Origin of the sequence: Burkholderia sp. Tr-20390 (assembly GCF_017104595.1) — a bacterium.
GTDB lineage: Bacteria > Pseudomonadota > Gammaproteobacteria > Burkholderiales > Burkholderiaceae > Burkholderia.
Map to the genome: position 1 here is coordinate 1 of NZ_JAAGPC010000070.1, position 42,112 is coordinate 42,112.

At 66.8% G+C, this 42,112-nt stretch carries 41 protein-coding genes and 1 pseudogene; 22 read left to right on the forward strand and 20 right to left on the reverse strand.

Annotation, left to right across the window (positions count from 1 at the left end):
- Together G3N98_RS39870 and apaG are read right to left on the reverse strand one after the other, a co-directional pair.
- Nucleotides 1–189: pseudogene (locus G3N98_RS39870) on the reverse strand (murein transglycosylase); the annotation flags it as partial.
- A gap of 119 nt (nt 190–308) precedes the next feature.
- Complete coding sequence (gene apaG, locus G3N98_RS20200; protein WP_011350820.1) at nt 309–683, reverse strand: Co2+/Mg2+ efflux protein ApaG; 375 nt, start codon at nt 681–683, stop codon at nt 309–311.
- Between the two features lie 178 nt (nt 684–861).
- On the opposite strand from apaG, the gene rpe reads away from it, so the two are divergent.
- The 8 genes from rpe to G3N98_RS20240 all read left to right on the forward strand — a co-directional run bounded on the left by rpe (nt 862) and on the right by G3N98_RS20240 (nt 8,176).
- Nucleotides 862–1,548, forward strand: a complete 687-nt coding sequence (gene rpe / locus G3N98_RS20205) for a ribulose-phosphate 3-epimerase (RefSeq protein ID WP_011883156.1) — start codon at nt 862–864, stop codon at nt 1,546–1,548.
- A gap of 4 nt (nt 1,549–1,552) precedes the next feature.
- Complete coding sequence (locus tag G3N98_RS20210; RefSeq protein ID WP_175239803.1) at nt 1,553–2,317, forward strand: phosphoglycolate phosphatase; 765 nt, start codon at nt 1,553–1,555, stop codon at nt 2,315–2,317.
- Nucleotides 2,318–2,674: 357 nt separating this feature from the next.
- A complete protein-coding gene (trpE, locus tag G3N98_RS20215; protein ID WP_089424397.1) occupies nt 2,675–4,168 on the forward strand; it encodes an anthranilate synthase component I in 1,494 nt (497 codons plus the stop codon).
- 13 nt (nt 4,169–4,181) lie between these two features.
- Nucleotides 4,182–4,772, forward strand: a complete 591-nt coding sequence (locus tag G3N98_RS20220) for an aminodeoxychorismate/anthranilate synthase component II (RefSeq protein WP_089472086.1) — start codon at nt 4,182–4,184, stop codon at nt 4,770–4,772.
- Nucleotides 4,773–4,785: 13 nt separating this feature from the next.
- Entirely contained in the window at nt 4,786–5,817 is a 1,032-nt protein-coding gene (trpD, locus tag G3N98_RS20225; protein ID WP_043191545.1) for an anthranilate phosphoribosyltransferase, read from the forward strand.
- Nucleotides 5,818–5,846: 29 nt separating this feature from the next.
- Complete coding sequence (gene trpC, locus G3N98_RS20230) at nt 5,847–6,632, forward strand: indole-3-glycerol phosphate synthase TrpC (RefSeq protein WP_089472085.1); 786 nt, start codon at nt 5,847–5,849, stop codon at nt 6,630–6,632.
- Entirely contained in the window at nt 6,632–7,258 is a 627-nt protein-coding gene (locus tag G3N98_RS20235) for a CYTH domain-containing protein (RefSeq protein ID WP_089424394.1), read from the forward strand. Before trpC ends, G3N98_RS20235 begins: the two co-directional genes overlap by 1 nt.
- 12 nt (nt 7,259–7,270) lie before the next feature.
- The gene (locus G3N98_RS20240; RefSeq protein ID WP_206149045.1) at nt 7,271–8,176 is read left to right on the forward strand and encodes a uracil-DNA glycosylase; all 906 of its coding nucleotides are present in this window, start codon (nt 7,271–7,273) and stop codon (nt 8,174–8,176) included.
- A gap of 117 nt (nt 8,177–8,293) precedes the next feature.
- Here G3N98_RS20240 and G3N98_RS20245 read toward each other — a convergent pair whose 3' ends face one another.
- The 4 genes from G3N98_RS20245 to G3N98_RS20260 form a co-directional block, all read right to left on the reverse strand.
- Entirely contained in the window at nt 8,294–8,890 is a 597-nt protein-coding gene (locus tag G3N98_RS20245) for an NAD(P)H-dependent oxidoreductase (RefSeq protein WP_089472082.1), read from the reverse strand.
- Between the two features lie 147 nt (nt 8,891–9,037).
- Complete coding sequence (locus G3N98_RS20250) at nt 9,038–10,837, reverse strand: PDZ domain-containing protein (protein WP_206149046.1); 1,800 nt, start codon at nt 10,835–10,837, stop codon at nt 9,038–9,040.
- 103 nt (nt 10,838–10,940) lie between these two features.
- Nucleotides 10,941–11,669: a DsbC family protein gene (locus G3N98_RS20255; protein WP_089424391.1), complete on the reverse strand. Its 729-nt coding sequence runs from the start codon at nt 11,667–11,669 to the stop codon at nt 10,941–10,943.
- Nucleotides 11,670–11,763: 94 nt separating this feature from the next.
- Entirely contained in the window at nt 11,764–12,942 is a 1,179-nt protein-coding gene (locus G3N98_RS20260) for a UbiH/UbiF family hydroxylase (protein ID WP_089472079.1), read from the reverse strand.
- A 246-nt stretch (nt 12,943–13,188) separates the two neighbouring features.
- Here G3N98_RS20260 and ychF point away from each other — a divergent pair, with 246 nt between their 5' ends.
- Nucleotides 13,189–14,283 (forward strand): redox-regulated ATPase YchF, encoded by a 1,095-nt coding sequence (gene ychF, locus G3N98_RS20265; RefSeq protein WP_089439131.1) that lies wholly within the window; start codon nt 13,189–13,191, stop codon nt 14,281–14,283.
- A gap of 170 nt (nt 14,284–14,453) precedes the next feature.
- On the opposite strand, the gene G3N98_RS20270 is transcribed toward ychF, so the two are convergent.
- The 4 genes from G3N98_RS20270 to G3N98_RS20285 all read right to left on the reverse strand — a co-directional run bounded on the left by G3N98_RS20270 (nt 14,454) and on the right by G3N98_RS20285 (nt 19,212).
- Entirely contained in the window at nt 14,454–15,356 is a 903-nt protein-coding gene (locus tag G3N98_RS20270; RefSeq protein WP_241026005.1) for an alpha/beta fold hydrolase, read from the reverse strand.
- A gap of 317 nt (nt 15,357–15,673) precedes the next feature.
- Nucleotides 15,674–17,065 carry a GABA permease gene (gabP, locus tag G3N98_RS20275; protein WP_046544846.1) on the reverse strand — a complete coding sequence of 464 codons (1,392 nt, stop codon included), beginning with the start codon at nt 17,063–17,065 and terminating at the stop codon, nt 15,674–15,676.
- Between the two features lie 416 nt (nt 17,066–17,481).
- Entirely contained in the window at nt 17,482–17,826 is a 345-nt protein-coding gene (locus tag G3N98_RS20280) for an MmcQ/YjbR family DNA-binding protein (protein WP_206149047.1), read from the reverse strand.
- Between the two features lie 81 nt (nt 17,827–17,907).
- Nucleotides 17,908–19,212, reverse strand: a complete 1,305-nt coding sequence (locus G3N98_RS20285) for an MFS transporter (protein ID WP_206149048.1) — start codon at nt 19,210–19,212, stop codon at nt 17,908–17,910.
- Nucleotides 19,213–19,404: 192 nt separating this feature from the next.
- On the opposite strand from G3N98_RS20285, the gene gcvA reads away from it, so the two are divergent.
- From gcvA to ettA, 3 genes are all read left to right on the forward strand, one after another.
- Nucleotides 19,405–20,322 (forward strand): transcriptional regulator GcvA, encoded by a 918-nt coding sequence (gene gcvA, locus G3N98_RS20290; protein ID WP_206149049.1) that lies wholly within the window; start codon nt 19,405–19,407, stop codon nt 20,320–20,322.
- 80 nt (nt 20,323–20,402) lie between these two features.
- The gene (locus G3N98_RS20295) at nt 20,403–20,711 is read left to right on the forward strand and encodes a DUF3761 domain-containing protein (protein WP_206149050.1); all 309 of its coding nucleotides are present in this window, start codon (nt 20,403–20,405) and stop codon (nt 20,709–20,711) included.
- Nucleotides 20,712–20,915: 204 nt separating this feature from the next.
- Nucleotides 20,916–22,583, forward strand: coding sequence for an energy-dependent translational throttle protein EttA (gene ettA / locus G3N98_RS20300; RefSeq protein ID WP_089472072.1), 1,668 nt, complete (start codon nt 20,916–20,918; stop codon nt 22,581–22,583).
- Between the two features lie 137 nt (nt 22,584–22,720).
- On the opposite strand, the gene G3N98_RS20305 is transcribed toward ettA, so the two are convergent.
- From G3N98_RS20305 to G3N98_RS20320, 4 genes are read right to left on the reverse strand one after another with little or no spacing between them, the layout of a single operon-like run.
- Nucleotides 22,721–23,344, reverse strand: coding sequence for an HAD-IA family hydrolase (locus G3N98_RS20305; protein ID WP_089494014.1), 624 nt, complete (start codon nt 23,342–23,344; stop codon nt 22,721–22,723).
- A complete protein-coding gene (locus tag G3N98_RS20310) occupies nt 23,341–23,892 on the reverse strand; it encodes a cysteine hydrolase family protein (RefSeq protein WP_206149051.1) in 552 nt (183 codons plus the stop codon). Before G3N98_RS20310 ends, G3N98_RS20305 begins: the two co-directional genes overlap by 4 nt.
- Nucleotides 23,893–23,947: 55 nt before the next feature.
- Nucleotides 23,948–25,762: an aminopeptidase P family protein gene (locus tag G3N98_RS20315; RefSeq protein WP_206149052.1), complete on the reverse strand. Its 1,815-nt coding sequence runs from the start codon at nt 25,760–25,762 to the stop codon at nt 23,948–23,950.
- Nucleotides 25,763–25,780: 18 nt separating this feature from the next.
- Nucleotides 25,781–26,035, reverse strand: coding sequence for a hypothetical protein (locus tag G3N98_RS20320; RefSeq protein ID WP_039352130.1), 255 nt, complete (start codon nt 26,033–26,035; stop codon nt 25,781–25,783).
- A 171-nt stretch (nt 26,036–26,206) separates the two neighbouring features.
- On the opposite strand from G3N98_RS20320, the gene G3N98_RS20325 reads away from it, so the two are divergent.
- The 7 genes from G3N98_RS20325 (at nt 26,207) to G3N98_RS20355 (ending at nt 32,304) form a co-directional block, all read left to right on the forward strand.
- Nucleotides 26,207–26,971, forward strand: coding sequence for a response regulator transcription factor (locus G3N98_RS20325; RefSeq protein WP_089430538.1), 765 nt, complete (start codon nt 26,207–26,209; stop codon nt 26,969–26,971).
- Nucleotides 26,972–26,997: 26 nt separating this feature from the next.
- Nucleotides 26,998–28,296 (forward strand): glutamyl-tRNA reductase, encoded by a 1,299-nt coding sequence (gene hemA, locus G3N98_RS20330; protein WP_206149053.1) that lies wholly within the window; start codon nt 26,998–27,000, stop codon nt 28,294–28,296.
- An 82-nt stretch (nt 28,297–28,378) separates the two neighbouring features.
- Nucleotides 28,379–29,461: a peptide chain release factor 1 gene (prfA, locus tag G3N98_RS20335; RefSeq protein WP_039352121.1), complete on the forward strand. Its 1,083-nt coding sequence runs from the start codon at nt 28,379–28,381 to the stop codon at nt 29,459–29,461.
- 7 nt (nt 29,462–29,468) lie between these two features.
- Nucleotides 29,469–30,311 carry a peptide chain release factor N(5)-glutamine methyltransferase gene (gene prmC / locus G3N98_RS20340; protein WP_206149054.1) on the forward strand — a complete coding sequence of 281 codons (843 nt, stop codon included), beginning with the start codon at nt 29,469–29,471 and terminating at the stop codon, nt 30,309–30,311.
- A gap of 67 nt (nt 30,312–30,378) precedes the next feature.
- Complete coding sequence (gene grxD, locus G3N98_RS20345; RefSeq protein WP_006477066.1) at nt 30,379–30,690, forward strand: Grx4 family monothiol glutaredoxin; 312 nt, start codon at nt 30,379–30,381, stop codon at nt 30,688–30,690.
- A 15-nt stretch (nt 30,691–30,705) separates the two neighbouring features.
- On the forward strand, nt 30,706–31,302 hold the full coding sequence (locus G3N98_RS20350; RefSeq protein ID WP_048251007.1) for a UbiX family flavin prenyltransferase: 597 nt from the start codon (nt 30,706–30,708) through the stop codon (nt 31,300–31,302).
- A gap of 210 nt (nt 31,303–31,512) precedes the next feature.
- Complete coding sequence (locus tag G3N98_RS20355) at nt 31,513–32,304, forward strand: class III extradiol ring-cleavage dioxygenase (protein WP_175239789.1); 792 nt, start codon at nt 31,513–31,515, stop codon at nt 32,302–32,304.
- Between the two features lie 112 nt (nt 32,305–32,416).
- Here the strand turns inward: G3N98_RS20355 and G3N98_RS20360 are convergent, their stop codons facing one another.
- On the reverse strand, nt 32,417–34,015 hold the full coding sequence (locus G3N98_RS20360; protein ID WP_089472067.1) for an APC family permease: 1,599 nt from the start codon (nt 34,013–34,015) through the stop codon (nt 32,417–32,419).
- A 420-nt stretch (nt 34,016–34,435) separates the two neighbouring features.
- Here G3N98_RS20360 and G3N98_RS20365 point away from each other — a divergent pair, with 420 nt between their 5' ends.
- Nucleotides 34,436–34,639 carry a cold-shock protein gene (locus G3N98_RS20365; RefSeq protein WP_006477070.1) on the forward strand — a complete coding sequence of 68 codons (204 nt, stop codon included), beginning with the start codon at nt 34,436–34,438 and terminating at the stop codon, nt 34,637–34,639.
- A 99-nt stretch (nt 34,640–34,738) separates the two neighbouring features.
- Here G3N98_RS20365 and G3N98_RS20370 read toward each other — a convergent pair whose 3' ends face one another.
- From G3N98_RS20370 to G3N98_RS20380, 3 genes are all read right to left on the reverse strand, one after another.
- Nucleotides 34,739–35,989 carry an Hsp70 family protein gene (locus tag G3N98_RS20370; RefSeq protein ID WP_089472066.1) on the reverse strand — a complete coding sequence of 417 codons (1,251 nt, stop codon included), beginning with the start codon at nt 35,987–35,989 and terminating at the stop codon, nt 34,739–34,741.
- A 188-nt stretch (nt 35,990–36,177) separates the two neighbouring features.
- On the reverse strand, nt 36,178–36,783 hold the full coding sequence (locus G3N98_RS20375) for a nitroreductase family protein (protein WP_089472065.1): 606 nt from the start codon (nt 36,781–36,783) through the stop codon (nt 36,178–36,180).
- 165 nt (nt 36,784–36,948) lie between these two features.
- Nucleotides 36,949–38,232: an MFS transporter gene (locus G3N98_RS20380; protein WP_089430534.1), complete on the reverse strand. Its 1,284-nt coding sequence runs from the start codon at nt 38,230–38,232 to the stop codon at nt 36,949–36,951.
- Nucleotides 38,233–38,451: 219 nt separating this feature from the next.
- Between G3N98_RS20380 and G3N98_RS20385 the strand changes: the two genes are divergently transcribed.
- Complete coding sequence (locus tag G3N98_RS20385) at nt 38,452–39,072, forward strand: TetR/AcrR family transcriptional regulator (protein ID WP_206149057.1); 621 nt, start codon at nt 38,452–38,454, stop codon at nt 39,070–39,072.
- Nucleotides 39,073–39,127: 55 nt separating this feature from the next.
- Nucleotides 39,128–39,700 carry a DUF1415 domain-containing protein gene (locus G3N98_RS20390; RefSeq protein ID WP_206149055.1) on the forward strand — a complete coding sequence of 191 codons (573 nt, stop codon included), beginning with the start codon at nt 39,128–39,130 and terminating at the stop codon, nt 39,698–39,700.
- A 97-nt stretch (nt 39,701–39,797) separates the two neighbouring features.
- On the opposite strand, the gene G3N98_RS20395 is transcribed toward G3N98_RS20390, so the two are convergent.
- Both G3N98_RS20395 and G3N98_RS20400 read right to left on the reverse strand, forming a co-directional pair.
- Entirely contained in the window at nt 39,798–40,688 is an 891-nt protein-coding gene (locus tag G3N98_RS20395; RefSeq protein WP_089424408.1) for an SAM-dependent methyltransferase, read from the reverse strand.
- A gap of 89 nt (nt 40,689–40,777) precedes the next feature.
- Nucleotides 40,778–41,911: a class I SAM-dependent methyltransferase gene (locus G3N98_RS20400; protein ID WP_089472060.1), complete on the reverse strand. Its 1,134-nt coding sequence runs from the start codon at nt 41,909–41,911 to the stop codon at nt 40,778–40,780.
- Nucleotides 41,912–42,112 lie beyond the last annotated feature (201 nt).

Genomic DNA, 42,112 nt, shown 5'->3' on the forward strand with positions numbered 1-42,112 from the left:
CACGATCGCCGCGCCGGTCGTCGGCTTCAGCGACGACGTCCGCGTCGGCGCGCCACCGCACGCTGCCAGCAGCGCCGCTGCCGCAGCGGCCGCCACCCACCCGGCCACCCGGGGCCCAAACCACATACAATGTCCGTTCTTGATGGAAACCGCCATGTCAGATTTTCTCGACCAATATCCGATGCTCATCTTCGCGCTCGAAGCCTTCGTAGCGCTCGCCCTGCTGATCTTCATCGTCGTGTGGACGTCGTCGGGCAGAAAGAAGCACAACCGCAAGCCGCGCTAACACCCTGACGCGCTCCGCACGCTCAATGCAGCGTGCGCGGCATGTGCAGTGCGAACTCGTCGACCGGCGCCTCGAAACGCTCGCCGTCCTCCGCCACGCAGAAGTACGCGCCACGCATCGTGCCGACCGGTGTCGCGATCACGGCCCAGCTCGTGTACTCGAAGTGCTCGCCCGGCTGGAGCAGCGGCTGGTGCCCGACGACGCCGAGCCCCTTCACTTCCTGCACGTGGTTCTCGCTGTCCGTGATGATCCAGTGACGCGCGATCAGCTGTGCTGCGACCTGTCCCGTGTTGCGGATCGTCAGCGTGTACGCGAATGCGTATTGACGGCGATCGGGGTCGGATTGTTCCGGCAAGTAGCTGGTTTTCACCGAAACGGTGAATTGATACTGACTCATGGTGTTTCCGCTGGAAGATGACCGCCCGTGCCGGCATGGGCAACGGGGCCGCGGGCGCGCCGCATTGGTTCGGCATTCTATGCGCAATCCGGCCTCGACCGCACGGCCTGCCGCCGCGCATCGGGTCGCCGGACGGTAGAATGGCGGTTTTGCGCCGCAACGTCCCCGCTCCCCTGCCATGACCCAATTCCGCATCGCTCCCAGCATCCTGTCGGCCGATTTCGCACGGCTCGGCGAAGAAGTCCGCAACGTGGTCGCCGCCGGCGCCGACTGGATCCACTTCGACGTGATGGACAACCATTACGTGCCGAACCTGACCATCGGCCCGCTCGTGTGCGAAGCGATCCGCCCGCACGTGCAGGTGCCAATCGACGTGCACCTGATGGTGCGCCCGGTCGACCGGATCGTGCCCGATTTTGCGAAGGCCGGTGCCAACCTGATCAGCTTCCACCCGGAAGGCTCCGATCACATCGACCGCACGCTGTCGCTGATCCGCGACCACGGCTGCAAGGCCGGCCTGGTGTTCAACCCGGCCACGCCGCTGAACTACCTCGACCACGTGATGGACCGCCTCGACTTCGTGCTGCTGATGTCGGTCAACCCGGGCTTCGGCGGCCAGTCGTTCATTCCGGAAACGCTGAACAAGCTGCGCGAAGCACGCGCACGCATCGACGCGTACACCGAGCGCACCGGCCGCGAGATCCTGCTCGAGGTCGACGGTGGCGTGAAGACCGACAACATCGCGGAAATCGCGGCGGCCGGCGCCGACACCTTCGTCGCGGGTTCGGCGATCTTCGGCAAGCCCGACTACCGCAAGGTGATCGACGAGATGCGCGCCGCGCTCGCTACCGTCGAGCGGAGCTGACGCCGTGGCCGACTCGTCGCTCGCCGGCCATGCGCCGGCCGGGGCCGTACCGGAAGCCGCTCCGATCCGCTTCGCCACGTCACGCATCGACGCGGCGCTGATCGATCTCGACGGCACCATGGTCGATACGGCCGACGATTTCACGGCCGGCCTGAACGGGATGCTCGCGCAGCTCGGCGCGCCGGCCACGTCGCGCGACGAGGTGATCGGCTACGTCGGCAAGGGCTCCGAACACCTGATCCAGAGCGTGCTGAAGCCGCGCTTCGCGGCCGACGAGGCGCACGCGCGCTTCGACGACGCGCTCGCGATCTACCAGACCGAGTACGCGAAGATCAACGGCCGCCACACCCGCCTCTACCCGGACGTGGCCGCCGGTCTCGACGCGCTGCGCGCAGCCGGCATCCGGCTCGCGTGCGTGACGAACAAGCCGCATCGCTTCGCGGTCGAGCTGCTCGAGCAATACGGGCTGGCCGATTGCTTCGGCATCGTGCTCGGCGGCGACAGCGTCGCGCGCAAGAAGCCCGATCCGCTGCCGATGCTGACGGCCTGCAACGCGCTCGGCGTCGCACCGGATGCGGCAGTCGCGATCGGCGACTCGGAAAACGATGCGCTGGCGGGCCGCGCGGCCGGGATGGCGACGCTGACGGTGCCGTACGGCTACAACCATGGCAAAGCTATACAAACGATAAATTCGGATGGTATAGTCGATTCGTTGCTGGTCGCAGCTCGCGCAATCTCCGCGCACAACGCCGGCCGGCCAACCCTCTGATTATTTCTTCCATCTGCATGTTTCTGAATAAAAAACGGAGTCTGAGCAGCATCGACCGGGGAGCCTGGCCCTGGCGTCGCTGGTCGCGCTAACCTCTTCGATGAGGTACGCTGAAGCACGTCTTCAGCGCCGTTTTTTATCTCGCTGCGCATCCGCGCGCCGATCGTCGCACCACCTCGAGTTCTACCGCGTCCGAACGCTTGCGTTCAGGCACGGCCGCAGGCTCGCGACGTTCACGCCCGGAGTGCCGGCCGGCAACAGGCACTTCTCGATCGACCGCCCTTTCGCCGACGGCAACCCGCGCAGCGTCAAGTGATCCCTGGCGCACGCGCCGCTCGTCCCGAACAGGACCGGAACATGACCGAACTCGAATTTCAATCGCTCGCGAACGAAGGCTACAACCGCATCCCGCTGATCGCGGAGGCCCTCGCCGATCTCGAAACGCCGCTGTCCCTCTACCTGAAGCTGGCCCAGCCCGAACGCTCGGGCGCCAACTCGTTCCTGCTCGAATCGGTGGTCGGCGGCGAACGCTTCGGCCGCTATTCGTTCATCGGCCTGCCCGCCCGTACGCTCGTGCGGACCCGCAACGGCGTGTCGGAAGTCGTGCGCGACGGCGAGGTCGTCGAGACGCATGACGGCGACCCGTTCCAGTTCATCGAATCGTTCCAGGCGCGCTTCAAGGTGGCGCAGCGCCCGGGCCTGCCACGCTTCTGCGGCGGTCTCGCCGGCTATTTCGGCTACGACGCGGTGCGCTACATCGAGAAGAAGCTCGCGAACACCGCACCGCGCGACGATCTCGGCCTGCCCGACATCCAGTTGCTGCTGACCGAGGAAGTCGCGGTCATCGACAACCTCGCCGGCAAGCTGTACCTGATCATCTACGCGGACCCGAGCCAGGCCGAAGCCTATACGAAGGCGAAACAGCGCCTGCGCGAACTGAAGCAGCGCCTGCGCACGACCGTGCAGCCGCCCGTTACGTCGGCGAGCGTGCGCACCGAGACGTTCCGCGAATTCAAGAAGGATGATTATCTGGCCGCCGTGCGCCAGGCGAAGGAATACATCGCGGCCGGCGAGCTGATGCAGATCCAGGTCGGCCAGCGCCTGACGAAGCCGTACCGCGACAATCCGCTGTCGTTGTATCGCGCGCTGCGTTCGCTGAACCCGTCGCCGTACATGTACTACTACAACTTCGGCGATTTCCACGTGGTCGGCGCATCGCCGGAAATCCTCGTGCGCCAGGAAAAGCGCGGCGAAGACCAGATCGTCACGATCCGCCCGCTTGCCGGCACGCGCCCGCGCGGCAACACGCCCGAGCGCGACGCGGAACTCGCGACCGAGCTGCTCAACGATCCGAAGGAGATCGCCGAGCACGTGATGCTGATCGACCTCGCGCGCAACGACGTCGGCCGCATCGCGGAAATCGGCTCGGTGCACGTGACCGACCAGATGGTCATCGAGAAATACTCGCACGTGCAGCACATCGTCAGCTCGGTCGAAGGCAAGCTGAAGCCCGGCATGACGAACTACGACGTGCTGCGCGCGACGTTTCCGGCCGGCACGCTGTCCGGCGCGCCGAAGGTCCGTGCGATGGAACTGATCGACGAACTCGAGCCGGTCAAGCGCGGGCTGTACGGCGGCGCCGTCGGCTACCTGTCATTCTCGGGCGAGATGGATCTCGCGATCGCGATCCGCACGGGCCTGATCCACAACGGCAACCTGTACGTGCAAGCGGCGGCCGGCGTCGTCGCGGATTCGGTGCCCGAATCCGAATGGCAAGAGACCGAGAACAAGGCGCGCGCGGTGCTGCGTGCGGCCGAACAGGTCCAGGACGGCCTCGATAGCGACTTCTGACCGGAGACTGACCATGCTGCTCATGATCGACAACTACGACTCGTTTACCTACAACCTGGTCCAGTACTTCGGCGAACTCGGCGAGGACGTGCGCACCTACCGCAACGACGAAATCACGCTCGACGAAATCGCGCGCCTGAATCCCGATGCGATCTGCCTGTCGCCCGGCCCGAGCAATCCGCAGCACGCGGGCATCACGCTCGACGTGCTGAAGGAATTCGCGGGCAGGAAGCCGATCCTCGGCGTGTGCCTCGGCCATCAGGCGATCGGCGAGGCCTTCGGCGGCCGCGTCGTGCGCGCGAAGACCATCATGCACGGCAAGGTGAGCAAGATCGAAACCGACTGCCGCGGCGTATTCGCCGACCTGCCGAAGCACTTCGACGTCACGCGCTATCACTCGCTCGCGATCGAGCGCGAATCGCTGCCCGACTGCCTCGAGGTGTCCGCCTGGACCGACGACGGCGAAATCATGGGCGTGCGCCACAAGACGCTGCCGATCGAAGGCGTGCAGTTCCACCCGGAATCGATCCTGTCCGAGCATGGCCACGCGCTGCTCGAGAATTTCCTGAAACAGGCCCGCGCCGCGGCCGCGCAAGCCGCCTGACGGGAGCCTCACGATGACGATTACCCCGCAGGAAGCGCTGCAGCGCACGATCGAACACCGCGAAATCTTCCACGACGAGATGCTGCATCTGATGCGGCTCATCATGCGCGGCGACATGTCGCCCGTGATGGCGGCCGCGATCATCACCGGGCTGCGCGTGAAGAAGGAGACGATCGGCGAGATCGCCGCCGCCGCGACCGTGATGCGCGAATTCGCGAACCACGTCGAGGTGCAGGACAACTCGAACTTCGTCGACATCGTCGGCACCGGCGGCGACGGCTCGCACACGTTCAACATCTCGACCGCGTCGATGTTCGTCACGGCCGCGGCCGGCGCGAAAGTCGCGAAGCACGGCAACCGCGGCGTATCGAGCAAGTCCGGCAGCGCCGACGTGCTCGAGGCGCTCGGCGTGAACATCGACCTGCAGTCCGACCAGGTTGCCGCGTCGATCGCCGAAACGGGCATGGGCTTCATGTTCGCGCCGAACCATCACCCGGCGATGAAGAACATCGCGGCCGTGCGCCGCGAGCTCGGCGTGCGCACGATCTTCAACATCCTCGGCCCGCTGACCAACCCGGCCGGCGCGCCGAACCAGCTGATGGGCGTGTTCCACCCCGACCTCGTCGGCATCCAGGTGCGCGTGATGCAGCGCCTGGGCGCGCAGCACGTGCTGGTCGTGTACGGCAAGGACGGGATGGACGAGGTATCGCTCGGCGCGGCAACGCTCGTCGGCGAGCTGCGCGACGGCAAGGTGCACGAATACGAGATCCATCCGGAAGACTTCGGCCTGCAGATGGTGTCGAACCGCACGCTGAAGGTGGAAAATGCCGACGAATCGCGCACGATGCTGCTCGGCGCGCTGGACAACCAGCCGGGCGTCGCGCGTGAAATCGTCACGCTGAACGCCGGCACCGCGCTCTATGCGGCGAACGTCGCCGAGTCGATCGCGGACGGCATCCAGCTCGCCCGCGAAGCGATCGCGAGCGGCAAGGCCCGTGCGAAAGTCGACGAACTCGTGCGCTTCACGCAGCAGTTCAAGCGCTGACTCCCCTTACGAATCAAGCAGGAATCCACATGAGCGACATTCTCGACCGAATCATCGCCGTCAAGCGCGAAGAAGTCGCGGCGGCCATGCGCAGCGCGCCGCTCGAGGCACTGAAACTGGAAGCGTCCGCGCGCGACCTGCGCGACTTCGTCGGCGCATTGCGCGCGAAGCATGCGGCCGGCCACGCGGCCGTGATTTCCGAAATCAAGAAGGCCAGCCCGTCGAAGGGCGTGCTGCGCGAGCATTTCGTGCCGGCCGACATCGCGCGTTCGTATGCAGCGCACGGCGCCGCGTGCCTGTCGGTGCTGACCGACGAGCAGTTCTTCCAGGGCAGCGCCCGCTATCTCGAACAAGCGCGCGCGGCCTGCGAGCTGCCGGTGCTACGCAAGGACTTCATCGTCGACGCGTACCAGATCATCGAAGCGCGCGCGATGGGTGCCGACGCGATCCTGCTGATCGCCGCCGCGCTCGACACGCCGCTGATGCAGGATCTCGAAGCGTATGCGCACTCGCTCGGCCTCGCGGTGCTGGTCGAAGTACACGACCGCAACGAGATGGAGCAGGCGTTGACGCTCAAGACGCCGTTGCTCGGCATCAACAACCGCAACCTGCGCACGTTCGAGACGTCGATCCAGACCACGCTCGACATGCTCGACATGATTCCGGCGGACCGGATCGTCGTGACCGAATCCGGCATTCTGTCGCGCACCGACGTCGACACGATGCGTGCGGCGAACGTGAACACGTTCCTCGTCGGCGAGGCGTTCATGCGCGCCGAGCAGCCGGGCGAGGAACTCGCACGGATGTTCTTCTGATGGCAATCGAAAAGGAAATCAAGCTCGCGCTGCCGGCCGGCCAGGCCGACGCCGCGCGACGCTTCTTCGAGACGCTGACCGGCGAACCCGGTCGCGACATCACGCTCGCGAACGTCTATTACGACACGCCCGATCTCGCGCTGGCCCGCTCGAAGAGCGCGGTGCGCGTGCGCCGCACGCCGCAAGGCTGGCTGCAGACGTTCAAGACGGTCGGCAGCGCGGAAGGCGGCCTGCATCGCCGCCACGAGTGGGAGCTGCCGGTCGCCGGCGACGCGCTCGAAATCGACGCGCTCGTCGCGGCCTGCGACGTGCCGGAAGCCGCCGCCGCGCTGAATGACGCGGCCGGCTCGCTGTCGGCGCTGTTCCGCACGGATTTTTCGCGTACGCTGTGGCGCATCGCAATCGGCGGCGCAACCGTCGAAGCCGCGGTGGACCTCGGCGAGATCGTCGTCCAGGCGGAACACGAAACGCGCCGCGAACCGATCAGCGAAATCGAACTCGAACTGATCGACGGCCCGGAGGCGGCGCTTGCAACGCTCGCCGCCGAATTGCAGCAAGCGCTGCCGGGCCTCGTTCCCGAAAACATCAGCAAGGCGCAGCGCGGCTACCGGCTGCGCGCGCAATAACCCGCATCACGCATGGCAACCCGCAAGACTTCCCGCGCGCCGCAACAGGCGTCGCTGTTCGATGATCCCGTGCCGGAAACGGCGCCGGCCGATATTCCGTCCCCGGCACCCGAAGCGCCCGCGGCCGGACGCAAGCCCGCCAAGAAAGCCGCCGCTCCGGCTGCGGCCCCGACGGCACCGCAGCCCGTTGCCGCCGACGTCCCGCACCTCGCCGCGCAATTCGACGCGCTGCCGCCCGTCTGGCGCGACGTGCTGAAACCCTTTACCGACAGCGACGCGTACGCGCCGCTGTGCGGCTTCGTCGATGACGAGCGTGCGGCCGGCAAGACGGTCTACCCGACCGACGTGTTCCGCGCGCTGCGCCTGACGAGCCCGGACGACGTGAAGGTCGTGATCCTCGGCCAGGATCCGTACCACGGCGACGATCGCGGCACGCCGCAGGCGCACGGGCTCGCGTTCTCGGTGCCGCCGGCCGTGCGCACGCCGCCGTCGCTGCGCAACATCTTCAAGGAAATCGCCGCGAACTTCGGCCACGACACACCGCGCCACGGCTGCCTCGACACCTGGGCGCGCCAGGGCGTGCTGCTGCTCAACACGGTGCTGACGGTCGAGCGCGGGGCCGCCGCGAGCCATGCGAAGCGCGGTTGGGAGCAATGCACGGACACGCTGATCCGCGAACTCGCCGGCCGCCATCAGGGGCTCGTCTTCATGCTGTGGGGCGCCCACGCGCAGGCGAAGCGCGCGCTGTTCGACGCCAGCGCGCACCGCGTGCTCGAGGCGCCGCATCCGTCGCCGCTGTCCGCGCACCGCGGCTTCCTCGGCTGCCGCCATTTCGCGCTCGCGAACGATTATCTGGTCGAGGCAGGCCGCGAACCGATCGACTGGCGCCTGCCTGAAGTGGCGGAAACGCTCGCGTAACCGCCGCGCCGCCGTTCGTTCGCCACGGCAGCCGGCATGCGAAAACGCCGCGCCCCTTTCGGGACGCGGCGTTTTTTTGTCGGGCGACGCGGCGGGTGCGACGCACCCGCATCGACCTTACGCGGCGGCGATCGCTTCGCGTGCGCCAGCCAGCGCTGCGCTTTGCGCATCCGCGCCGAGGTTCAGGCCTTCCGCGAAGATGAAGTTCACGTCGGTCATGCCGACGAAGCCGAGGAACGTGCGCAGGTACGGGGTCTGGCTGTCGTTCGGCGTACCGGCGTACTTGCCGCCACGGGCCGTCACCACGTGAACCTTCTTGCCCTTGATCAGGCCTTCCGGACCGTTCTCGGTGTAGCGGAACGTGACGCCTGCACGTGCGATCCAGTCGAAGTACGTCTTCAGTTGCGACGAGATGCCGAAGTTGTACATCGGTGCGCCGATCACGATGATGTCGGCAGCTTGCAGTTCGGCGATCAGTGCATCGCTCTTCGCGACGATCGCATTCTGTTCCGCGGTGCGCTGGTCGGCCGGCGTGAAGAACGCGCCGAGCACCGATTCGTCGAGGTGCGGCAGCGCATCGGCCAGCAGGTCGCGAACCACGACGTTCGCGCCGGGATTCGATTGTTGCAGCTTTGCCGTCAGTTCGTTGGCCAGCAGCGTGGATTGCGCACCTTGCGAACGCGCGGCGGAATTGATTTGCAGAATGGTCGTCATGTCAGGCTCCAGTAGGGTTGCGCTTTGGTAGCGCGAGTGACGCCATTGTGCGCGGCCGCATGATCGCGAAAAAGCGGGTTCAGGGCGACGGATTGTTGCAGCAGCAGAACAATCGTTGATCGTGCCCCGATACCCGCTTCCGACCGCTCACCCCTTCAGCCAGGCCTCCCGGGCCTTCGAGACCGCGGCCGGCTTCGCGGCCGCCGTCAGCCGGTAGCGCGTGACTTCCGGGCCGTCGAGCTTCAGTTTCGCGGTGCGCAGCTCGTCGCGACGGAACGCGTGAACCTCGACCTTGTCACCCGGCCGGTAGCGCGCGAGCAGTGCGTCGAGGTTGGTGCCCGTGACGCGCAGCCCGTCGACCGCGATCAGCGTGTCGCCGGCCGACAGCCCCGCGCGATGTGCGGCGCCGCCTTCGTAGACGGCCGCGAACGTGCAGTCCGCGCCGCCGCGCAGGCGCGCGCCGATCGTCGGCTTCGCGATCGCGCCGTTCGCCACATCGGGCGCGAGCGTCACCCCGAACGGTGCGAGCAGTTCGGCGAGCGGCAGGTCGCGCGTGCCGTGCACTGCATCGGCGAACAGGCGGCCGAGCGCGACGCCCGTCGCCTCCTCGATCAGCGCCTCGACTTCGTTCTCCTCGACGCCCGCCTGCTTGCCGCGATAGAAATCGCGGCCGTAGCGCTGCCACAGCAGGCGCATCACGTCGTCGAGCGACTTCTTGTTGCGCGTCTGCGCGCGGATCGCGAGATCGAAGGCGAGCGCGACCAGCGAACCCTTCGTGTAGTAGCTGACGATTGCATTGGTCGCGTTCTCGTCCTGGCGGTAGTACTTGATCCACGCGTCGAACGAGCTTTCGGCGACGCTCTGCTTCAGGCGCCCCGTGCCGCGCAGCACGCCGCCGACGGTGCGGCCGAGCGCCGCGAAATATTCGTCCTGCGACATCAGCCCGCTGCGCACCAGCATCAGGTCGTCGTAATACGACGTGAAGCCTTCGAACAGCCACAGCAGCGACGTGTAGTTTTCCTTCGACAGGTCGTACGGCACGAACGCCGCCGGCTTGATGCGCTTCACGTTCCACGTATGGAAGTACTCGTGGCTGCAGAGCCCGAGATACGTGCGATAGCCTTCCGTCGTTTCGGGCCGCCCTTTCACCGGCAGGTCGGTGCGGTTGCAGATCAGCGCGGTCGACGCGCGGTGCTCGAGGCCACCGTAGCCGTCGCTGACCGCCAGCGTCATGAACACGTAGCGGTCCATCGGCGCTTTCTTCGATTTCGGCTCGAACAGCGCGATCTGCGCTTCGCACACGCGCTTCAGGTCGGCGCGCAGGCGCTCCAGGTCAAGCTGCGTCACGCGCCCCGCGATCACGATGTCATGCGGCACGCCATGCGCGTCGAACGTCGCGAGCGCGAATTCGCCGATCGTCACCGGATGGTCGGAGAGCTCGTCGTAGTTCGCTGCGCGATATGTACCGAACCCGTAGCGCTTGGTGCCGCGCGCCTCGGGCAGCGACGTACCGACGCGCCATGCGCGGAACGCCGCACCGGCCGGCTTCGCGATGTCGACTTCACACGGCGCATCCTCGCGGCCCGCAACGCTCAGGAACACGGCCGTCGCGTTGAAGAAGCCGCCCGATTCATCGAGATACGCGGAGCGCACCGACAGGTCCCACGCATACACGTCGTAGCGCAGCGTCAGCGTGCCGTTCACGGGTGCGGCCTGCCACGTGTGCTTGTCGGTCTTCGCGATCCGCACCTTGCGGCCCGCGTCATTGAAAGCGCCGAGCGTCACGATATTGCGCGCGAACTCGCGCACCAGGTAGCTGCCCGGAATCCACACCGGCAACGAAAAGCGCTGGCCTTCGGGGTCGGGATCGGTGACCGTCACCGACACTTCGAACAGGTGCGCGGCAAGATCTTTCGGAACAATCGAATAGCGGATCGGCTGGGTCATCGTGGCAATCGGTCGGTCGAATACGGCGGCGGAAACGAAGAGAGGCGCCGGCAGATGCGGGCGCCCCTCGCTGGCCAGGCCATGCGGCCCGGCGTGTGGTCGGTTACTTGCTCGAGGCGAGCGCCTGGTTGAGCTGGTCGGCCGACACGGCGCCCGGCAGGCGGCGGCCGTCCGGCAGGAAGATCGTCGGCGTGCCCGTGACGTTCATCCCGCGGCCGAGTGCGAGGTTCTTGTCGAGCGCGGTCGTATCGCAGGTACCGGCGCCCGACGGCGCGCGGTGGTCGAGCATCCAGCCCTGCCACGTTTTCGCGCGGTCGGTCGCACACCAGATCGCCTTCGACTTCGCGGTCGAATCCGGCGACAGCACCGGGTACAGGAACGTGTAGACGGTCACGTTGTCGACCGACTGCAGCGTCGTCTCGAGCTTCTTGCAATACGGGCAGTTCGGATCGGAGAACACCGCGATCTTGCGGGCGCCGTTGCCCTTGACGACCTTGATCGCATTCGCGAACGGCAGGCTCGCGAAGTCGATCTTGTTGATTTCGGACAGGCGCGCGTCGGTCAGGTTCTTGTGCGTCTTGGTGTCGACGAGATCGCCGAGCAGCACGTAATCGCCTGCCGCATCGCTATAGATGATCTGCGAGCCGAGGTTGACTTCGTAAAGGCCCGCGACCGGCGCTTTCGACACGCTCTTGATCGGCGCGTCGCTGCCGAGGCGGGCCTGCAGCGTTGCTTTCAGCTTGTCGGTGGTCTGGTCGGCCTGCGCGGTGCAGCCAAGCGTCGCCATCGTGACGGCCAGCGCCAGCGACGCGATGCGGATCGTTTTTTTCATCGAAATCTTCCTTCAGCTCAATCGGAGTGCACGGCACAGTGTACGCCGTAACGGAACCGTGTCCGACCGGCGAAGCGGCCGAAGGTTCGATCGATCAGCCGAGCGCGGCTGATACGAGCCAGCGCTTCACAAGCGGCTGCGCGCCGACGAAGGCCATGCCCGCGTTGCGCACGGCCTTCGCGAGCGAGCCCGGCACCGCGAACAGCCGCTGCAGCCCGTCGGTCGCGACCATCAGCGCGCGGATGTCTTCGCGACGCGAACGCTCGTAGCGGCGCAGCAGCACCGTATCGCCGAGGTTGCGGAAGCTTTCCTTGCCCGCGATCGCGTCGGCAAGCGCCGCGACGTCACGCAGGCCGAGGTTCATCCCCTGCCCCGCGAGCGGGTGGATCAGGTGCGCGGCATCGCCGACGAGCGCGACGCGCGGTGCGATCAGCTTGTCGACCGTCTGCAGCGCCAGCGGGAAGCCGGCAGCCGGCGTCACGCAGTCGAGCGTGCCGACCTGGCCGTGCGACACGCGCTCGACTTCGGCCGCGAGCTGCGCCGGATCGAGTGCGAGCAATTCGTCCGCATGCGCGGTGTGCGCGGACCAGACGAGCGACACATGGCCGTCCGGCAGCGGCAGCAGCGCGACGATCTCGCCTTCGTGAAACCACTGGTAGGCGGTCTCTCGGTGCGGCAGCGACGCCTTGAAGTTCGCGACGACGCCGGTTTGCCGGTAGTCGCGCCGCTCGACCTTGGCCCCCATTTGCGAGCGCACCCACGAATGCGCGCCGTCCGCGCCGACGACGAGGTCCGCTGCCAGCACCTGCCCCGACGACAGCGTGAGCACGGCCGCATCGTCGCGCACGTCGAAGCCCTGTGCGCGCGCATCGAACCACGTGAGGTTCGGCTGGAACCGCAGCGCGGCGTCGAGCGACGCCTCGACCAGCGACGATTCGGCGATCCACGCGAGCTGCGGCACGGACGCCTGGTACGCGGAGAAATGCAGTTCCGCGTGCGCGTCGCCATACACGCGCATGTCGTAGACCGGCGCAAGCCGGCTGTGATCGAGCGCCTGCCAGACGCGCAGCCGCTCGAGCAGCGCCTGCGAACTGGAGGACAGCGCGTAGACGCGCGTGTCGAAGGCGAGATCGGCGGGGCGCGGCGTGGCCGGCTGGGCGAGCAAGGCTGTCTTGTAGCCGGACTGGGTCAGCGCGAGCGCGGCCGTCTTGCCGACGAGCCCGCCGCCGACCACGGCGACGTCGAAGGTGTGGTGGGCAGTCATGGCGGGCATTATAGCCGCGGGGCCAAACCCTTACGCGGCCGGACTTTGCGGGAAATCAGCAGAATCGCAGGCCGATGCGGCAACGCGGCGGCCCGCCGCATCGGCCATTCGGCGCCTGCCCGGAATCCGGGGCGTCGGCACGGTACAATAGCGACTCTGACCGTCGGCCCGCCGCGCCCCACGCGCCGGCCGCCCTTTTTTCCCGCGCCGCCGTGCCCTGTCCGGCCGCGCCGCCTTACCCGTCCGAAGGATTCCATGAGTCTCAAATGCGGCATCGTCGGCTTGCCCAACGTCGGCAAGTCCACCCTGTTCAATGCGCTGACCAAGGCCGGCATCGCCGCCGAGAACTACCCGTTCTGCACGATCGAGCCGAACGTCGGCATCGTCGAAGTGCCCGATACGCGCCTGAAGGCGCTCTCCGAGATCGTCAAGCCGGAGCGTGTCGTGCCGGCCGTCGTCGAATTCGTCGACATCGCGGGCCTCGTCGCGGGCGCGAGCAAGGGTGAAGGCCTCGGCAACCAGTTCCTCGCGAACATCCGCGAAACCGACGCAATCACGCACGTCGTGCGCTGCTTCGAGGACGAGAACGTCATTCACGTCGCCGGCAAGGTCAGCCCGATCGACGACATCGAAGTGATCAACACCGAACTCGCGCTCGCCGACCTCGGCACCGTCGAGAAGGCGCTCACGCGCTATTCGAAGGCTGCGAAGTCGGGCAACGACAAGGAAGCGGCGAAGCTCGTCGCGGTGCTCGAAAAAGTGCGCGCGCAGCTCGACCAGGGCAAGGCCGTGCGCGGCCTCGAACTGTCGGACGACGAAGCGGCGCTGATCAAGCCGTTCTGCCTGATCACCGCGAAGCCGGCAATGTACGTGGCCAACGTGAAGGACGACGGTTTCGAGAACAACCCGCACCTCGACGCGGTCCGCAAGTACGCGGAAAGCGAGAATGCGCCGGTCGTGGCCGTGTGTGCGGCGATCGAGGCGGAAATCGCCGATCTCGACGATGCGGACAAGGAAGCGTTCCTCGCCGACATGGGCATGGAAGAGCCGGGCCTCGACCGCGTGATCCGCGCAGGCTTCAAGCTGCTCGGCCTGCAAACGTACTTCACCGCGGGCGTGAAGGAAGTGCGCGCATGGACGATCCATATCGGCGACACGGCGCCGCAGGCGGCCGGCGTGATCCACACCGACTTCGAGCGCGGCTTCATCCGCGCGCAGACGATCGCGTTCGACGATTTCGTCACGTACAAGGGTGAGCAAGGCGCGAAGGAAGCCGGCAAGATGCGCGCGGAAGGGAAGGAATATGTCGTGCACGACGGCGACGTGATGAACTTCCTGTTCAACGTCTGAGCGTTGCGTTATCGCCTCAGTGAAAAGCCCGCTTCTGCGGGCTTTTTTCTTTTCGGCGCACTGGCCTCGTCACGACCGGCGCTGCTTGTCTGATTTCGGTCCGATCAGGACAAACGCATACCCGCCTTTCGACTCGAAACTCATTGCACTGGTCGGATCGACACGCGCGGTCAGCGCAGCAACCCTCTGGTGAGCTCCGGCCACAGCGACGAATGCTCGCGGCGGAACATGCCGACGTGGCCAATTGCTCGGCCGTCGGGATTTTCTGGATGGATGAAGTGGACGTCGGACTTGGCTCTCGGCAGCAGGCGCAGCCAGTCTGCGATATTGGCCGGCGTGGCAAGCGGGTCGTCGGTTGCGGCCACAACGGTGACCGGAGCGATAAATTCGTCGTAGTAGTGGCGTGCCACCCCTGCCCCGAATTCGTTCGCTACATATCCCGGCCGACGGCACCATCGGGCCCACTGAAGTCCGACGCACGGTGGCAGATCATCACCCCAGCCGAGTACCCTGGCCGGAACGTAACCGAGCAATCGAATGGAAATCGGTACATACATATGCGCAAGCAGCAAGGCCGCGAAACGCTTTGGCCAGCGAATGTTGCCGACATACCCGGAAGACGCCGAGATGGCGCACAGCGAACGAATCGATGCGTGATTCGGCATCAGGCCGACCAGTTGTGCGCCTGCGCTATGCCCGATCAAATGCGCGCTGCGCGCACTGGTTTCGCCAAGGAGCCAGTCGAGCGCCGCGGGCATGTCGAACTGCCCCCAGTCCTGTTTCCGCGCTTGGGACCGGCGGACGTGATCCGTACCGAGCGACGCGCCGATCCCCCGATAGTCGAATACAAACGTCGAGTGGCCGTCTTTGCGTAGCCAATCTGCAAACGGGAAATAAAAGGATTGTCGGATTCCCGTCGCAGGGCAGATGAGCACCGGGGAACGATCACCCTCGGCCGCCGGGAAATAGGTTCCCTTGAGCTGGAATCCGTCGCGGGCGGAGAAAGTTATGCCGACGCGAGCAGTCGAACGCTCAGTCATTGTTGCGACCTCGATACAGTCGACAAACGACAAGGCGTATCGATCGCGCAATTGGATATCAGGCTCTGCCCGATAATGCCGACCATCAACAAAAGACGCCAAATTGATTTGCCCATCGATTCACCTCGGTAATCGAAGCAATCAATGTACGAGCATGTCTTTGTTGATGAAATCAGACGAGTTCGATTATTACGCGCTAGCTTCTTCTTGCTTCTTGCCTCTCACAAAAAATCGCGCGTCGACATTTTCCGCCGCATTGGATAATGCCAAAAGCAAATGGCCCGACCGGCAAACGCCGATCGGGCCATTTTTCACGACGCGGGCTTTTCGCCCGCCATCACTTCACGCCATCAAGTCGCCGACACGCGCCGCCCTTCACTCGCCTGCGCATCGCGACCACGCTTGTTCAGCCACGACGCCAGCAGCACGATCAGCGCCAGCACGGCCGTCGCCCCCACTTCCATCCGGTGATCCTCGCTCACGAGCATCACGGTCAGCGTGCCGCAGATGAACAGGATCACCGCCCACGTGAGCCACGGGAACAACCACATCCGCAGCGTCAGGTCCGCGCCGGTCGATTCGAGCGTCTTGCGCATCCGCAGCTGCGAGATCGCGATTACGAGATACACGAGCAGCGCGATCGCGCCCGACGTCGCCAGCAGGAAGCCGAATACCTGCTCCGGCATCAGGTAGTTCGCGATCACGGTCACGAAACCGAACGCGGTCGATGCGAGCACGGCCGCGCGCGGCGTGCCGGTCGAATCGGTGCGGTGCAGGAACGCGGGCGCATCCTTGCGCTTGGACAGCGAGAACAGCATCCGCGACGCGGTGTACAGCGCCGAATTCAGGCAGCTCGCGACCGACACCAGCACGATCACGTCGATGATCGCCTTCGCGTTCGGGACGCCGATCAGCTCCATCGCGCGCTGATACGAGCCGTGCTTCGGCAGCAGCGGGTCGTTCCACGGCACGATGGCCGCGACGACGAGAATCGAGCCGAGATAGAACAGCGTGATACGCCAGATCACCGAGTTGGTCGCGCGCACGATCTGGCGTTGCGGGTTGTCCGATTCGGCGGCCGCGATCGTCACGATCTCGGTACCGAGGAACGAGAACATCGTCGTCAGCATCGCCGCGAGCACGGCGCCGGCGCCGTGCGGCATGAAGCCGTCATGCACGAACAGGTTCGACACGCCCGACACAGCCGGCGCCGGGATGATGCCGACGATCGCCGCACCGCCGATGCACAGGAACACGACGATCGCGACAACCTTGATCAGCGCGAACCAGAATTCGAATTCGCCGTAGTTCTTGACCGAGAAGAGGTTGGTCACCGTCAGCACCAGCGTGATGCCGAGCGCGAAGACCCAGGTTGCAACGCCAGGAAACCATGCATTGAGAATGGTCGCGGCGGCAGTCGCCTCGATCGGGATCACGAGCACCCAGAACCACCAGTACAGCCAGCCGATCGAGAAACCGGCCCAGTGGCCGATCGCGCGATCGGCATAGGTGGAGAACGAACCGCTGTCCGGATGGGCGACTGCCATCTCGCCGAGCATGCGCATCACGAGCACGACCAGCACCCCTGCGATCGCATACGCAAGGATCGACGCCGGGCCGGCTTCCGCGATCGCGTGGCCGGAGCCGACGAACAGGCCCGCGCCGATCACGCCGGCAATCGACATCATCGTCACGTGCCGCTGCTTCAGGCCCGTACCGAGGCCTGTGTTGCTTCCACTCATCTGTCTCTCTCCAAAAAACGGTTCCGGTATGGCCGGGTATCGCGTGAAGGCAGCACGGGGGGATTGTCGTTCTTGAGCCGGGCCGGATGCGGCGCCTGCATGGGTGCAGGCGCGCAGCCGGATCGGGGGCCGTTCCGGAACGGGTCGCGACGCAGTCTGCGAAGCTGCGGGTGCGATGCGGCACGCAGGGCGCCGGCGCATCGCGTGCGCCCTTTCCGTCGGCTTTCGTCAGCTGCCTTCGAAGCGAAGGAGTGTAAGCACCAAACGGTTCTTCACTAAGAACCAATTGAAGAATTTCGATGGAACCACTTGTTGCATCGACATCGATCGATGCAACGCTTGTACCGTCCGTGGCGACTCGCGAGCGCCGAAAGCACCCGGCGACACCGGGTCAGCCAGTCGCAACCAGCGGCGCGTCAGTGCGTGCCGTTCGCGATCTCGTCACGCCATTTGGCGGGGACCACGGCCTGCCATTCTCGCAGAAGCAGATTTTTCACGGCGTCCGGATGGGCCGCCGACAGTCGCACCAGCACGATCGGCCAGCCGACGTAGTGATCCGTCACGTAATACACGTCAGGCTCCGATTCGATCAGCCACGCGCGCTCATCGGGGCCGACACCTTTCACGACGAGCGTGTCGCCGTCCTCGCGCAGCCGCGCGAGCATCTTGCCCTTCACCTTGAGTGCGGGCGTGCCGTATGACGTGCCTTCCTCGACGCCGCGCCATGCCAGCGCGATCTGCCGGACTTCGTCGAATGTCATGGGGCCTCCCGGCTGGATGCCTTCGGTTCACGATCCGGCCACGCTACCGGAATTCGCGAAGCCGTGCCGCGGGAAGTGCGCTTATCCGCGCGCCGCACGCGCGGCCGTCGACGCACGCCCCGTCGTCGCGACGATCGCAAACGCGATCGCATTCGCGGCGGCACTGGCCAGGATCGGCACGAGATAGCCGCCGCCCGCGTCATAGATGAAGCCGGCCGCGGTCGGCCCGATCAGCGTGCCGAATGCGACGCTCGTATAGAGCACGCCGATGATCCCGCTCACGTTGCGGCCGCCGAAGTAGTCCATCACCACCGCCGGCAGCACCGCAACCCAGCCGCCGTAGAACACGCCGAACCCGAGTGCGAACGCGGCAAGCGTGGCGACGGTGCCGGCGCCGGCCCACGCGACGAGCGCGACGGCCATGCCCGCGAACATCGCGAGCAGCGATGTGCGGCGGCCGAAACGATCCGCGAGGCCGCCGAGGAAGAAGCGGCCGGCCGTGCTGCCGACGCCGATCGCGCCGAGCAGCAGCACGGCCGTCGATGACGAGACGCCATGATCGAGCGCGTACGGCACGAGATGAACGAACGGGACGAACACGCCGAACGAGCAGATGAGGCATGCCGCGTAGAGGCTCGCGAACGAGCGCGACGTGACGGCTTCGCGCACCGTCGCGCCGGCAGCCGGCTTGCGACTAGCGGCCGCACCGGACACCGAACGCCCCGCATCGCGCGCGGTGGCCTTCGCGCCGCCGCCCTCGACGGGCTCATGCGCCGCCTCTCCGTCCGGCAGCAGCCCCCGCCCGCGCGGATCGTTCTCGATCAGCAACGCCATCCCCGCGCCGATCACGACCGCGATCACGGCCACCGTGAAATACGCGCCGCGCCAGCCGACGTGCGCGATCAGCGCGGACGCGAGCGGCGGCATCACCAGCGTGCCGACGCCGATCCCGGCGACCGCGAGCCCCGACGCGAAGCCGCGCCGGCGCACGAACCATCGCTGCACGGCGCCGACAGCCGGTACGTATGCGCAGCCGACGCCGAGGCCGACACCGAGCCCGTACGCGACATAGACCTGCACCAGCGTATGCGCGGCACCGGCAGCCGCGAGCCCGATGCCCGTCAGCAGCATCCCGGCGACGGCCAGGCGCCGCGAGCCGAAGCGGTCGGCCAGCGGCCCGCTGACGATGCCGAAGCCGAAATACAGGAAGCCGGCGAGCGAGAACACGAGCGAGATCTGCCCGCGCGACGCGGCAAAATCCCGCTGCAGCGACTCGACGAACGCGCTGAACGTGTATGCGCTGCCGAAACCGACGAACGTGACGGCAAACGCGGCCGCCACCACGTACCAGCCGTAGAAAACGCGCGATGCGCCCGGGCGGTTCATGACGATGCTCCTCTCAGGTTCCCCGGCCGCCGGGCGGCGTCCGGATTGCCTCATGGATATAGTTGAACTATGTTGATCGCATCGGTTGCCGACAGGCAGTCGCGCAGCATGCGATCCGATGCGTCAACGGTACTCGCGCATATGCATCGTCTCAAACGATATTTCGTCGGACTTTCGATTTAGAAAAACTGAATGAACCGTTCCCGCTTGCCGCCTCTCAACCCGCTGCGCGCATTCGAAGCGGCCGCCCGCCACCTGTCGGTGAAGGCGGCCGCCGAGGAGCTGTCGGTCACGCCCGGCGCGGTAAGCCAGATGATCCGCACGCTCGAGACGCATCTCGGCGTACAGCTGTTCGAGCGCGTCAACCGCGGCATCCTGCTCACGGCCGCCGGCCGCGACTACCTGCCGCCGGTGCGCAACGCGTTCCGGCAGATCGCCGATGCGTCTCAGCGCGTGTCGGGTGCGGCCGACAGCGGCGTGCTGACGGCGAGCGTCACGCCGTTCTTCGCATCCGCGTGGCTCGTCCCGCGCCTCGCGCAGTTTCGGGAGGCTTGCCCGGACGTCGACCTGCAGGTCGTCACGAGCCACGCACTGGCGGATTTCTCGCGCGACGGCGTCGACGTCGCGATCCGTCATGGCCTCGGGCGCTACATCGGGCTGTGCAGCGAGCGCCTGCTGACGGTGGAGATCGTCGCGCTCGCGTCGCCCGAACTCGTCGCGCGGCTCGGCATGCCGGCGACGCCGGCCGAGCTCGTCGGCTGGCCGCAGTTGCACGACGCCGAGCGCAAGGGCTGGCACATCTGGTTCGGCGCGCAGCGGATCGACGATTTCGGCCCGCCGCGCGGCCCCGCGTTCGACGACTCGGGCCTGTTGCTGCAGGCGATCGTCGCCGGCCAGGGCGCCGGGCTGCTGCCGGCCGCGATGGTGCGCGGCGAGCTGGCAAGCGGCCGGCTCGTGCAGCTCGCCGACGTCGCGTGGCTCGACGATTTCGCGTACTACCTCGTCTATCCGCCGCATCACGCGGAACGGCCAAAGGTTGCCGCATTCCGCCGATGGATCCTCGACGCCGCACTGGCCGACGGTGCGGCATCGATGTCCGGCGCGGCGTAGCGCCCTGCGTCACGGCGCGCTTCTTCTACCGATCGGCTAACATGCGGCCCGGCACCGATAACAACAGACCGAGAGAGACCATGCCCGCCCTGCTCCGCCGCGCGACACGCATCGCGACGCTGTCCGCCGCATTTTTCGTCGCGTGCGCCGCGCTGCCCCTTCCGGCACACGCGTATCGCGCACCGACCGGCTACAGCAACGAAGCCGATCTCGACCGCCACGACACGTATCGCAACCGCGACGGCGAAACTGTGCACGCCCCCGCGCATTCGAAATCGGGCCGCGTGCCCGACGGTGCGAGCGCGCGCTGCCGCGACGGCACGTACAGCTTCAGCCGTCACCGGCGCGGCACGTGCTCGGGGCACGGCGGCGTCGCCGCGTGGCTGTAGCCTCGGCCGAATGGCCAATCCGGACCGCTGCAGCCGCCCGCCGCTGTCAGCGACGCTCGGCGGCGAAGTACAATAGCCGCTCGCGCCGCCCACACGCGGCGACGCCGCCGCGCCTCGCGCGGCACGCTCCGTACCGAATCACCCGACGCCGCCACGCCCACGCGCTGCGCGGCAGTCTCAACCACTTCTGACTTTCACACCGAAATGGCCCAATACGTTTTCACGATGAACCGGGTCGGCAAGATCGTGCCGCCCAAGCGCCAGATCCTGAAGGACATCTCGCTGTCGTTCTTTCCCGGCGCGAAGATCGGCGTGCTCGGCCTGAACGGCTCGGGCAAGTCGACGCTGATCCGCATCATGGCGGGCGTCGACAAGGACATCGAAGGCGAAGCCACGCCGATGCCGAACCTGAACATCGGCTACCTGCCGCAGGAGCCGCAGCTCGACCCGACGAAGACGGTGCGCGAAGCCGTCGAGGAAGGCCTCGGCGACCTGTTCCAGGCCAACAAGAAACTCGAGGAAATCTATGCGGCGTACGCAGAGCCGGACGCCGACTTCGACGCGCTCGCGGCCGAGCAGGCGAAGTACGAAGCAATCCTCGCGTCGAGCGACGGCGGCAGCCCCGAGCAGCAGCTCGAAGTGGCCGCCGACGCACTGCGCCTGCCGTCGTGGGACGCCAGGATCGAACACCTGTCGGGCGGTGAAAAGCGCCGCGTCGCGCTGTGCAAGCTGCTGCTCGAAAAACCCGACATGCTGCTGCTCGACGAACCGACCAACCACCTCGACGCGGAATCGGTCGACTGGCTCGAGCAGTTCCTGGTGCGCTTCCCGGGCACCGTCGTCGCGGTCACCCACGATCGCTACTTCCTCGACAACGCGGCCGAGTGGATTCTCGAACTCGACCGCGGCCACGGCATTCCGTGGAAGGGCAACTACAGCAGCTGGCTCGACCAGAAGGAAGAGCGCCTGAAGCAGGAAGAAGCGTCGGAATCGGCGCGCCAGAAGGCGATCAAGAAGGAACTGGAGTGGGTGCGCCAGAACCCGAAGGGCCGTCAGGCGAAGTCGAAGGCCCGTATCGCGCGCTTCGAGGAGCTGAGCAGCCAGGAATACCAGAAGCGCAACGAAACGCAGGAAATCTTCATTCCGGCCGGCGAACGCCTCGGCAATGAAGTGATCGAGTTCAAGAACGTCAGCAAGTCGTTCGGCGACCGCCTGCTGATCGACAATCTGAGCTTCAAGATCCCGGCCGGCGCGATCGTCGGCATCATCGGCCCGAACGGCGCCGGCAAGTCGACGCTGTTCAAGATGCTGACCGGCAAGGAACAGCCGGATTCGGGCGAAGTCGTGATGGGGCCGACGGTGAAGCTCGCGTACGTCGACCAGAGCCGCGACGCGCTCGACGGCACGAAGACGGTGTTCGAGGAAATCTCGGGCGGCGCCGACGTGCTGACGGTGGGCAAGTACGAAACGCCGTCGCGTGCGTACATCGGCCGCTTCAACTTCAAGGGCGGCGACCAGCAGAAGATCGTCGGCAACCTGTCCGGCGGTGAACGCGGCCGCCTGCACCTCGCGAAGACGCTGATCTCGGGCGGCAACGTGCTGCTGCTGGACGAACCGTCGAACGACCTCGACGTCGAAACGCTGCGCGCGCTGGAAGACGCGCTGCTCGAATTCGCGGGCTCGGTGATGGTGATCTCGCACGATCGCTGGTTCCTCGACCGGATCGCGACGCACATCCTCGCGTTCGAAGGCGATTCGCAGGTCACGTTCTTCGACGGCAACTACCAGGAGTACGAAGCCGACAAGCGTGCACGCCTCGGCGAGGAAGCCGCGAAGCCGAAGCGCCTGCGCTACAAGCCGATCAGCCGCTGACCGGCTCGGCCCGGGTGCCCGGCGCTGCGGCAACGCGGGGCCGGTCGCCGGGGGTGGCCGCTTCAAGAGGCGTCACAACAAAAAAGCGGACCGCTGGCCCGCTTTTTTTATCCGATGGCGGGCTGCTCGCCCGCCGCTTACGCGAGCGCGCCCAGTTCGCGCAGCCGCGCCTCGGTCGTCGCCGCACTCGTGTGATGAATGCCGTGCCAGCCGAGCGCCGTCGCGGCCGCGGCGTTCTTCGCGTTGTCGTCGATGAATACGAGTTCGTGCGGCGCGATGCCCGGCAGGTGCGGTTCGATCCGCGCATGCATCTCGCGGTAGATCGCCGGATCGGGCTTCACGAGCTTCACACGACCCGACACGACGATCTCCTTGAAACGCCGCAGCACCGGGAAGTTGTCCCACGCATACGGAAACGTCTGGGCGGACCAGTTCGTCAGGCCGAACAGCGGCATCCCCTGCGCTTCAAGTCGATCGACGAGCGCGGCGCCCTCTTCGAGCACGCCGCCGATCATTTCGTGCCAGCGCGCGTAGAACGCGCGGATCAGCGCCTCGTGCTCCGGAAACTTCGCGACAAGCTCGGCCGTGCCTTCCTCGATCGTCTGCCCGCCGTCCTGGCGGATCACCCAGTCCATCGCGCACACGTGCGTGAGGAACCAGCGACGCTCAGCGTCGTCGGGAATCAGCTCCCGGTAAAGGTACTCCGGGCTCCAGTCGATCAGCACGCCGCCGAAATCGAACACCACGGCCTTGATCGTCATGCGAACTCCGTCGAAAGGACGTCCGCGAGCGGACGCGGCATCACCGGGTTACCCGACAGCGAATTGTTTTGCCATACGAAGTGATGGTGCGCGACGATCTGCGCGGCCGACAGGTGCGTGCGCTCGTTCGTCGTGTGCAGATCGGACACGACCGTCGTCCGGTAGCCGAGCAGCGCCGCGCGGCGCGCGGCCGAATCGACGCAGAACTCGGTCGCATAACCGCAGATCAGCACCGAACGGATGCCGTGGCGGTCGAGTTGCGCCGCGAGCGGCGTGTCGTGAAACGAATCGCTCACCTGCTTGCGCACGCGCCAGTCGTCGTTCCCGACGACCAGCCCCGCATGCAGCTCCCAGCCCGGCGTGCCGGGCACGATGTCGTCGTCCGCATCGCCGTCGTGCTGCACGAAGCACACGGGCGCGTTCGCCGCACGCGCCGCCGCCGTCAGCCGGTTGATGCCCGATACCACGTCGTCGAGCCGGTAAGCGGGCCGCGCCCGCTCCACCAGCCCGCGCTGCATGTCGACCACGATCACTGCGGTGTCCGCCATTGCCTGCCCTCGGTTGTGTCGTTCGGCCGTTGTGCGGCCGTTATCGCGTGTCGTGTCAGATCGGCTGCGTGCGCGCGTCGAGCCATGCCTTCGCATCGCCGCTCAGGTGCCGGCCGACACGCTCACGCACCGTCGCGTGATACGTGTTCAGCCATGCGCGCTCGTCGTCGTGCAGCATCTCGATCAGCATGCAGCGCGTGTCGATCGGGCACAGCGTCAGCGTCTCGAATGCGAGGAAATCGCCGAATTCCGTCTGCCCGGCCGCGCGGTTCACGACCAGGTTCTCGATCCGGATGCCCCACTGGCCGGGACGGTACACGCCCGGCTCGATCGACGTGATCATGCCCTCTTCCATCGCCGTGTGCGGCTCGGCCGGCGCGTAGTGCGAGATCACCTGCGGGCCTTCGTGCACGTTCAGGAAGTAGCCGACGCCATGCCCCGTGCCGTGGCCGTAGTCGAGCCCGGCCGCCCACATCGGTGCGCGCGCGATCGCGTCGAGCATCGGCGAGCGGATGCCGCGCGGGAAGCGGGCGCGCGACAGCGCCATCATCGACTTCAGCACGATCGTGAAATCGCGCCGCTGCAGGTCGCTGACGGTGCCGACCGGCACGACACGCGTGATGTCGGTCGTGCCCGTCACGTACTGGCCGCCCGAATCGATCAGCAGCAGGCCGTCGCCGGCGATCGTCGCGTGCGACGCCGGCGTCGCGTGGTAGTGCGGCATCGCGCCGTTCGCGTTGAAGCCCGCAATCGTCGCGAAGCTTGCCGACACATAGCCGGGGCGCCGGGCGCGGGCGGCCGTGAGCTTTTCCTCGATCGTCAGCTCGGTGATCGTCTCGCGGTTCACCGCCTGCTCGAACCACGTGAAGAATTCCGCGAGCGCGGCGCCGTCGTGTTCCATCGTCACGCGCACGTGCTCGATCTCGGCGGACGTCTTGCGCGACTTCGCGAACGTCGACGGATTCACGGCCTCGACGAGCTTCACGCCGGCCGGCACGGCCTGGAGCGTGCCGAACGTCACGCGGCGCGGGTCGATCAGCAGCGTCGCGCCGTCCGGCAGCGACGCGAGCGCGGCGCGCGCCGCGTCGTAGGCGCGCACGTCGACACCATCCTTCGCGAGCGACGCGGCCAGCGCCGGCGACACCTTGCCGTCGGCGACGAACAACGTCGCGCGATCGGCGCCGATCATTGCGTGCGCAACGAATACGGGATTGAAGTTGACGTCGGCGCCGCGCAGGTTGAACAGCCATGCGAGGTCGTCGAGCGTCGACACGAAATGCCATTGCGCACCCTGCGCGCACATCGCGCGGCGCACTTCGGCCAGCTTGCTCGCGCGCGTCGTATCGGCCTGCGGCGCCGCGTGCTCGAACACCGCGTCGCCGGGCAGCCCCGGCCGCTCGGGCCAGATCGCGTCGAGCAGGTCGAGATCGGTGCGCAGCGCGATGCCGCGTGCGTTCAGCGCGCCCGTCAGCCCGCGTGCGGCCGCGACCCCCAGCACGGCGCCGTCGACGCCGACCGTCGCCCCTGCCGCCACGTTCTGCGCGAGCCAGTCGACGTGCGGCGCGCTCTGCTGCCCGCCCGTCATCTTCATCAGTTGCACGCCCGTGCCGGCCAGTTCGGCATCGGCCTGCACCCAGTAGCGGCTGTCGACCCACAACCCCGCGAAATCCGCGGTCACGACCAGCGTGCCGACCGAGCCCGTGAAGCCGGACAGCCAGCGACGGGCCTGCCAGCGCTCCGGCAGATACTCGGACAGATGGGGATCAGCGGACGGCACGAGATAGGCGGCCAGATCCTCGCGGGCCATGGCGCCACGCAGCAGCGCGAGGCGGGCCGGCACCGGCGAGACTTCGGGAAGACGGGCATTCATGATTTCACCTGAGAACATTCAGCGACGGGCCGACAGCGTAACCGTCACGGCTACGACGAGGAACGCGACACCGGTGCAGACCGGCCATTCGAGCGTCTCGCCATCGTAAAACAGTCCAGAGAGATTGCCGGCCATGCGGGCCGCGCCCGCGCCGACGATGCCGGCGAGCACCGCGATCCACCACGCCGGCCGGCCCGTGCGCCGCATCGGATGCAGCCATCGGCCGAACAGCCCGACGGCCGCTCCCAGGACAAGGATTCCAAACCAGTTCATTCGACGCCTTCTATAAATTCAGATTCGTCCCATAGGCGTGAACGTTGCCAGCGGCTAGCATCGATTCATCCATCGAACCCGAGACCAGCCGGGTGCCGCCAACATTCGAGTGTAGGGGCCGACTCGACGTTATGGCAAGCGCGCGCCGGCTGCCGTATTGAAGAAATTCTCATGCGAATCGCTCTGATCGATCCGGACGCGCGCCATGCCGCGCTCCTGAACCGCCTGCTCTTTGCGGGCGGTCATGTATGCCATGCGTTTCCGTCCAGCGCGGCGTTGTTCGAGTGGCTCGCCACCGATAACACGTGCGACATGCTGATCACCGGCCACTGGGCCGGCGACCAGCCGGCCGAGGAAGTCATCCCGCGTGCGCAGACGGTCCTGCCGGGGCTGCCGGCCATCGCCGTGATGCTGCTGCCGCGCGAGAGCGAAATCGTATCGTGCCTGCACGCGGGCGCCGACGATTGCCTCGTACGCCCCGTGAGCGGGCCCGAGCTGCTCGCGCGCGTCAACGCGCTGAGCCGGCGCGCCGGCGTCCGCCGGCCACCCAACCGCTCGCGCGAAATGTATGGCGAATACGCTTTCGACGCCACCCACTGCCTCGTTCGCTTCGACGACGCAATCGTTTCACTCACGCCGAAGGAGTTCCGGTTCGCGCAGCTGCTGTTCACGAACCTGTCGCGGCCGGTGTCGCGCGCCCATATCCTCGAAACGGTGTGGGCGCGCCGCCGCGACATGAAGTCGCGCACGCTCGATACCCATGCGTCCCGGCTGCGCAGCAAACTACGGCTGCTTCCGGAGCGCGGCTACCGGCTGCTGCCGCTCTACGGCTACGGCTATCAGCTCGACCGCGTGCCGATCGAGCCCCCAAATTCCCGGCCCCGCCACGCTGATGCCCGGTATGCGGCGAGTGAGGAAATCGCTGAAACGCTATAATATGGGGCTAAACGATAGCCCTCGATATGCAACTCCTCACGATCGGAATCAATCACCACACTGCGCCTGTCGCCTTGCGCGAACGCGTGGCGTTTCCGCTCGAGCAGATCAAGCCGGCTCTCGTCACGTTCAAGAACGTGTTTCTCGGCCCCCAGGCGCCCAATACGCCCGAAGCGGCGATCCTCTCCACCTGCAACCGCACCGAACTGTATTGCGCGACCGACGATCGCGCGGCACGCGAAGGCGCGATCCGCTGGCTGTCGGAGTATCACCGGATCCCGGTCGACGAACTCGCACCGCACGTCTATGCGCTGCCGCAGTCGGAAGCGGTCCGGCACGCGTTTCGCGTCGCATCCGGCCTCGATTCAATGGTGCTGGGCGAAACGCAGATTCTGGGCCAGATGAAGGACGCCGTCCGCACCGCGACGGAAGCCGGCGCGCTCGGCACCTATCTGAACCAGCTGTTCCAGCGCACGTTCGCGGTAGCGAAGGAGGTGCGCGGCACGACCGAAATCGGCACGCAGTCGGTGTCGATGGCCGCCGCCGCGGTGCGCCTCGCGCAACGGATCTTCGAAAAGGTGTCGGATCAGCGCGTGCTGTTCATCGGCGCCGGCGAAATGATCGAGCTGTGCGCGACGCACTTCGCCGCGCAAGGCCCGCGCGAACTCGTCGTCGCGAACCGCACGGCCGAACGCGGCCAGCGGCTCGCCGAACGCTTCAACGGCCGTGCGATGCCGCTCGCCGACCTGCCGACCCGCATGCACGAGTTCGACATCATCGTGTCGTGCACGGCGTCGACGCTGCCGATCATCGGCCTCGGCGCAGTCGAGCGCGCGGTGAAGGCACGCCGCCACCGGCCGATCTTCATGGTCGACCTTGCGGTGCCGCGCGACATCGAGCCCGAAGTCGGCAAGCTGAAGGACGTGTTCCTCTACACCGTCGACGATCTCGGCGCGATCGTGCGCGAAGGCAATGCATCGCGCCAGGCCGCGGTCGCGCAGGCCGAAACGATCATCGAAACGCGCGTGCAGAATTTCATGCAATGGCTCGACACGCGCAGCGTCGTGCCGGTGATCCGTCACATGCATACGCAGGCCGACGCACTGCGCCGGGCCGAAGTCGACAAGGCGCAGAAGCTGCTCGCGCGCGGCGACGATCCGGCCGCCGTGCTCGAAGCGCTGTCGCAGGCGCTGACCAACAAGCTGATCCACGGCCCGACGAGCGCGCTCAACCGCGTGAACGGCGCCGATCGCGATTCGCTGATCGACCTGATGCGCGGCTTCTACCAGCACGCCCCGCGTTCGAGCGACCAGTCCGGCCACTAGCGCCGGCCGATCGCCCTGCCGCCGGCCGCACGCCGGCCTATCCTTTCCGAATACCCCTTGCCCGGGAGCGCCGCTCCACACCATGAAGACGAGCATGCAACGCAAGCTCGACCAGCTGTCCACACGGCTGGCCGAACTGAACGACCTGCTGAGCCGCGAAAACGTCACGGCCGACCTCGACCAGTACCGCAAGCTCACGCGTGAACATGCGGAACTCGGCCCGGTGGTCGAACAGTACGCGCTGTGGCGCCAGTCGCGCAGCGACGAGACGGCTGCACAGGAACTGCTCGGCGATCTGTCGATGCGCGACTTCGCGGAAGACGAAATCCGCAGCGCGCGAGAAAGCATGGCCCGCCTCGAGACCGAGCTGCAGAAGATGCTGCTGCCAAAGGACCCGAACGACGACCGCAACATCTTCCTCGAAATCCGTGCGGGCACGGGCGGCGACGAATCGGCGCTGTTCGCGGGCGACCTGCTGCGCATGTACCTGCGCTTCGCGGAACGCCAGCGCTGGCAGGTCGAAATGATGTCGGAGAGCGCGTCGGATCTCGGCGGCTACAAGGAAGTGATCGTGCGGATCGCTGGCCAGGGTGCGTATTCGCGCCTGAAGTTCGAATCGGGCGGCCATCGCGTGCAGCGCGTGCCGGCCACCGAAACGCAGGGGCGCATCCACACGTCCGCGTGCACGGTCGCGGTGATGCCGGAAGCCGACGAAATCGGCGAGGTCGAGATCAATCCGGCCGACCTGCGGATCGACACGTTCCGCGCATCCGGCGCGGGCGGCCAGCACATCAACAAGACCGATTCGGCGGTGCGCGTCACGCACATCCCGACCGGGATCGTCGTCGAGTGCCAGGACGACCGCTCGCAGCACAAGAACAAGGATCGCGCGCTGAAGGTGCTCGCCGCGCGCATCAAGGACAAGCAGTATCACGAGCAGCACGCGAAGGAAGCCGCGACGCGCAAGAGCCTGATCGGCTCCGGTGACCGCTCGGAGCGGATCCGCACGTACAACTTCCCGCAGGGCCGGATGACCGACCACCGGATCAACCTGACGCTGTACCGGCTCGAGGCGCTCATGGACGGCGACCTCGACGAACTGATCAGCGCACTGGTCAGCGAACACCAGGCCGAACTGCTCGCGTCGCTCGGCGATGCCGACTGAGGCCGCGATGCCCGACACTTCCGCCGACGAACTGCTGCGCGCATCGCCACTCGACGCGGTCGATGCGCGCGTGTTGCTCGCGCACGCGCTCGGCTGGACCCGTACGCAATTGATCACGCGCGGCGACGCGCCGCTCGACGCGGCCGCGGTCGAACGCTACCGCGCGCTCGAGGCGCGCCGCCTGGCCGGCGAGCCGGTCGCGCAGCTCGTCGGGATGCGCGAATTCTTCGGCCGGCCGTTCGACGTGACGCCCGACGTGCTGATTCCACGCCCGGAAACCGAACTGCTCGTCGAAGCCGCACTCGATGCGATCGACGGGCTGCCGCATCCGGCCGTGCTCGATCTCGGCACGGGCAGCGGCGCGATCGCCGTCTCGATCGCCGCCGAGCGTCCCGATGCGCGCGTGTGGGCGCTCGATCGCTCGCCGGCCGCCCTTGAGGTCGCACAGCGCAACGCCGGCAAGCTGCTCGACGCGCGCCGCCCCGGCGGCCCGCTGCACTGGCTGCAGAGCGACTGGTACGCGGCGCTCGATCCGGCACTCGCATTCGACGCGATCGTCAGCAACCCGCCGTACATCGCGCAGCACGATCCGCACCTCGAGCAGGGCGACCTGCGTTTCGAGCCGCGCGGCGCACTCACCGACGATGCCGACGGCCTCAGCGCGATCCGCACGATCGTCGCGGGCGCCGGCTCTTATCTGAAACCGGGCGGCACGCTCTGGATCGAGCATGGCTACGACCAGGCCGAGGCCGTGCGCGCGGTGCTCGCCTCGCACGGCTTCGTCGCGATCGAATCGCTTGCCGATCTGGCCGCCATCGAACGCACGACAGGCGGCCGCCTGCCGGGCTGATGCCCGGCCCGCCCGGTTGAAATCCGCTATCATTTCAATCTAACGCCCCGCTAACGCAAGGTCAGTCATGGACACCCAACAACGCATCAAGCAAATCGTCGACGAAAACCAGGTCGTGCTCTTCATGAAGGGCAACGCACAATTCCCGATGTGCGGCTTTTCGGGCCGCGCCGTCCAGGTGCTGAAAGCCTGCGGCGTCGACCAGTTCAAGACGGTCAACGTCCTCGAAGACGACGAGATCCGCCAGGGCATCAAGGCATTCTCGAACTGGCCGACCATCCCGCAGCTCTACGTGAAGGGCGAATTCATCGGCGGCTCGGACATCATGATGGAGATGTACCAGTCGGGCGAACTGCAGCAACTGTTCGCCGCCGCGTAATACGCCCTCCTTTCGATGGCCTCTCCCAGCGCGCCGCCACGCCGGCTGATCGTCGCGATCACCGGCGCCACCGGCGCGATCTACGGCGTACGGCTGCTCGACCTGCTGCGCGCCGCCGGCGGCGTCGAAACGCACCTGCTGATTTCGAACGCCGGCTGGCTCAACATCCAGCACGAACTGAAGCTGTCGAAGGCCGATGTCGAAAGCCGTGCGGACGTCGTGCATTCGGTGCGCGACGTCGGCGCGACGATCGCATCGGGGTCGTTCGCGACTGACGGCATGGTGATCGCGCCCTGCTCGATGAAGACGCTCGCGAGCGTCGCCCACGGGCTGTCCGACAACCTGATCACGCGCGCAGCCGACGTCACGTTGAAGGAACGCCGCCGCCTCGTGCTGATGGTGCGCGAAACGCCGTTCAACCTTGCGCATCTGCGCAACATGACGGCCGTCACCGAAATGGGCGGCATCGTCTTCCCGCCGCTGCCCGCGTTCTACGCGATGCCGAAGACGATCGAGGAACTCGTCGACCAGACCGTCACACGCGTACTCGACCTGTTCGCGCTCAGCGCACCGCTGACGACCCCGTGGGCCGGTATCCGGCACGCGCAGTAAGCGAGTACCCCACGATCCGTTCGCCGCACATCTGCGCCGCTTTTCACTGAAATTCACTCAATTTCGCGCATACAGCGTCCAGCTGCCGTGAAGCGCACGGCGCCGCCCGGATTATCAACAAACAAGCGTCAATCAAATTCCCGATCGCGGATTTATCAATATCCGGTGCGCGCCTATAGTCACAGGCAAATCCCTTTGCAGGCCACCACCATGAACCGCTTGCCTTCGCTCTACCTGTCCCACGGCGCCCCGACGCTGCCGATCGACCCGACGCTGCCGTCCGGCGCGTTCACGCACCTCGCCGCCGAATTGCCGCGCCCGCGCGCGGTGCTGATGCTGTCCGCGCACTGGGGCACGCAGCGCCCCGTCGCCAGCATTGCCGCACATCCGGAAACGATCCACGATTTCTACGGCTTTCCGCAGGCGCTGTACGACATCCGCTACCCGGCGCCCGGCGCGCCCGACGTCGCCGAACGCGCGGCTGGGCTCCTGAATGCGGCCGGCATCGAGACCGCGACGACCGAGCACGGCCTCGACCACGGCGCGTGGGTGCCGATGCTGCTGATGTTTCCGGAAGCCGACGTGCCGGTGGCGCAACTGTCGATCCAGCCGCGCGCGGATGCCGCCCACCACTTCGCGCTCGGCCGCGCGCTGCGACCGCTGCGCGACGAGGGCGTGATGGTGATCGGCTCCGGCCAGATCACGCACAACCTGCGCGCCGCCGATTTCGGTGCGGCACCGGAGGATGCGGATCCGCGCGTCACGGAATTCACCGACTGGTTCGAGGCGAAGCTGGCCGCGCGCGACGTCGACGCGCTGCTCGACTACCGCCGGCAGGCGCCGCACGCGGCGCTGATGCATCCGACCGACGAGCATCTGCTGCCGGTGTTCACGGCGCTGGGCGCGGCGGACGACGACTACCAGCTCGGCATCCAGTCGCTCGGCACGTACCAGCGCGTGCTCGCGATGACGAACTACGTGTTCGCCGGCGCGGCCGCCTGAGCGGTCGCGCGGCAGCCGCCGACCGCCCAACAAAAAACCCGCCCGAGCATCGCTCGGGCGGGTTTTTTTACGCTGCTTGCTGCCGCCGCCGAATCCGGCGGCAGGTCACGCGTCAGGCACCGACCCCCTCGAGGATCTCGTCGTGCGATTCACGCTCGTCGAGATACTTGGTCCGGTAGCCGGTATTCACGCCCCAGAAGTAGAACACCAGCGAGATCGCCGCGACGACCACCATGTCCCAGCCGTACGGCAGCACGCCGTGGCCGCCGAACTCCTTGCTGCCGATCAGCGACAGCACGGCCATCGTCGGCAGGTACGCGACCAGCCACCAGGCGGCCTTCAGGTCGTCACCCCAGCCGGTCCAGCCCGACTTCGCCTGGAAGTAGAAGTACACCGGCAGCGCGACGATCATCAGCAGGATGATTTCGCCCGTCAGCGGCCACTTCGCCCAGTACAGGATCAGCGACGCGCAGACGAATGCGAACGGGGCGATCAGCTTCATCAGCGGAATCGACAGCGGACGCTCGATGTCGGTCGCCGAACGGCGCAGCGCCATCAGGCTGATCGGGCCGGTCAGGTAGGAAATCACCGTCGCCACCGAGATCACTGCCGCGAGCGAGCTCCAGCCGCGGAAGAAGAACAGGAAGATGAACGACACGAGCAGGTTGAACCACATCGCCTGGCGCGGCACGCCGTAGATCGGGTGCACGTTGCCGAACATCTTCGGCATCGTGTTGTTGCGCTCCATCGCATAGATCATGCGGGTGGTCGTCGCCATGTAGGTCGTACCGGTGCCGCTCGGGCTGATGAACGCGTCGACATACAGCAGGATCGCGAGCCAGTTCAGGTTCAGCGCGATCGCGAGTTCCGCGAACGGCGACGAGAAGTTGAAGTGCGCCCAGCCCTTCGCGACGTCGGCCGGATTCACCGAGCCGATATACGCCATCTGCAGCAGCACGTAGATCACGAGCGCGAGCAGAATTGACGTGATCACCGCGAACGGCACGCTGCGCGACGGGTTGCGCGCTTCACCGGCCAGGTTCACCGGGCTCTGGAAGCCGTTGAACGCGAACACGATGCCGCTCGTCGCGACCGCGGTCAGCACCGCCGACCAGCCGTACGGCGCAAAGCTTGCATTCGATGCCGTGCCGAGGTTCTCCGCATGGAAGCTCGTCAGCATCAGGCCGAGGATCGTGAGGCCGGGGATCAGGAACTTGAAGATCGTGATCGCGGTGTTCGCCCGCGCAAAGGCCTTGACGCCCCAGTAGTTCAGCATGAAGTAGATGACGACCAGCACGGCCGACAACAGCAGGCCGAGCGTCTGTAATTCGCCGTTCACGAACAGTGCGTGCGCCCAAGGATACGGCCACGTGCTCATGTACTGGATCGACGCTTCGGCCTCGATCGGGATCACGGATACGATCGCGATCCAGTTCGCCCACGCACTGATGAAACCGACCAGCGAACCGTGCGAATAGCGCGCGTAGCGCACCATTCCGCCCGACTCGGGGAACATCGCGCCCAATTCCGCGTAAGTCAGTGCAATGGCAAGAATCACGACAGCGCCGATGATCCATGCGCAGATCGCCGCCGGACCGGCAATCTTCGCGGCCTTCCAGGCGCCGAACAGCCAGCCCGAGCCGATAATCGAACCCAGCCCCGTCAGCATCAATGCAAACGGGCCGATGTTCCGTTGAATAGAACTCTTCACATCCTCTCCTGTGTCTCAAAAAGCATGGTCGGCCCGCGGTCCGGGATCGGCTCGGACAGCACCGCGCACGCAATTTTGGGGGGGTGTGTCACCCGATCGGGGCAACCCGTCCACGCGGCGCGTAGTTTAACGGTTGCACCTCAAACGTGGCGCCAAAATCGTTCGGCCCCTACAAAAAATTCGCATCGTTTGCAAGCTTTGTAAACCTGATCTCCGCAATAACCCTGAGTCCATGGAAATACGGTTGACCACGCGGTTGATAAGCCGTATAAAGGACTTCGCAGGATTTCAAGTGGCGAGTGAATTGGTTCTTTCGTAGTTCGCCCATCAACGGTACTCCGGTTGGTCCTATTACCCCTTCCTTGATTTTCCGCACCCCATGGGCCTCGGCCCCGTTTTATCTTTTTAGGAACAAGTAACATGGCAACCGGTACCGTCAAGTGGTTCAATGACGCAAAGGGCTTCGGCTTCATCACCCCGGAAGGCGGCGGCGACGATCTGTTCGCGCACTTCTCGGAAATCCGCGTCGAAGGCTTCAAGACGCTGCAAGAAAACCAGAAGGTTGAATTCGAAGTGAAGACGGGCCCGAAGGGTCTGCAAGCTGCGAACATCCGTCCGGTCTAAGCTTGGCGCGATAATTCGTGAAAAAAAGCCCCGCTTCGGCGGGGCTTTTTGTTTTTCGGCGCCGGTCGACCGGCATCGCGGCCTTTCAGCCGCCCGCATTCAACCGAACAATCGCTGCGCGTGAATGCCGAGGCCCGTCGCGACACTCGCGAGGCGGTCGCCGAACACCGGTTGCGCATCCGGGAATGCACCCGCGAGCGCGCCCGACAGGAACGCGAGCCCCGTCGAGCCGCCGGTGAAGTACAGGGCGCCGACATCGCGCGGCGCCACGCCCGCCAGCCGCACCGTCTCGCGCGCGGCGTCGACGATGCGTGCGGTGTCGTCGCGGCTCGCGTCGACGAGCCGGTCGGCATCGAATGCGATCTGCAGATCCTCTTCCACGTCGTTCAGGTCGATCATCGTCTCCCCGCCCGCCGCGACGCCGATCTTCGCTTCTTCTGCACGCGCCATCAGCGCATGCCCGAGCCGCTGCTCGACCACGCTCGTGAGCCGGTCGTACTGCTGCACGTCCCGGTACAGGTGCTTCATCAGCTTCAGCTCGCCGAGCCGCTTCGGCGTGTAGACCGTGTTGATCAGGTGCCAGGTGGCGAGATCGAAGTAGATCTTGTTCGGCAACTCGCGCCCTTCGGGGTCGAGCGAACGGTAGCCGAATGCGGGCAGGATCGCCGCCAGCTCGACACGCCGGTCGTAATCGGTGCCCGCGACGTGCACGCCGTGGTGGGCCAGCACGTCGTCCTTGCGCTCGAGCCGCGCCATCCGTTCGGGCCCGACGCACACCAGCGAGAAGTCGGACGTGCCGCCGCCGATGTCGGCGACGAGCACGAGGCGCTCCGCCTGCTGGCGCGACTCGTAGTCGAACGCGGCCGCGATCGGTTCGTACTGGAATTGCACGTCCGCAAAGCCGACCGATCGCGCGGCGGCCTCGAGCTGGTCCTGGGCGAGGCGGTCGGCGCGCGGATCGTCGTCGACGAAGAACACCGGCCGGCCGAGCACCGCGCGGCCGATCGGCGCGCCCGCCCGGGCTTCGGCCTTGCGCTTCAGGTGCGTCAGGAAGCGCGCGATGATTTCGGTGTACGCGATCGCGCTCCCGTCGCCGAGATCGGTCGTCGTTTCCGCGAGCGGCGAGCCGAGGATGCTCTTCATCGAGCGCATCAGCCGGCCGTCGAAACCGTCGATATAGGAAGCCAGCGCCGCACGGCCGTATTCGACCGTCTCTTCGTCGTTGTTGAAGAAGATCGCGGTGGGCAGCGTCAGGTGGTCGCCCTCGACGGGCGCGAGGCGCATGCCGTCGCCGTCGGGCAGCGCCACGGCGGAATTGGACGTGCCGAAATCGATCGCGCAGTAAGTCATGGGAAGTTGCCGCAGCAGGGCCGGCGCGAAAACGGAAAGGACGGGCTTTTTAACATGAAGCCCGCGGGATCACAACCGGGGCCGGCCACCAGTCCCGCGCAACGGGCCCGGGAGGCGGCGCCGCGCAACCTGGCGCGCCGGAGAGCGATGCGGGCGGGATGCGCGACGCAGCCCGTCCGCCAGGCAGGTCAGGCTACCGCGTCGAAACCCTTCTTCCACGCGCCCGCATAGACGACCTCGCCGATCGCATGGCGCGTGCGCGGCGCCTTCTCGCGATCGCGCAGCACCGGATCGAGCTTGTCGACGTTGCCGTAGTGACCGAGCGAGATGATCGCCGGAATCGCGACGTCGGCCGGAATCGCGAACGCATCGCGGAACGCCTTCGCGTCGAAGCCGCTCATCTGGTGGGCGGCCAGGCCCAATGCATGCGCCTGCAGCACCAGCGACATCGCGGCGGCACCCGCGTCGTACAGCGCGGTGGGAGCCGGCTCACCCTTCGGCGTGAGCGTGTGCGCGGTCACCGCGATCAGCACGGGCGCCGGCGCATTCCAGCCCTGGTTGAACGGCACCAGCGTCGCGAACGCGCGTTTGAACGCGTCTTCGTCCTGCGTGCGGTCGAATACGATGAAGCGCCACGGCTGCGCGTTGTACGCGGACGGCGCCCAGCGGGCGGCTTCGAGCACCGCGTGCAGATCGCCGGCGCTGACGGCTTCATCCGAATACGCGCGCGGGCTCCAGCGGCCCGCGATCAGGTCGTGAATCGAAACAGTGGTGGGAGCAGGTTTGACGGACATGCGGTTCCTCGCTGACATCGATGAAGGGGCGCGAACGCCCTGGCGAACCGCAAGCATACCCGCTTGAGCCGATGCGCGCCCGATCCTCCCGCGCTATGCAAATCTCCGTGCGTGCATTGCCCGGCCATCCGTCGCGCGGCCGGCCGGGCCATCGGATTGCCGCGCTCAGGCCGCCTGCGCGGCTGCGCGCGACGGGCCGCGGTTGATCCGCAGCACGATCAGCGCGCCGACGATGCACAGCCCGCCCGAGATCATCGACGCGATCGTGTAGGTGCCGAGGCTCGCGCGCAGCAGCCCCGCGCCGAGCGCCGCGAACGCCGCGCCGAGCTGGTGGCCGGCGACGATCCAGCCGAACACGACCGGCGCCGCGGCCTTGCCGAACACGTCGGTCGCGAGGCGCACGGTCGGCGGCACGGTCGCGATCCAGTCGAGCCCGTAGAACATCGCGAACAGCGGCAGCCCGAAGAAATCGACCCCGAACGCGTGCGGCAGGTAGATCAGCGACAGCCCGCGCAGCCCGTAGTACCAGAACAGCAGCACGCGGTTGTCGTAGCGGTCGGACAGCCAGCCCGACAGCGTCGTGCCGAACAGGTCGAACACGCCCATCGCCGCGAGCAGCGACGCGCCCTGCACTTCCGTCATCCCGTAGTCGCTGCACATCGCGATCAGGTGCGTGCCGACGTAACCGTTGGTGCTCGCGCCGCAGATGAAGAAGCTGAAGAACAGCAGCCAGAAATCGCGCGAACGGCTCGCGGTCAGCAGCGTACGGAACGCGACCGTGAGCGGGTTCTCCTTCGTCGCCTCGGGGGCGGACGGCGCATCGGCCGGTTCGCCGTACGGGCGCAGCTGGACGTCGGCCGGCCGTTCGGGCAACAGGAATGCAACCAGCGGAATCACGATCGCGGCCGCGACCGCGACGACCAGCACGACCGGCCGCCAGCCATGGCGCTGCGCGATCGCCGCGAGCATCGGCAGGAACACGAGCTGGCCGGTGGCCGTGCTCGCGGTCAGGATCCCCATCACGAGGCCGCGCCGCGCATGGAACCAGCGCGTGACGAAGGTCGCGGACAGCGTCAACGCGACGACGCCCGTCGAGCAGCCGACCATCAGGCCCCAGATCACGACCATCTGCCAGCTCTGCGTCATCATCGACGACAGCGCGACGCCCGCGCTCATCGTCACGAGCGCGGTGAGAATGGTCGGACGCAGCCCGAAGCGCTGCATCGCGGCGGCCGCGAACGGGCCCGTCAGTCCGTACAGCGCGATATTCACCGAGATCGCCAGCGAAATCGCCGCGCGGCTCCAGCCGAGTTCGCGCTCGAGCGGCACCATCAGCACGCTCGGCGTCGCGCGCGTGCCGGCCGCCGCCAGCAGGATCAGGAATACCACCGCCGCCGCGAGCCATCCGTAGTGGAAGCGCCCGCCGATTCGTGTCACCGCCCAGTTCATCTTCGCGTTCTCCAGTTGGCGGCTCCGGTGCCTCCGCACCCGCGCCGCTCGCCCTGCCAGGCCACCTCCGCCGCACGCTGCATCGGCTGACCCGGGCCGACGCTTGGCATTTGTCTGTCGATCCGGTTGGCTTTGTTACCGACCGGTCACAAGTGTGTTGCGATCGTAGTGACCAATCGGTAACATGTCAAGCAATCCAATATGCAGTCGAGGGTCATCATGTCGGGCATCGAGATCGCCAAACCGCTGCCGCGCCGCACGCGCCGGCCGATCGACGGCGCCACCGCGCAGGAGCACCTGCTGCGCGCCGCCGAGGAGCTGTTTTACAAGGAAGGCGTCCGGACGGTGGGCGTCGAGGCGGTGGTGGAGCGGGCGGGCGTCAACAAGATGAGCCTGTATCGCCAGTTCTCGTCGAAGGACGAGCTGATCCTCGCGTACCTGGAGCGGATGGATGCGTGCTTCTTCGACCGCTTCAACACGAGCGTCGCGAAGCACCCGGGCCAGCCGAAAGCGCAGCTGATCCAGTATTTCGTCGATCTCGCCGAGCGCGCGACGCAGAAGGATTACCGCGGCTGCCCGTTCGTCAACGTCGCCGCCGAATTCCCGGATGCGTCGCACCCGGCGCGCGAGCGCGTCGCGCAGAACAAGGAACAACTGATGAAGCGGCTCGTCGCGCTATGCGAAGACGCCGGCGCGCGGCAGCCGCAGGCGCTCGCCGACTCGCTCGCGCTGGTGATCGAAGGCATCTACGCGGCAAGCCAGACCTACCGGCACGGCGCAACGCCGATCGGCGTCGCGCCCGCGCTCGTCACGCAGTTGATCGAGGCCGCCTGCGCGTGATGGCGCGCCCGCTACAATGCGGCCCTCGCCGCCCTTCCGCCCGACTGGTTTCACGATGACCGACACCCGCCCCGAATCGCACGACGACATCCTCGCCGCCACGCGGCACTGGCTCGCGCGTGCGGTGATCGGGCTCAATCTGTGCCCGTTCGCGAAAAGCGTCTATGTGAAGGAACAGGTGCGCTACGCGATCAGCGAAGCGACGACGCTGGAAGACGCGCTCGCCGAACTCGAAACGGAACTGCGCGCGCTCGACGCGGCGGACCCGCAGCAGATCGACACGACGCTCGTGATCTTCCCGCATGCGTTCGCCGATTTCATCGACTACAACGATGCGCTGTTCTTTGCCGACCGGCTGGTGCGGCAACTGCGGCTCGACGGCGTGCTGCAGATCGCGAGCTTCCATCCGGACTACCGGTTCGAGGGCAGCGAGCCCGACGACATCGAGAACTACACGAACCGCGCGCCGTACCCGATCCTGCACCTGCTGCGCGAGGACAGCATCGCGCGCGCGGTCGACGCGTTCCCGGACGCGTCCGCGATCTACGAAAGGAATCAGGAAACGCTGCGGCGCCTCGGCCATGACGGCTGGCGCGAATGGATGCGCCGGCCGAGCGACGACGTCTGACGCGACGTGCAACGTGCGACGTGCAACGGACGGCGTGTAACGTGCGACGGGCGGCGTACAACGTGCGCCGCACGCGACGCGCCCGCCCACGCGCAGGTCAGCCGGCGGCCGGTTCGACGACCTCGCCGCCCGCGGCCGCGGCCTCCGGCACGAAGAAGCGTGCGTTCAGCTCGGCCAGCCCGAACATCCCGAGGATCTCGTTCAACCGCTCGCCGGGCCGCCGGCGCGGCAGGTTCTTGTACTGCGCGATGATCAGCTCGTTCTTCATCGAATGCTCCCAGCCGACCAGCTCGGTCACGCTGACCTGGTAGCCGTGCGCTTCGAGCTGCAGGCAGCGCAGCACGTTGGTGATCTGGCTGCCGAATTCGCGCGTATGCAGCGGATGCCGCCACACCTCCGTCAGCGCGTTCGCGAGCGACTTGCCCTTGTTCTTGCGCAGCACGCCCGCGACTTCCGCCTGGCAGCACGGCACCAGCACGATGTGCTGCGCGCGCTTCGCGAGCGCGAAACGGATCGCGTCGTCGGTCGCCGTGTCGCACGCGTGCAGCGCGGTGACGACGTCGACCGTTTCAGGCAGTTTCGGCGACGTGATCGAATCGGCGACCGACAGGTTCAGGAACGACATGCCGCCGAACCCGAGCCGCGCGGCAAGCTCGGCCGAACGCGTGACGAGCTCCTCGCGGGTCTCGATCCCGTACACGTGCGACGCGAACGCCGGCGTGCCGTGCCCCGGCTGCTGCTTGAAGAACAGGTCGTACAGGATGAAGCCGAGATACGACTTGCCGGCGCCGTGATCGACGAGCGTCACGCTGCCGCGCTCGGCCTGCACGCCGGCGAGCAGCGGCTCGATGAACTGGAACAGGTGATAGACCTGCTTCAGCTTGCGACGGCTGTCCTGGTTCAGCTTCCCGTCGCGGGTGAGGATGTGCAGTTCCTTCAGCAGCTCGACGGACTGCTCCGGGCGGATTTCGTGGGTCTTGTTCGACATCGTGATGCGGCGCCGGGCCACGGTCGGTCGACCACGGCCCGGCGGCGGGAATTCGTGAGGAATGGCGACAGTTTACCGAAAATGCGCGGTCAGGCTCGTGCGCCGAGCCGCCAGAGCGACGTGACCTCGGCCTGGCGTGCCGCGTGCAGCGGATCGTCGGCATCCATCGCCTTCGGGTGAGCGGGACGGATGTCGTCGCGGCCAAGCACGACGAGGCCGGCTTCGTCGATCCATTGCAGCAGCGTGTCGCGCGGCCGCAGGCCGAGATGCTCGGCGAAATCGGACAGGATCAGCCAGCCTTCGCCGCCCGGTTCGAGGTGCGCGGCAAGCCCCGCGAGGAAACCGCGCAGCATGCGGCTGTCCGGATCGTAGACCGCGTATTCGATCGGCGCGCTTGGCCGGGCCGGCACCCACGGCGGGTTGCAGACCACGAGCGGCGCACGGCCGGCCGGGAACAGATCCGCCTCGACGACTTCGACGCGATCCGCGTGGCCCAGCCGTTCGACGTTCTCGCGCGCACAGGCGAGGGCCCGTGCGTCCTGGTCGGTCGCGACGACACGCTCGACGCCGCGCGACGCCAGCACGGCCGCCAGCACGCCGGTGCCGGTGCCGATGTCGAACGCGAGCGATGTCGCCGGCAGCGGCGCGCGCGCGACGAGTTCGACGTATTCGCCGCGCACCGGCGAGAACACGCCGTAGTGCGGATGGATCGGCGCGCCGCCGAGCGCCGGGATCGGCACCCCTTTCTTGCGCCATTCGTGCGCACCGACGAGGCCGAGCAGTTCGCGCAGCGACACGACCGACGGCGCGCCGCCGGGCCCGTACGCCTCCTCGCATGCGGCACGCACGTCGGGCGCGCGGCGCAGCGGGATCGTGTAGTCGGCCTCGAGCGGGATCAGCAGCATGCCGAGCGTGCGGGCGCGCTGCGACTGCGCGAGGCGATGCAGGTTGAATGCGTCGACGCCGGCCGCGGCTTTCGCCTTCTTCGGCTTGCGCTCGACACGGCGCGCCATCGCCTGCACGAGCTGGCGCGCATTCTGGAAATCGCCCTGCCAGACGAGCGCGGTGCCCTCGCAGGCGAGACGGTAGGCCGCGTCGGCGGTGAGGCGGTCGTCGGCAGGCACCGCGCGCTTCGGCGGTTGCACGCCGGCTTCGGAGCGCCAGCGCACGGCATGTTCGGCGCCGTCGGCGTCGGTCCAGTGGAAAACAGGGAAATCGGTCACGCGAACTCGGTTACGGTTGGCTTCAACGGGCGGCGCGACTCTATTGCGGGCGCCGCGCGGCTCACACCTTACCGCGCTTTGCCCGCGCGGCAAAGCGCGGGGCCGGCCCGCGCCGCGCGCCGCGGAGACCGGCGGGGAGCGGAGGAGCGGTGGGGAGGGAAAGAGGGTATGGCAGGGGGGAGAGACGGGGTGTGGGTGAGG

Coding starts and splice junctions, on each gene's coding strand:
- apaG (WP_011350820.1), bottom strand. CDS start 683: ATGAGTCAGTATCAATTCACCGTTTCGGTGAAAACCAGCTACTTGCCG.
- rpe (WP_011883156.1), top strand. CDS start 862: ATGACCCAATTCCGCATCGCTCCCAGCATCCTGTCGGCCGATTTCGCA.
- trpE (WP_089424397.1), top strand. CDS start 2,675: ATGACCGAACTCGAATTTCAATCGCTCGCGAACGAAGGCTACAACCGC.
- G3N98_RS20220 (WP_089472086.1), top strand. CDS start 4,182: ATGCTGCTCATGATCGACAACTACGACTCGTTTACCTACAACCTGGTC.
- trpD (WP_043191545.1), top strand. CDS start 4,786: ATGACGATTACCCCGCAGGAAGCGCTGCAGCGCACGATCGAACACCGC.
- trpC (WP_089472085.1), top strand. CDS start 5,847: ATGAGCGACATTCTCGACCGAATCATCGCCGTCAAGCGCGAAGAAGTC.
- G3N98_RS20235 (WP_089424394.1), top strand. CDS start 6,632: ATGGCAATCGAAAAGGAAATCAAGCTCGCGCTGCCGGCCGGCCAGGCC.
- G3N98_RS20240 (WP_206149045.1), top strand. CDS start 7,271: ATGGCAACCCGCAAGACTTCCCGCGCGCCGCAACAGGCGTCGCTGTTC.
- G3N98_RS20245 (WP_089472082.1), bottom strand. CDS start 8,890: ATGACGACCATTCTGCAAATCAATTCCGCCGCGCGTTCGCAAGGTGCG.
- G3N98_RS20250 (WP_206149046.1), bottom strand. CDS start 10,837: ATGACCCAGCCGATCCGCTATTCGATTGTTCCGAAAGATCTTGCCGCG.
- G3N98_RS20255 (WP_089424391.1), bottom strand. CDS start 11,669: ATGAAAAAAACGATCCGCATCGCGTCGCTGGCGCTGGCCGTCACGATG.
- G3N98_RS20260 (WP_089472079.1), bottom strand. CDS start 12,942: ATGCCCGCCATGACTGCCCACCACACCTTCGACGTCGCCGTGGTCGGC.
- ychF (WP_089439131.1), top strand. CDS start 13,189: ATGAGTCTCAAATGCGGCATCGTCGGCTTGCCCAACGTCGGCAAGTCC.
- gabP (WP_046544846.1), bottom strand. CDS start 17,065: ATGAGTGGAAGCAACACAGGCCTCGGTACGGGCCTGAAGCAGCGGCAC.
- G3N98_RS20280 (WP_206149047.1), bottom strand. CDS start 17,826: ATGACATTCGACGAAGTCCGGCAGATCGCGCTGGCATGGCGCGGCGTC.
- G3N98_RS20285 (WP_206149048.1), bottom strand. CDS start 19,212: ATGAACCGCCCGGGCGCATCGCGCGTTTTCTACGGCTGGTACGTGGTG.
- gcvA (WP_206149049.1), top strand. CDS start 19,405: ATGAACCGTTCCCGCTTGCCGCCTCTCAACCCGCTGCGCGCATTCGAA.
- G3N98_RS20295 (WP_206149050.1), top strand. CDS start 20,403: ATGCCCGCCCTGCTCCGCCGCGCGACACGCATCGCGACGCTGTCCGCC.
- ettA (WP_089472072.1), top strand. CDS start 20,916: ATGGCCCAATACGTTTTCACGATGAACCGGGTCGGCAAGATCGTGCCG.
- G3N98_RS20305 (WP_089494014.1), bottom strand. CDS start 23,344: ATGACGATCAAGGCCGTGGTGTTCGATTTCGGCGGCGTGCTGATCGAC.
- G3N98_RS20310 (WP_206149051.1), bottom strand. CDS start 23,892: ATGGCGGACACCGCAGTGATCGTGGTCGACATGCAGCGCGGGCTGGTG.
- G3N98_RS20315 (WP_206149052.1), bottom strand. CDS start 25,762: ATGAATGCCCGTCTTCCCGAAGTCTCGCCGGTGCCGGCCCGCCTCGCG.
- G3N98_RS20320 (WP_039352130.1), bottom strand. CDS start 26,035: ATGAACTGGTTTGGAATCCTTGTCCTGGGAGCGGCCGTCGGGCTGTTC.
- G3N98_RS20325 (WP_089430538.1), top strand. CDS start 26,207: ATGCGAATCGCTCTGATCGATCCGGACGCGCGCCATGCCGCGCTCCTG.
- hemA (WP_206149053.1), top strand. CDS start 26,998: ATGCAACTCCTCACGATCGGAATCAATCACCACACTGCGCCTGTCGCC.
- prfA (WP_039352121.1), top strand. CDS start 28,379: ATGAAGACGAGCATGCAACGCAAGCTCGACCAGCTGTCCACACGGCTG.
- prmC (WP_206149054.1), top strand. CDS start 29,469: ATGCCCGACACTTCCGCCGACGAACTGCTGCGCGCATCGCCACTCGAC.
- grxD (WP_006477066.1), top strand. CDS start 30,379: ATGGACACCCAACAACGCATCAAGCAAATCGTCGACGAAAACCAGGTC.
- G3N98_RS20350 (WP_048251007.1), top strand. CDS start 30,706: ATGGCCTCTCCCAGCGCGCCGCCACGCCGGCTGATCGTCGCGATCACC.
- G3N98_RS20355 (WP_175239789.1), top strand. CDS start 31,513: ATGAACCGCTTGCCTTCGCTCTACCTGTCCCACGGCGCCCCGACGCTG.
- G3N98_RS20365 (WP_006477070.1), top strand. CDS start 34,436: ATGGCAACCGGTACCGTCAAGTGGTTCAATGACGCAAAGGGCTTCGGC.
- G3N98_RS20370 (WP_089472066.1), bottom strand. CDS start 35,989: ATGACTTACTGCGCGATCGATTTCGGCACGTCCAATTCCGCCGTGGCG.
- G3N98_RS20375 (WP_089472065.1), bottom strand. CDS start 36,783: ATGTCCGTCAAACCTGCTCCCACCACTGTTTCGATTCACGACCTGATC.
- G3N98_RS20380 (WP_089430534.1), bottom strand. CDS start 38,232: ATGAACTGGGCGGTGACACGAATCGGCGGGCGCTTCCACTACGGATGG.
- G3N98_RS20385 (WP_206149057.1), top strand. CDS start 38,452: ATGTCGGGCATCGAGATCGCCAAACCGCTGCCGCGCCGCACGCGCCGG.
- G3N98_RS20390 (WP_206149055.1), top strand. CDS start 39,128: ATGACCGACACCCGCCCCGAATCGCACGACGACATCCTCGCCGCCACG.
- G3N98_RS20395 (WP_089424408.1), bottom strand. CDS start 40,688: ATGTCGAACAAGACCCACGAAATCCGCCCGGAGCAGTCCGTCGAGCTG.